Source organism: Pseudomonas sp. TE36184, from assembly GCF_054060055.1.
In genome coordinates this window covers 1,489,059-1,545,677 of sequence record NZ_JBSSCU010000001.1, presented here as the reverse complement: position 1 = coordinate 1,545,677, position 56,619 = coordinate 1,489,059, and the positions used below count along the sequence as shown (strand labels likewise).

Here is a 56,619-nt window from a genome sequence, read left to right as displayed (position 1 = left end):
CAGTGCAGGCCCAGGAAGTAGCCCTCGTTGGCCTGTTGCACGGTGGCCAGAAAGGTGTGGCAGCCCAGGTCGATCGCACGCGACACCGCCTCATTGATCAGGGCCTTGCCGATCATGCCGTGGCGTCGGTAAGCGCGCTCCACGCACAAACGTCCGCCGTACCAGACGCCCGGTTCGGTTTCATAGATGCGTACCGCGCCGACCACCCGTTCGGGCATGCCGCAGTGATGCGCCACGGCAACGATCGGAATCGCCTGAAAGTCTTTTTCGTCGCGGTCCTGAGCCAGTAATTGCTGCTCGTCGGAAAACACCGCGCGGCGTAATGTGTAGTAGTCCTGACGCTCCCATGTGGCCAGTGCGGGCTTGACCAGCAGGTCATCGGCGAGGAAGTCGGCGAACGTATCGTCGATCAGGGCAAAGGTCTGTGTTGGCATGCTGGCGGCTCCCGTTACTCGTGATGTTTCAGGGCCGAGCACGCGCCGCATTTGGCGCAGCCGGCGTTGATGTTCTCCGAGTGCAGGCCGTGCTTGCGCAGGCTGGCACCGATGCGCGGGTAGAGCCGCTGCATGAAGGCGCTGTCGGGCTTGGGGTGATGGGCCAGCGGGGTACCGTCGATGGGCACGAACGGCACAACGAACGGGTAAACGCCGGCGTGGGCGAGACGCTCGCTCATCTGCACAATTGCTTCTTCGCTGTCGCCCAGCCCGGCCAGGATGTAGGTACTCACCTGGCCGCGCCCGAACACGTTGACGGCGGCTTCGAAGGCGCTGAAATAGCGCTCCAGCGGCACTTGGGCCTTGCCCGGCATGATGCGTTGGCGCACGGCATCAGTGACCGCCTCCAGATGCATGCCCAGCGATACCACGCCACTGTCCTTGAGCCGCATGAACCAGGCATCGTCATCCGGCGGTTCGCACTGGGCCTGGATCGGCAGGTCGACAGCGGCGGTGACGGCCGCCGCCGACTCGCACAGAATGGCGGCGCCGCGATCGGATGTCAGCGGCGTGCCCGTGGTCATGACCATATGCTTGACGCCATCGAGCTCCACCGCGGCCTTGGCCACTTGCGCCAATTGCGCCGGGCGTTTGCGGGCGATGGTTTTGCCCGATGCCAGGGAATGGCCGATGGCGCAAAACTGGCAGGCCGTGGCGGCCTCGTTCATGCGAATGCAGTGCTGTAGAACGGTCGTGGCCAGCACATCCTTGCTGTGCAGGGTGGCGATTTTCCAGTAGGGCGTGCCGTCTTCGGTGTTCAGGGCGTAGAAGTTGGGGATGCCCGGCAACTGCACCTGGCCCACCTGCAGCCCTTCGCGAAAGATCAGCGCTTGAGCTCCCGACGCATCAGGTACGGCGGAGTAGGGGGAGTTTTGCGACGCATGGTTGAGCATCGGCACCATCGCGGTGTGTTCGCCCAGGGTCAGCGCCTTGTGGTCCGAAGGGCCTGCGCCGCCTTTGCGCGTGAGGCCGTCGGCACCTTGCCAGCGCACACCGTGGCATTGCAATGCGTTCAACAGCAGGCTGTCGGGCGAGGACGCAGTCAGATTATTCATGGAGCGCGTCCTCGACGCTTTCGCGCCGTTCTTGCACATGTGCGGTGACGCGCCGGTCAATCAATAGGCTGAGCAGCTCGGGGCGGCTGTAATGACCGACCGAGTCCATCATGCGTTTGCGTTTGTTGATCAGCGCGAAGTCGAGGTCGGCGATGATCGCGCCTTCGCCAGTGCACAGCGGTTCGCCAAGCAATTTCCCTTCTGGCGAGACAATGGCGGTGAAGCAGCCACCGGAAATCGGTTCGACGGCACAGCCGGTGTCGGCCATGATCTGCGCCTGTTGCTCGGGGTCCAGCCACGCGGTGGCGTTGACCACGAAACAACCGGACTCCAGCGCATGGTGGCGGATGGTGACTTCGATCTGGTCTGCGAAGATCTGCCCGACCAGTGAGCCTGGGAACATCGCAGCATGGATTTGCTCGCCGTCGGCCATCAGCGCATAACGCGCCAGCGGGTTGTAATGTTCCCAGCAGGCCAGCGCGCCGATGCGACCGACCGCACTGTCGGTGGCGCGCAACCCCGAGCCATCGCCTTGCCCCCAGACCATGCGCTCGTGGTAGGTGGGGGTGATTTTGCGGCGATGCTGGATCAGCGTGCCGTCAGCGTCGAACAGCAACTGGGCGTTATAAAGCGTGCCACCATCACGCTCGTTGACGCCGATGCAGGCCACGATACCGGCTTCGCGGCACGCTGCACCTATTTGCCGAGTGACATCAGAGGGCACGATGACTGCTTGCTCAAGCAGGCGCAGATGCTCCTTGCCCATGGCGAAGGGCGGTTGCACAAAAGAAAAGTAAGGGTAGTAAGGCACCACAGTTTCCGGGAACACCGCGAACTGAACGTCCTTGCGACCCAAGTCCAGGAGCGTGTCACACAGTTTGGCGACCGTGGCTTCACGGGAATACAGCACCGGACTGAACTGAACGGCTGCGGCGCGAATAGTTGGCATGTGATGGGATCCTGTCAGGGATGATCGACGTTTCAATGGCCTTGAGCGTTCGGTGTCGGCGATGGCACGGAAGGTTGCCACCGCACGCTCCTTTCAGAAGGGGGGGCGTTAAGCCGTCCAGGTATCAATGATCATGGCGCCCTCACGACGCATCAGCAGGCGCAGGTCCATCACGTCCAGCGGGTTGATGGGGCGGATACCTTCGATCAGTGCTTTCTCGGTTTGGCCATACAGGGCCTGCAAGGCGAAGCGGCAGGCGTACACCTCACCGCCTTCGGCCATGAATGCCTTGATCTGGTTGTTGACGGCCAGATGCCCAGGGAAGGCTTCGGCGCCCAGGGTCGGAAAACCGCGTTGCACGCCCAGTTGTACGCCAGGCCCGTAGAGCAGGATCTTGGTTTCGAAGCCTTTGCGCAGAAGGCGTTTGGCTTGCAGCATGTTGACCAGGCCAATGGAGCCTTCAAAGGCAATGGTGTGGAATGTCAGCAAGGCTTTTTCGCCCGGTTCGGCTTTGACGTCCTCGAAGACTTTCTCCTCGTAATTGACCAGAAAGTCACCGTCCTGATAGTGGGCAATTTCTACATTTGGCATGTCTTACTCCGCAGTGCTGAATGGCTGGCATCGACGGCCGGAATCGGCGAGTCGTCGAGAGACAGAGAGCGAAGGGCGTGCCAGGTTGTGCGTGACCTACTGAGTTATTGCTTATCTAACTGATAAATATCGATATTTATTTTTTATACGATGGGAAAAGGATCAATTGAGGTTGCGCGGAACACTACTTAATTACGTAGATGTACGAATATTCGTACTGGTTTTAACGAATATTCGTAGTTTTTGGCCGCGCCTGAACGGAGGTCTGAACCGGCTTTTTCAGGGTGAACTGGGACTGTCGGTGGGTTACGAAATTCCGTATAAGTGAGGTTGGCCAAACCTGGTAATTACGGGACTTCGTAGCATGCGTGACACTGACTCCCTCGACGGCTGGACCGACCTGGCCTACCCCTCACGTCATATGGTGTTCGAGCACTGTGCCGAAGCCATTGCGTTACTCGACCCTTATAACGACCGCTTCGTGGACTTGAACATCGCGGCCTGCCAGTTGCTCAGCTACCCGCGCCAGGAGCTGCTGGAGTTTCCCGTGAGCAAGCTGTTCGGCCACCAATTGGCGGACTTGATCGTGTTTACCCAGGCGGTCATGGACAAAGGGCGGGGCTGGACCGATGAACTCAGTTGCAATTGCAAGAGTGGCGAGCGGATCGAGCTGGAAATCTCCGCCACCCGCCTGCTGGTCAAGGGCGTACAGCAACTGATCCTGGTGCTGCGTGAAAAGAGTCAGCAGCGCTACCAGCGCGATCAGGCTGAAACCGAGCGCACCATGCGTGGTGGCCTTATCGAGTGGCGCAATATCCTGAACCTGTTTCAGGAGACCGAGCGTGACAAGCAACTACTGCTCAGTTCGGTGGGCGATGGTATCTACAGCATCGACAGCGATGGGCTGGCGACCTTCGTCAATCCAGCCGGTGCCCGCATGTTGGGCTGGGCGCCCGAAGAAATGATCGGCAAGAATATCCATCGTATCCATCACCATACGCATGCCGATGGCGCCCACTATCCGGTGGAGGACTGTCCGATCTACAAGGCCGTACATGACGGCATGGTGCATGAGGGCCGGCAAGAGGTGTTCTGGCGGCGCGATGGCACATCGTTTGCCGTGGAGTTCACCAGCACGCCGGTAATCAGTGACGGCCGCATCATCGGGGCGGTGGTGGTGTTTCGTGATATCACCGAGCGGCGCACCACCGAGTTGCAGTTGCAGAACGCGCTGGTTGAATTGAAGACCCTGAAGCAGCGACTCGAAGAGCAGAACGCCTACCTGCAGGAGGAAATTCATATTGAGCACAATTACCGCGATATCGTCGGGCAGAGCGAGCCGATTCTGAAGATCGTCCAGCAGATAGATGTGGTCGGCCCGACCGATGCCAACGTATTGATCCACGGTGAATCAGGCACAGGTAAAGAACTGATTGCCCGGGCCATTCACCAGGCCAGCAAGCGTCGGGATCAGCCGCTGATCCGGGTCAACTGTGCGGCGATTCCGGCAGAACTGTTTGAAAGCGAATTCTTTGGCCATTTGCGTGGCGCGTTCACCGGGGCGGTACGTGATCGTGTCGGCCGCTTCGAACTGGCCAACGGCGGCACCTTGTTTCTGGATGAGATTGGCGAGATTCCCCTGGAGTTGCAGAGCAAACTCTTGCGTGTGTTGCAGGAAGGGCAGTTCGAACGGGTCGGTGAGGAACGAACCCGCAGTGTGGATGTACGGATCATTGCCGCCACCAACCGCGATTTACGTGCGGAAGTGCAGGCCAAGCGCTTTCGCGAAGACCTGTTTTTCCGGCTCAATGTATTCCCCGTTCACTCCCCGAGCCTGCGTGAGCGTCGTGCCGATGTGCCATTGTTGGCCTCGCATTTTCTCCAGCTCATTGGTGCCCGCTTGAACATGCCCGGTCATCGCTTGAACAAGGGCGACATGGCGCGCCTGCAGGCTTACGAATGGCCAGGCAATATCCGCGAACTGCAAAACGTCATCGAGCGCGCGTTGATTACCGCGACCGGAGCGGAACTGAACATCGACCTGCCCAATACCGCGACGTCCACACAGGTGGCCGCGGTGCAGGACAATGTACGGATCATGACCGAGCAGGAGTTGCGCACACTTGAGCGGGATAATTTGAGCGCCGCAATGGCGGCCTGCGGCGGCAAGATGTTCGGCAAGGACGGTGCCGCGCAGTTGCTGGGGATCAAGCCGACGACCTTGGCATCACGCTTGAAAAAAATGGCGCTCGATTGATCCAGAAAAATGCTCCGAACCTTTCGATTGGAGTAGGTGTAGTCAGAAGCAACGCAGACGTCCTCTGCTCAGCGATTTTTTTGGTAACGCTGGGGCGCACAGCCATGCCAACGCTTGAATGCCTGAGAAAAGCTTGAGGCGTCGCTGAATCCCAACCGCTCCGCAATATCTCTCATTGATAGCGAGTGACTTTCCAGAAGTTCCTTGGCCATTGCATAGCGGACCTCCATGAGCAACGAGCGAAATGAAGTACCTTCCTCGCTGAGACGACGCTTGAAGGTTCTCTCACTGGTGTTCATCAGTTTGGCCATGGATACTTGATCCGGCGGCATACTTCCGGCAATGCTGAGATACTGACGGACAATGCCCGCTGTACCTGCCTTCACACGGCGTTTTTCCAATAGCTCGCTACATTGTTGAGCACACATCAAAGCAGTCACAGGATTGGCTTGAGGGAGCTGATGTTCGAGAAACCTCAATCCGAACGCGAGGCTATTTATGTCTGTTCCAAATCGTGGATGAGCCCCTCCGAAGCTCTCTGGACTGATTTCCAGTTTTGCATGCCTGGGAAGAGAGTTGCGCAGTGTTAATCGCTCTAGCAAGAAACCGCTTCCGGCGAGCTCTCGCATGAGTACATACGCTGCTGCCATGTCTCGCGCTACCAGAAAGCGCTTAAGCTCATCCTTCAATTCGGGCTCTCCGAAACTCAGTACACCGAGCTCTCCATCTCGGTGAAAGGAGATCAACGTGAAGGCATAAGTCAGTGGTAAAAAGCGCAGGGCCAGAGTCATCGCATCGCCTAAGGTAGCGCTGCTGATAAGACCAAATCCCCACAGACCATAGGTGGAAAAGCTGTAACGCAAACCGGCCTGGAATCCCAGCGTCTCCGGTAACAACGAAGACTGACACAAGTTGGATATCACGCGAAGCTCAGCCGAAGCGGATACCTGCACGTTAGGGTCCCTTAGCTGATTGAATGAGAGGCCTGTTCCTCTTAACAATGTGGCTGCACTCATACCTAGGTTATGTCCGATCTCGACGAGAAGTCGCACACTACCGACGTCGCGGGTGAAGTCCCAGAAGCTCATCAGGCAGGCTCTTTTTTAGATAGAGTAATGGCCTAAATACTAAAGCAATTGCCACTACGTGTCATTCCTTTAAATAGCGTTAATACTTGTCCTGTCATTGCGGTGTCAATGCCATCCTGACAGTCTCAGGTGCGAAATGATACTGGATGCTATTAATAACAAACCAGCCTGTCCTGATGAAACATGAAACAGAAGACTGCATTAGTGAAGTTGTGTTTTGGTATTGGTGGTGATGGCGAAAACTTCTGTGGTGATAAGTTTGTTAACTAATTGGATGGCTACCAGATTATTCGTTACTAGGTAGCTATCCTCATTGCGATATACCGACGAAGTCTGCTCGGCGCCAGGTTCGTCAAGCGAAAAAGCCACGCCGCGATGAAACCAACCGGACGATGAGGCTTGCTAAAATCTCCTTGGTCATTGGCTGCCGCCCAGATCGACTCGGCAACATTCTCGGGGGTTAATTGAACACCAAGACGCTCCATGCTGCGGGCATTCATACCCTTTATCATGTCGGTTTGCACGAAGGGCGGCATGATGTCGATCACGCGAATCCCATGACGTTGCCATTCAATGTTCAACGCTTCGGTTAATCCGCGCACGGCAAATTTTGTGCTTGAGTAAGTAGCCAATGACGCCTGGCCATAGATTGCTGCGGTCGAAGATAGATTGATAACACAAGCGCTTGGGGTGCCAATTAAATACGGCAAGGACAGATAGCAACCATTAAGCAGTCCCTTGATATTGATATCGATCACCGTGTGGTGGCGTTCAAGCGGGCTGGACTCAAATGGGCCTGAAATCAAAATGCCGGCATTGTTAAGCAACACATCCAGTCGCCCCGTGCGTCGATGGAATTCACTAAGGGCTTGACTCCATTCTTCCGGGCTAGCGACGTCAAATTGCATCGAAAGCACATTCTGTGCACCTAACTCAGCTTTCAGTTCCGCAAGCGCCGCGTTATTAATATCACCCAGCCCGACAAACCAACCGCGCTCTACAAACAATCGCGCGGCTGCTCGGCCGATTCCGCTTGCAGCACCCGTAATGAAAATGCTCTGGCGCTTCTCGATAAGAGCCGCTGTCATGAATCAAGGTCCCTGTAACGAGGCATTGGCGTATGTGTTAGCAGCCTCAGCCTCCACGCGTTCACGTGTGAATGCCTCTAGCATGCGTAATGTCCGCCCCTGCATTCAGGCGAAGTTGCAGCCCATGGCTATGGAAAACCATTTTCGGCGCAGCATTGGCCAGTCCCAGTTGGGCAAGCCGCTGCGCCATTGGATGCGTACTGTTTGAGAGCTTCAGACGAAGCGATCCTGGAAGACAGCTTCTGCCGCCACCGCGGGTGTTGATCAGCGTGCGCAGCAGCGATCCGTTGTGGTGGGAGTACAGAACCAAGTCCAGCTGCGGGGCTGGTAGGCCTATACCTAGATCTCCAGATAGCTCCACCATAGTGTCCCCGGATTCGGGATCGCTTACCGTTCCTTTAAAGCGCTTCGCCTCCAACGAAAATCCGATGGGAGTAACGAATTTAGGGTATCCCCAGATCTCTTTTCCCGCTGCGCACGCTGCTTGAGTGGTGACGGGCAAATCGATCACATGGAATCCAATCTGTTGTTTGTCCAAGGACTTATAAAGCGAAAGCAGTGGACAGTGCGGCGTCTGTACGCCGTTGGGAGCACAGGCTATGGCTACACCGACCTCGTTGTAGGCAGAGATCGCTGTTTTCCTGTATTCGTAGAAGCCGACAACCACCAATGCTTTCCCCTTGGCGAATTGAACGGCAGTTACACCCGCATCCTTGAGGAAGGCATTTGCGATTTCGAACTCGACCTCAAACATGGCCATGAAATTGGAGTTGTCGAAATAAAGTATGGGTAGGTCAACATTACCTTCCGAGCTTTCGAACGGCGTCAAGGGGTACTGAAAGAATGGATCCTGGAGCAAGGTAGTCATGACTCAAACTCCAACAATAGGGTTATGTGGATTGAGCGGCAGAATCTGCTCCTGCCAATCCTCTATGAGCGATAAGCGATTTATTTGGTTGGTGCCTTCGAAAATCCGTGTCAGACGTATGTCCCGGAAAATCTTTTCGATCTTTTGTTCATGAAGACCACCATGATCAGCCAAGAGATCCATCGCCATTTCGACGACATGCTGCGCCCGGTCAGTAGCGTGGAACTTGCAAAGGGATGCATGCAACTGACGAGGTTTCCAGGCGCTCTTTGCCTCCTGCCAAACCAAGCTGCGTATGGCACGGGTTTCCGCCACCATCGTTGCAAGGTGCAGTTGCACGTCTTGGTAGTGAATGAGTTCTTTACCGCCAAGCTTGTACGTGCGTGCGAAGTCAACGGCGATCTCTGTGGCTGCACGCGCTAAGCCAACACCCATGGAGGCAACAGGCATTCGGGAGGCGTTGAGGGTTGCTCTGTTGAGTGCCCATCCTTTGCGCAATCCACCGATGACCCGGCTGTGGGGAACGAAGACGTCATTAAATTCAAGCTCGGCGGCGCCGGAAGCTCGCATCCCCATCTTAAGTTCGATACGTGGAACGCTGTAACCCGGGCTATCAGCATCGACGTAGAAGCACGTCCACGAGTCCATTCCTTCGCCGTCGAGCGCCGCAAACACGGTTGTACTCTTTGCAAGATCTCCGCCGCTGATGAAGCACTTTCGGCCATTGAGGAGGAAGCCGCCTTGTGTCGGCGTCGCTATTACGCCGGGGCGATAGGTTTCTGCGCCATGACCTTCCTCTGCATCCGACCCTGCACCGGGTTCGGTGATCGCAAATGCCACTAGATGCGGGTCACCGCTCAGGCAGCTGCGGTATACCGGGGCCAGGTGCCGCGTGATAGTTCCCAGGCTGCCGGAAAGAAGCAATGGCATGCAGCCGAGGTGATGCGCTGACAGCAATAACATCAGGCCGCCGCAAGCGCGGCTGAACTCCTCAACGACTAGCGTGCACTGCCAAATCGGCGGTTGAGTGACGGCCCCCCACGGCATGGTTCCGAGCGGTGCCGGCATAAAGTAGCTCAACCATCCGGCTTTTCCCGCCTCAACCAGAAGTCGTTGGACTACGGGTAGGCATTCACCGACCGGCAGGTGTGCTGCTAAATCCACTTCGCTGGCCAGGGGAGCAATATGCTGATCGGCGAAGAGGCGCGCGGAGCGACGAATCTTGGCCAGCGCCTTTGGCAGCCGAGCTGTATCGGTTTCCCACAAATCCCCACGAACGTAGTGGGTGAACGGTCGAGCGAGGGCTGAAAACTCGCCATACTGCCAGTGTGGCGAGAGTTGATGATTGGATGGCAGATGCCCATCAAGGTGCATATTCAGGGACATGGTTACTTCTCCATCCATGCAGCAAGGAATAAAGGGATCTCTCTCGTGCCACCGCTTTGCAACTTGAGCATGTTCAGATCGCGGACAATCTTTTCTGCCCCACACTCGCGCATGTATCCAATGCCTCCGTGCACCTGTACGACATGGTTGGCTGCCTGGCAGAGGCTTTCATGCAGCCTCGCTCGCATGGACAACACCACGCCTAAATCCAGCTCATCGAGCGGGCGCGTCAACATGCTGAGCACTGCTTCTGCGTGCTGGAGCGTCATCTCCACCTCACCGAGCATGAACTGTACGGCTGGGTGGTGATCGATACGCTTGCTTCCTTGCTTGCGAATGGCGGCATACTCGACGGCGAGGGTTTGCCCTCGCTCCAAAGCCCCCACCGCAATTGCCATCAATCCAATGCATTCAGCCTTAAGTAGGCGCTCATATATGTTTCGGGATCCTGCTGCATCAAGACTGCGGGTTTGCGCATACGCGCCCCCCTGCACGAGGTAACTCGATAACTCGTCGAAACCATGTTGAGCCTCACATCGAGTGACAACCGCCTCAGCGCTGGTACTCAGGCGCCAGACGATTTGTCCGTCACACCACTCGGGCCAAATCAGAGATTGCCAACCCTCTGCCGCGACAATAGGGCTGACATGTCGCTGCCGACACAACCAGTCACTGAGTGTGTTTTGGTCTTCCGGCGGCATTACCGAACCCTTGATCCAACGCGCCAGGCTGTAGCGACCAAGGCCGTAGTGTCCGACGATAGATAGTGTGGAGGCGAGGAGACGCTCTTGGTTGAGCGTGAAGCCGAGCTGTTTTGCTAAGCCATGGGCCAAGCCACTGCGATGCCAGGAGAAGGCAATGCCAGGGTTGGCGCGGCCCAGATGCCTGAGCCCCCCTATGTTGAAGAACATGGTTTCGGCGGTATCGGTGTGATCCCAGATCCCAAATCCATCCTCACTGGTGGACAGGGAAATAATGCCAAGTTCGACAGCTTCTTTTGTCAGCGTCTCAAGGCACTGGGTGGAGACGGGATGTTCGGGTCGCTCCGCTGAGACCCAAACACGTTCTTTTGCGAAACGACCTACTTCATCAAGCAGAGGCAAAATATCTTCGGTGTTCATGGCTATGACATCACCACCCGCGAATTATTGTTATGGGCTGAGCGCCAGTCCGATCCTTAGGCAATCTGGATCGAATACGGCCGCTTTCAAACGTCGAACCGCCTGGTAGATAGGGCGGCCTCGGATGGGATAGAGGATAGGAACAATGGGGGGCTTTAAGGAATTATCAGGGGGGACATTTGCTTTAGAATTTAGGCCAAATTCAAGGCCTGAAGAGCAAGTCTGGATGAACGTGTAGGAGTGGGCTTGCCATACGCAAACGATTCCGATGCGGCAAGCATTGGTGCTGTCCTCGTTGTCTGGCCCGTTGTCAGCGCTTGGCCCGGCTCGCAACGAATCAGCTTCTGCCAGCGTTCGGATATAGAGTAATGGCCAGCATGGAAGCACGCAGCATGATGTGACCGTAACCGGTGTCACTGAATGAATGCAGGCCTCATCGAGGGGCAGGTTTGCCGTAGACCAGCACAGCCCCCCGATGGCCTGTTGTCATTTCATATCTCTGGCCTGCACCCACAGTACGGCGTCTTGCGACAGGGGTTTGCCTTTATGGGTTTTCGTTGTGCCGATGTTGAGCGCCGCAATGCCCCACCAGCCGGCACGGGGCAGGCCGATGGTGACGATACCTTGGGCATCCGAATACGTGCTCATGGATTTGAAGGAGGCTTGGGGGGGCGTGACATAGTCCTTCTGGCCGAAGGCGTTGTATTTGATGTCGACGGAATGGTTGAGGTATTCGATTTCGACCTCAGCGAACGGAACGGGTTTGCCGTTGGCAAGCACTACGGCGCGGAACACGCCGCCTGTCCAGTTGGCATAGGGTTTGTTCAGGGGTTGGATTTCCACCGGCGCGCCTTGCGGTTCCGACCAATTGCCGGGTACGCCACCCACATTGACGATCAGCTTGGTGAACTGCTGAATGTAGATGCCTTCCTCAGTTTCCAGGTAGGGCTCGGGTTCGAGTACGAAGACATGGTCACCTAGCGAGCGCACCAATTCCCGTGGGATCGACGCACGATAAGCGGTCGCCTGGTTATCCCGACTCTGCCACTGCACAGGCCGCAGATATTTGCGCAGGTCGATTTTTTCCCCGCCATGGGAGCTGACGTGGTTGAAGGCGAGGGGTTGCCCCATGACCATCGTCGGCCCGGCGGAGAACGGGTGGGTGAACACCATCGCGAATTCCAGGTTGTCCGCGCGCGGCAGCGCTGTTTCTTCCACATACAGCAGTTGGAAATGGGCCTGTGCGGCGCACGCCATGCAACCGAAGGTCACGGCGGCAAGGGCTTGAAGCAGTCGTCGTTTGATCGCCATGGTCATTTTCACTTTGTAATGTCGGAGGATTGGATCGTGGCGCCATGGTTCTCTCCGCCGAGGAACACGACGGAGTAGGCGCCAGCCGGGGCCCGGAACGTAAAGCTGTTGTCTTTGTCGACAGTGCCTTCGAGCAACACCTTGTTGCTGGTGTCCTGGACATGGATTTTTCGACCCGCGGCGGAACTGCCGTCGGTGTAACCCGCCTCACACTTCACCCAGTCATCGTTCTCGATATAGCAGTCGAAAACGGGGCCGTGGGCCGAGGCGGCCTGGCAGAACAGCAGTGCAGTTGCCAGCAGTATCGGGTGGACTAGATCTAGCGATTTCATCTGGTTTCAGTCTCCATGGTCGAAGTCGATCACTGGGGCGTTGCTGCTTGAACGCCAGCCTCAGGGGAACCGGCCGGCGCGAAGGCCGCCAGCAAGGCGTCCAGGTTGAAACTCAGCAGCGCCTCGTAGCTGTTAGTGTTGTTGGCGAGCAGGCCAGGGTTGCCGATATCCAGGATCAGCAGGCGTGCGCCCCCTTGCTCTATGGCCTGTGCAGTCTTGGCGTCAGGTGCCCACTTATGGACCACCACGCGGATATCACGCTCGCGCAGGTAGCGGGTCAGGGCGGCGCGGTCGGCGTCAGTCCAGTCGATGTCCTGACGCACGAACCAACCGTCCACATACACGCCGAACTCGCCGAACAGGTAGATCGGCTCGCTCGCCAGCGACAGCACGCGCAGGTCCGGCACCTTCAGCAGCCGGTCACCGTAGTGGGCCTTCAGTTGGCGCAGTCGGCCGTCGAGTGCGGCGAGGTTGCGCTCGATCCGGGGCGCGTCGGCCGGGGACAGGCGTGCCAGGTCGGCCGCGATCAGTGCTGACATACGCATGGCATTGACCGGGCCAAGCCAGGCGTAGGGCGACAGGCCGCCTTCGCCGTTGCGGGCGCCAGCCCAGGGAACATCGTTCGAGGGTTCGCGGGTCACGGCTACGCCGGGCTTGAAGCTGTCCCATGAGTGCGACGCATCGATCTCGACGATCCGCAGGTTGTGGCGCCGGGCCGTCGCATACAGCGGGTCTGCGCGCCACAGGCTGCTCACGGTGACCACGGCGGCGGCTTTCTGGAACACGGCCGGCTCCAGGCGTGACAGAGCGTTGGCCTGGCTTTCCATGGGCACTTCGGCGTCCGGCGGCACACGGACTACCTCTATGTGGGTGCCTTCGCCGAGTGCCGAGGTGAGCGCATACAGCGCCGGCAGGGCGACCAGAACTTGTTGCTGTCCTGCATCCGCAAACGCTGACGGCGTGCCGCCCAGCAGCAGTACCAGCAGGGCTAGCCAGGGGGACATGGATGGGGTGAACCGTGTCATACGCTGGCCCCTCTGAACTGCGGCGCGGTGCCGCGGATGAGGGTGGTTAACGCAAACACCAAGGCCGCGACGATCACGATGGCGCCGCCCGTGGGGACTGGAATATGGAACTGCATCGGTGCCAGGATGCCGACCACACAGGAAAAGGCCGCGATCACGACCGCCCACGCGACCAGGCCCGACAGTGAGCGGCTGATGTTGCGGGCCGCGGCTGCCGGTATCAGCAACAAGGCCTCGACCAGTACGGCGCCGATGATTTTCAAGCAGGCGACCGTTACCAGGGTGACCAGCACCACGAACAGGTACTCGACGCTGCGCACCTTCACACCGCGCGCATGGGCCAGGCTCGGGTTGAGGCTGGAGAGCAACATGCCGTTGTACAGGGGTAGCCCGATCAGCGTGCAAATCACCGTCACGCCCAGCAGTACGTTCATGTCGGTGTGGTCGACGGCCAGGATCGAGCCGAACAGCACACCTTCCATCACGTGCGTGTTGATTTTCGCTGACACGAACAGCAGCAATGAAGCCCCGACCGCCAGCGAGATGGAGAGGAACACGCCGATCAGCGTGTCATTGGCCAGAGTGGTGCGGTGCTGGGTGTATTTGAGGGTCAGGGCGAACAGCAGACAGAAGCCGAACATCGAAAAGTACGGCGAGGTATAGGACTCGCCGAGCAGCACGCCAATGGCCACGCCGGTCATTGCAGCATTGCCCACGGATTGGCTGAAGAACGCCATCCGCTTGATCATCACCATTGAGCCCAGCACGCCCAGCAACGGCCCGATCAGCACTGAGCACATCAGCGCATTGATCACGAACTCGTATTCGAACGGTTGCGGTAACACATGGCTCGCGGCGAGCGCCTGGAGGTGGTCGCGAATGAAGTCGTACAAGGCATTCATCGAATGGCCTCCACTCGGCTGTCGAGCTGATCGGCGGGGCCGTGAAACAGCACCCGCTGGTTGATAACGGTCACTGACTGCGCGATACGCTTGACCTGTTCGAGGTCGTGGTTGATCCACAGGATGGTCACCCCACGGCTGTTCAGCTCGGCCACCAGCGCCTCCACCAGGCGCACACCGGCCTCGTCGATCCCTGCGGTCGGTTCATCGAGGATCAGCAGCGAAGGCATCGGGCTGATCGCCTGGGCCAGCAGCACGCGCTGACGCTGGCCGCCGGACAGGCTGCCAAAGGGTTTTTTACCCATCCCCGCCATGCCGGTACGCGCCAGGGCTTCGGCATTGGCCGCCTTGGCGGCGCGGCTTGCACCCAGAAATGCGGGCCGGCGTTGACCCAGCAAGGCCATGAGATCGTTGACGGTCATCGGCACGTTGCGGTCGAAGTCCGGCAATTGCGGGACATACCCTATGGGCGTGGTGAATTCACCTTCGAAGCGGATCGTCCCCGAATGCGGCATCTGGCCCAGCAGCGCGCGCACCAGTGAGGTTTTGCCGCCGCCGTTGGGGCCGACCAGGCAGTGCAAGGCGCCGGCTTCTATGTGCACGTTCACCTGATCGAGTACCTGCGTACCTCCCAGCCGCAGGGAGACGTTGTCGAACACAATGGCGGGGCCGCGCATCGCGTGTTCCTCCTTTAGCGCATTCATTGCTGGGTGTACTCAACGGCTTGCGCCAGGGTTTTGAGGTTCTCGCGCATCGCCACCTCGAACTCGTCCGCGCTGTAGGTATCGCCGGTGATATGGGACAGGGCGAACACCTTCACGCCGGTGGCGGCTTCGATGGGTTTGGCCAGGTCGAGGGAGAAGTTTTTCTCGGCGAACAGCACTTTGACGTTGGCCTTCCTGATCGCCTCGATGGTGTTGGCCAGTTGGCGTGCTGTCGGGGCGACGCCGTGGCGCGGCTCGATCACAGCGCTTACGAACAGGCCGAACTCCTGCATCATGTAGTCGTAGCCCGCATGGGTCGTCGCACAGCGGAACGAAGACAGGTCCAGCGCGGCGAAGCGCGTCATGAAGCCTGCGCGTAGCTCGCGGATACGGCCGGCATACGCCAGGGCGTTTTTTCGATACGCAGCAGCGTTGTCCGGGTCCAGCTCTCCCAGCCGGCGAGCGATCTCGAACACCTGCTGGATCGCCGCCGTGGTGGACACGAAGGTGTGCGGGTTGACCACCTTGACCCCTTCCTGGTCGCCACCGATGGGAATCAGCGCCACTGTGGCATTCGCCTGGATAATCGGCAGTGTTTGCGTGCGGCCGGCGGCCTTGATGATCTGAAAGGCCCACTCATCGTGGCCGATGCCGTTGACCACCAGCACATCGACATTCATCGCGCGGGTGATGTCATCGGGCTGCGGCTGGTAGTTGTGCGGGTTGGCCTCTGCCGGGATCAGCGCAATGACCTCTGCCCGATCACCCACGATATTGGCCACGAAGCTGTAGTAGGGATGCAGGGTGATGCCGATCCTGAGTTTCTTTGCCGAGGCGAAGGCCGGGCCGGCGAGCGTGATGGCGAATATCAGCACCAACAGCGCGATACAACGGTGCCACAAGGCGCGTTGTTTCATAGAAACAGTCATGGCTGGGTTCCTTTTACGCGTTCGATTTCGCTGGTGCCGTCGTAAGGGATGACTTGGCGCCAACCCTCGCCGACCAGGGATTCGGGCTTGACGATGGCGGGGTAGGGCGCGTTCGGGTCTCGGTGGACCCAGATCGTCGCTTGGTTGGCCCACATCACCCCGGCATGGGCGTGACCGATGATCAGCAAATAGGCGCTCTGGCCCGGTGCATGGCCGCCAGAGCCGTAGTACACCGTTGCACCTTGCCCCAGGGTGGCCTGGGACACGGCGTTGACGGTCTGGTCCGCCGCAGTGGCATCGTCGTCGCCACCCTTATGGGCCAGGTGGGAGCCAGGCAGGATCAATTGCCAGTGCACCTCGCCATTGGCTTTCCAGAAGGCATCCCGGTAGAAGGGCGGCAGCAACAGCTCCTGCGCACGCTCTAGGGTGATCCAGCCGCCGGTATCGTTGTTGGTCCAGATGATTTCTTCACCGGCCGGTAACAACGCGCTGTGGATGGCCTGATCGACCGCGCCCAAGCCATCGAAGGAACGCACCTGCCAGCTCAACGGGGTCGGCGGGCCAACTCTTTCGGGGCGCAGCAGCACATAGCCGGCCACGCCGGCGATGACGGTCAGAGTCGCCAGCACCAACGCCAGCGACTCCCAACCGCTGGAGCGTGGGCGCACCCGCGTGACGGCAATGGTCGGGCGCGCCATCAGAGAAACGCGATCCAGCGGCCCAGAAAGACCACGCCCGCCCACAACAGCAACGAGCTGAAGCCGGCGATACGCGCCTGACGGGGAGGCGGCAGCGTCGTGTCCCATTCGGCAATCCGGCGAAAGGCGCCCAGGTGGAAAATCGCCATGTTGATCCCGGCCAGCATCAACAGGCCCATCTTGAAAAGGAACGCGGTGTTCTGCACATAGGTCGTGCCATTGGCGCAGAACATCAGCAGGCCAGTGATGACACAGGTCACGAACGCGACCCAGGTGTACGGCAGCAAATCCTGGGTCAGCTTCAGCGCGCCGCGCCGGTGGGCGGCCACGCCCAGCAGACGCAGGTCGACCACCGCGATGCTGCCGTAGACGATGGCGATGCCGATCACATGTACCGACTCCAGCATCGGGAACGCCGAGCCTGACTCGCGAATGAACGTTGCGACCGGAGTGTCCTGGACGGCTTGCAGCAGAGGTTGAATATTCATGGCGAATACCTGAGAACTTGGGTTGAAAACGCTTAGATCGTGTAGGCGATCCAGCGGCCGCAAATGATCACGACGCACCACAAACCGATCGACAGCCACGCAAACGCCTTGACGGAACTCGACGCGACGTCACTGCCGGCAGAGCGCAGCAGCGGGCGGCGAAGCAACCAGGTCAAGCTGAACGCGGTCACCACCAGGACCATCTTCAGCCAGAACGTCGAGTTGACGAGCACCCGATCAGGCTCGGCGATGATCATCAGTAACCCGGTGCACAACAGCACGATCAGTGCATTGCGCATCCATGGGTAGTAACGGCATACGATGCCGCGCAAGGGCTCATCGCTGGCGAACACGCCCGCCAGTCGCAGATCGGAAATCAGCGCCGAACCAAACAGCACGGTGATGGCGATGATATGAATGCTCTGCACGGTGGGGATGACCCACAGGATGTCGCGGATGGCAGTGCTCAACGGTGACGCGTAGATCCAGGCAATGATGAGTGAAGAGGACATCGGCTTTTTCTCCCGCAGTGGGTTAGAAATCTTGAGGGGTTGCGATCGGATGCAATCGCGCCGCATCCTCCGGCAGCAAGTACCCTTGCTGGATCGAAACGGCTTTGGCGTCTTCGAATTTCTGTGCGTAGCGGCTGAAATCTCCATAGCGCTGGCCCAGCTCTTCTTTGGAGTACGGCACCTTGGTGTCGTAGATCAGCCCGCAGCCGCTCTCTTGATCGGTGAGGTAGCTGGCGCTGGGCACCTGGATCCACGGCGGGCGCACGCCGCCTTGCAGGTTGCCGGTGGCGGGCGTGCGGGCAGCGGCCTTGCCGTCGCGTACCACCCGGGGGGCGTTGGGCATCGGTTTGCCGTCGCGTACCCACTGGTCCATGCCATCGAGCAACGCCGAGACCACCAGTTCAACCGGTTCGTCGTACAGCGTCCGGCAGCGCGGGTCGTCGCCCTTGCCGATGTCGGCAGCGAGCTTTTCGGTGTGCTCCGTGCCGAGGTCGGCCAGGCGCAGATGGGGCATGCCGGTGACTTCGTAGTAGCGCAGCTGCGGGGCGTCGGTGTCCGCGGGCAGCGGGATGCCTTCGATCACGTCGTGCATCAGTTCGGACTGGCTGTAGACGGTCACGAACGGCACGCCTGCGGGCATCTGGCGTGGCACCCGGATCACCTCGCCGCCCACTTCTCCATAGGCCATGCGGCCGGTCATATAGGCGTCGATCAGCGGCGTTTCGTCGGGCATGCGCCATTGCTGGTGACGGCCCTGGTCGAGATAGTCCATCCACACTTGCGCGGTGACGGCCCAGCTATTCACATAGACGCGCTGCACATCCAGGCCCGCCAACGGGCCCTGTGCCCCGTTGGTTTTAAGCAGCAACGCCAGTTGCGCGCCGATCCCTTGTGACTGGGGCGCAAACGGGTCGGGTGCTTCGCCCCGCGTGAAGTGCGCCGGGTCGTAATAGGTGCCCAGCGGTGCGTAGCGGGCGAAGTCGAAGCGGCGCATGAACTCGAAGTTCACGATCTGTCCGTATTGGGCGATCTGTTCGGCCTCAGCCGCCGGGGTGTCGGAGATGAACTTGGGATCTACCGCCGGCTTGTTCACATTCAATGTGTACCCGACGTATGCGTAGCCGCGCCGCAGCAGATAGTCGCGGGTCAGGATCCAGCCTGCGCCACGCTCGCCGAACCAACTGAATGGCTCGATCACCACCGTGCCATTGAAGTGCGCTGGGTCCGCCGGCTTGCGCACTAGAATGCGCGTGGTGTAAGGCGCTTCCAACAGGGTTTTGCCGGCGGCGGTAATGGCCGGGGCGACGCCTTGCAGGTAGTACTCTTGCTCGATGTAGCCGTACCGGTCGAGGTCGCTGTATTCGGTGCCCGGGCGTTTTGCCGACGACAGCGGCGGTTTGTCCGAGGGCGGTACCGCGATGGCCGTGGGCATGCGCGGCACCTCGGCGAAGGTGTTCGACGCGATGCACAGCGACAGCACGACGCTGAGGCTGATGGGGATCAGGCGTTCCATTCGTAAAGCTCCAGCAGGGGGGATGGGCAGATTCACTCAAGGCTCAGAGATGCCTTGCCCTCGCTGTCGATCACGATCTGGTTGTTCTCGCACACGTACTCTTGGATGGCGTAGTTGGAGCGCTTGTACTCAAACGTAAAGCGATAGGGGGTGTTGAGTACCTGCGGGTCTTCGATCAGGACCTGGTTTTCCAGGTGATCCGGCCCGCGCAGCCGGATGCGTTCGGTGATCTTCATCGCCGGCCCGTGGGGCACGTCGTAGAAGCGCACGTCCGTTCGCACGCGTTGGGTCTCGACCACGAGCGTGTCGCCCTCCCAGTGGCCGCGCGAATGGCCTTGGTACTTCGGGTCGAGTTTGTCTGTGGGCGGCATGGCCTGGTTCAAGAGAATCCGCCGCACTTGCTGGAGATACTCGCCGAGGATGATCACTTGCTTGTCATCGCGAATGATCTGGATCGGGAAGAGCGCCGCCATCATTGTCGGCATGCCCTCGGGCAGGCACCTGGAACTGGTGGTGGCGATCGGCGTGCCGGCTGCGTTGGCCACGGCTTCTTTCTTCTTGAGTTCGGCGTACTCGGCGGCGTAGGACGCCTTGAGGTCCATCGGCCCACCGGGGTGAACCGGATCGTCCGGGTTCTCGCCGAACCAGTCGTCCGGGGTTCTTTCCCAGGTGCCACTGATGTCCGGCCGGGTGGCCACGCTGTGCCTGTCGGTTTGGGTTTTCGATGCCGTGGCAGCGCTGCTCATTCCGGCGAAGGTCGCGAGGACCACGCCCAGGAGGAGCATGGCTGTGTGGGTGGTACGTGCTGGTTTCATTGAAATGTCTCCGCGTTGCTGGTTTGCCCAGTTCTGTTGTTGTCGCATTCGGGAGGGGCTGCGTTTAGCCGCCGCCCGAGAGCACCACGTCACCGATCTTGATCTCCACCAGCAGCCCGCCCGGCTCGCCGTTTTTCAACGGTTTGAAGGACACCTCGGCGGTCTCGCCAGCCTTGATCGAGTTGGCCGTCCAACCCGTTCGTTGCAGCGCGTTGACGCTGCCCGTCTCGATCTTGAAGCGTTGGGAGGGCGGACCGGGCACATCGACGTAAATCGTGATGTGAGGGTTGGTCCAGGCAAAGCGCTCGACGACACCTTTGATCGTGGTTGTCTGGGTCTGGTCGAACAGCGCGAATGAATGATGGGCACTGGCAACAGGTGGCAGTGCGCTGCAGGTGATGAGGGTCAGAAGACAAAGCCCCTGACGGAATAAGCGAAAGGGTAATAAAGCGGTCATGACGGGTGCCTCGTTTTTTATGGTTCTTATCGGCCCAGCATAGGGCGGACGCGCTCAGAAGCCGTATCCCAAAACGGCAACTATTGAGCAAAGGGAGGTTGTTGCACCAGTGAGGTGGTGCGTGACGAAGGAGGGGGGAGCAAATGCCTTTACGTGCTGATTTGGGTTACCGCTTCACGGCCCAAACGGGAACACTCGTGCCTCGCCTCACAACTATAAAAACAGGAGAGACGTCATGCGCATCCCCCCCTACGCGCCATTACTGTCGCTGGTTGCACTCTGTGCAGTCGGCTCACAGGCACATGCCTACACGCTTTACAACGAAGATGACGGTACAACCGTTTTGAACGCCGACCTGGGCGCTGCATTTGGCTGGTTTGGCAGTACCCATAACTACCTCGGTGATCCGCAAAAACAACCCGGCGGCATGCACTGGCAGGAGGGTTACGTCAAATACGGTCTCACTGGTTCCACGGATAAGATCGTCGCCGGCTCGGTGTATGGCGGCTTCAGCCTGCTTAGCAGCGGGTCATGGGGGGACGGAGACATGGGGGCGACCACGGCGGGCAATGAGCGACGAACCGCTGTGGAAGACGCGTTCCTGGGCTGGAGATCCGGCGACCTGCTACCCGCCCTGGGCAAGGATGGCGTGGATTTTTCTTTCGGGCGCCAGATTGTCACGGTGGACGGCTTTCTGATTACCGACGATGGATTCGACGCGGGTAACGCATTCAACCCCATTGAGGGCGTGCATGATGGCCGGTTTAACCGTGGTGGCGCCTTTTACCTTGGTCAACGCCTGGCGTTCGGCAACACAGCGGTGCTGAAGTTGGGCGGCAAGGAAGGGCTGCACGCTAGCTTGATATGGCTGAAATCCGACAACGCTGGGCAGTCCAAGACCGAACTGGCAGTGGGCACTATCGATTACACCACCCCCATTGGTTCGATCGGTTCGACCTACGTACACGGCCTGGATGTGGATGAGAAATATGCCTTTGCAGATCGGCTTGAGCGCAAGGGCATGAACGTCTACAGCATTCGTGGGCAGGGCAATGCTGGAATCGAGAACGCCGATTTTGCCTTCGAGGTGGCCCGCCAGGAAAAACGTTCGGGCTCACAGCGAGCGATGTTTTTCGACGCGGGTTACACGTTCGTCGATGCACCATGGCAACCGACCGTCAGCTATCGTTATTCGCGCTACTCCGAAGGCTGGGACTTCCTGTTCCAGGGCGGTTATCGCAAACGCCTCCAGGGGGAAATTGCGCTTAATTATGCGGGCGCCGTGACTTCGAACATGCAGATCAACGATGTACTCCTCTCGGTCAAGCCGACCGAGAAGTTGACCCTTAACGCGATGGCGTTCGACTACCACCAGCTTTCCCGTCGCCATGAGCTGGACTTCGCTGCGCAGGAGGTCGACCTGTTTCTGGATTGGGCGGTCACGGAAAACATCACGCTTTCGCCGCTGGTGGGCTTCTACAAGCCGGAGAAGTGGCTGGGCAACGGTGGCCGCCAGAGCGGCGACGCATCAACCAACACGTACATGCAGTTCATTGTGTGGGCGACGTTCTGAGTCGTCATTGACGTCTATCGCGGGGCCTTGCAGGCGTTGGCGTTTTGCGTCAACGCCTCATCCATTCAGAGCATGCGGCGCAACACGTCGTTGCGCGGGTCGCGGTCGTAGAAGCGATGCTTGAGGGCGCCTGCCACATGCAGCACCGTGCAGCCGATGCTTTAAGCGCCAGAACTTGGAAAGGGGTTTCCCAAGCTTGCTCGACGCCCTGACCTCCAAGTAAAGACCAGGGACATCGGTGGGGGTTTCCTGAAAACTGGCCAGGCATGCAGTGTTTGAATAAGCACCGTGATCGCGACGCAGAAGAACCCGGTTTCGGCTGTTCGCAGCAGTCAGTTGGTGGCCACTAAAAATCCCTCCAATTTTTTTACTTCTCAAGTACGACGAGGCTCGCCCTCGGCAATTTCGCGCATCAGACTCAGGTAACGACGCGCGCCCAGCCCCAGAGGTCGGTTCTTTACCCAGATGATGTCGACCCATAACCGCATCTGACTTGGCATGTTGTCAAACACCACCTCCGTCAATGCGCCCGAAGTGATTAGCGGTTGTACCAGCGGCTGTGGAAGATAAGCCCAGCCCAATCCTTGCTGCACCAGATCCAGCGTTGCCAGATAACTGTCGCTGAGCCAAATCCGCCGCGACAGCACAACACGTGGGTCAGAGTCTGTAGGTCCTCCGGTCGCAACGATGATCTGCCGAACGTCCACCAGTTGCTCTTCACCTAAAGGGCTTTTCTTGCCGGCGGCCGCAGGATGATCTGGAGAGGCAACTGCGACTAACAATTGGCTCCCCGCTTCAAGAAACGTCTCCCGCTCGTCAAGCCCGGGTCGTTCAAATCCAAGTGCCAATTGCACACGTCCTTCATGGAGCATGCGAATCGCCTCCGGATGGGACGCGGAGCGAATCTCGATTTCAAGGGTGGGAAACTCTTTGGCGATAATGGACAGCGGACGATTCCACACGCCTGTTTGTAGCTCTGGCGCCATCGCAAGGACCAAGCGCCCCTCCAACCCCTGATGAAGCTGGAGGGCATGCGCGTCCAGCAGGTTTAACTGGCTAGCGACCTGTCTTGCCTGGGGCTCAAGTGCTTTGGCGGCTGCGGTCGGAATGGCTTTGCGGGTTGATCGGTCAAAAAGCAAGAGATCCAACTCTGCTTCAAGCTGCGACACCGCCATGTTGATAGCGGAGGGAACCCGGCCTAACTTTCGGGCTGCGGCGGAAAAGGAGCCGCTGTCCACGACCGAAAGGAAAATTTTAAGTGACTCGCTGGTAAACGCCATCGTGGTTGTCAGATTTTCTGATAATGATCGTCTTTATTTATCAGATTCATTAGCCTAATTTCCACTCCTATTACAAATTAAGTACGTGGGGAACACCATGTTAAATACCGAGTTGATGGGGCATGTGGCACTTGTCAGTGGTGCTGGAAGTGAAGCTGGCATTGGTATGGCGATCGCTCGCAGGCTAGGTGCATCCGGGGCGAAGTTGATCGTCACTGCCAGCAGCAGCCGCATCGCGGATCGGGTTAAAGAGCTACGCCTTGAAGGGTTTGAAGTTGAAGGCCGGCCAGCTGACCTCACCGATGAAATCCAAGTGCGTGAATTCGGCCTGTGGGCAGAGTCAGTCTGGGGGCGGGTCGATATCCTGGTGAATAATGCCGGTATGGCCATGCAAGGAAGCCCTGAGATTTTTTCGGAATTGGCGAGCATGGAACTGCATGAATGGAATCTTTCACTGGCAAGAAACTTAACCACGGCTTTTCTTTTGACTCGGGCCGTTTTGCCCGGTATGCGGGCACGAAGTTATGGGCGCATTGTCAATATTAGTTCCACCACGGGCACTCGGGGGAGCAATCCGGGCGAGGCCGCTTATAGCGCAGCCAAGGCCGCGATGGTTGGCATGAACATGGGGCTTGCACTTGAAGTCGCCAAGCAGGGGATTACTGTAAACAGCGTGGCGCCCGGATGGATCACCACCGGCTCAACCACGCCCGTTGAAGCAGAGGCGGGGCGCTTTACCCCGATTGGACGGGCAGGCAACCCCCGTGAAGTGGCGGCGGCGGTTGCATTTCTGGCGTCGCCTGACGCCAGTTACATCACGGGTGAAGTCCTTGTGGTGGACGGCGGGAACTGTCTGGTCGAGAACAAGGCTCCTCACGCCTGACTTCAAGTTACGTCGGTTTATTCCCTGAATCTCAGATTATTCAGCGGGATAAATTAATGATCCAAATAAAGTTTCTGCGCTCACCGCAATATACCCAGGCATAGGTTAGCTCGCGCTGCAAATACTGACGGCGAACACTCAAGTTGTAAGAGGTTGGCACGTTGTTTTCAGTCATTCACGAACTGAGAGGGGAGTGAGTGTGGCGATGGATTGTCTTTTTATCTCGACGGTGACGAATTTTAATTAATGTAATAATTAAAAGAGGGTTTTTATCATGTCGAAAAGTGGAATTAGTGAATCAGCGATTGCTGCTTTTACCGCCTCCGAACGTGCCCGTTTTATACAAAACAACCCCACGTCAATGGCGCTCGCCAAGCGTGCCAAGGCTCATCTGTTCAATGGTGTTCCCATGCACTGGATGAGCGATTGGTCGATGCCTTCACCGCTCTTCGTCCAGCGTGCCAAAGGCGCACGCTTCACCGATGTTGACGATCATGAATACATTGACTTCTGCCTGGGCGACACCGGCACGATGTTTGGCCATTCACCGGATCCTATTGCCCGCGCTATCGCCGAGCAGGCAAATAATGGCTTGACCACCATGCTGCCTGGCGAGGACGCGGTGGTCTGCGGCGAGTTGCTGGCTCAGCGATTCGAGCTGCCTTATTGGCAGGTGACCGCCAATGCGACGGACGCCAATCGTTATGTGTTGCGCTGGGCGCGCGCGATCACCAAACGTAATGTGTTGCTGGTGTTCGACGGCTGTTATCACGGCACGGTGGATGACGTGATGGTGCGCTACCGCGACGGCAAAACAGTGCACCGTGCCGGCCTTGTGGGCCAAGCCTACGACTTGACCCAATACAGTCGATCCATCCCCTTCAACGACGTCGACGCGCTTGAGGCGGCGTTAGCCCAGGGCGATGTGTGCGCGCTGATGTGCGAGCCGGCGATGACGAACATAGGCATGGTCCTGCCCGATCCGGGGTTCATGCAAAAGTGCCGAGAGTTGACCCTTAAATATGGCAGCCTGTTGGTCATTGATGAGACCCACACTATTTCCACCGGCATCGGTGGATGCACTCGCCAGTGGGATTTGAAACCCGACTTTTTCGTGGTGGGTAAACCCATCGCAGGTGGCGTGCCATGCGCGGTGTTTGGCATTAGCGAGCAAGTCGCCTTGGCTATGCGCGACGCGCAGAAGGCCGTCAGCGAAGAGAGTGGCGGGCATGGCCACAGTGGGATGGGAACGACGCTGTCCGCCAACGCCCTGGCGATGCATTGCATGCGAGTCAGTCTTGAAGAGGTCATGACAGCGTCTGCGTACCAGCACATGCTGCCCCTGGCCTCAAGACTCGCCCAGGGATTTCGAGCGTTGTTCAAGCGCCACCAACTGAACTGGTCTGTCACAGAGTTAGGGGCTCGTTGTGAGTTTCAATTCTGTGCCACGTCGCCCAGAACAGGCGCGCAAGCCGAGGCGGCTTTTCATGACAGCCTTCAAATGGCTCTGCACCTTTATCTAATCAACCGCGGCATCCTGATCACGCCTTTTCACAACATGACCCTGTGCTGTCCGCAGACAAGTCAGGCGGATATCGACAGGCTGATCGATGAGTTGGATCGCGCGCTGACCACGCTGCTTGCCCTACCTGGCGCTCGCGTCACCCCTTCATGACTGGACGTCTGAAGCCCCACTTTTCTCACATACTGCCAAGTCGCTTGAATGAGCGCTGAGAGGTTTGACATGCAATTTGCTGATAAAAAAGAGGCTCAGGATTATCTGGCCGCCCACCCTGAAGTGCTGAGCATCGAGTTGTTTCTTATCGACGCCAATGGTGTTCCACGGGGCAAACTGTTGCATCGCGACGAACTGCTGGCGATCTACGAAAATGGTCGGCCGCTGCCAAGTTCGATTCTCGCCTTGACCGTGCAGGGTGAAGACGTAGACGAGACTGGCCTGGTCTGGGACGTCGCTGATGCTGATTGCTGGACTTACCCCCTGCCGGGAAGCCTGACCTTGCAACCCTGGCGTACCAACCCAACAGGCCAAGTGCAGGTGAGCATGCACCCGACCCAAGGTATTCCCGCCGCCCCGGCCGACCCGCGCCATGTCCTGGTGAACACCATCGAGCGGTTGAAAGCCGATGGACTCCATCCGGTCATGGCCGTTGAGTTGGAGTTTTACCTGCTGGACCAACAACGCGACGTCAACGGTCGGCCGCAGCCAGCGTTGCAGACCAATGGCGTACGCCCTCATGCGCCACAGGTGTATGGCGTATACGAACTGGAACAGCTTCAACCTTTTCTTGATGACCTCTACGCAGCTTGCGCGCTGCAAGGGCTGCCGGTACGCACGGCGATCTCCGAGTACGCTCCGGGCCAGCTCGAGTTGACGCTGGAGCATCGTTTCGACGCACTCCAAGCCATTGATGAAGGTGTACGTTACAAACGCTTGGTCAAAGGCGTGGCCAACCAACATGGGCTGCAAGCGTGCTTCATGGCCAAGCCATTCAGCGATCAGGCCGGTAGCGGTATGCATTTGCACGTCAGCCTGGCCGACGAGCAGGGTCACAACCTGTATGCGAGCGAAGACCCACAGGGTACGCCGCTGTTGCGGCACTCCATCGGTGGGATGATGGAGACCTTGTTTGACTCGCTGGCGATATTTTGCCCGCATGCCAATTCATATCGACGCTTCCAGACCGGCAGTTACGCGCCGCTGGCCAAAAGTTGGGGCGTCAACAATCGTACTGTGTCGTTCCGCGTACCCGGCGGCCCCGCGATAAGTCGGCACATCGAACACCGTATTTGCGGTGCCGATGCCAACCCCTATCTCGCTGCCGCCGCAGTACTGGCGGGCATTCACCACGGCATCACTCATCAAAGCGATCCTGGCGCGGCGATTGTGGGCAATGGCTATGAACAGGCGACCGATTTTCTACCCACCGACTGGCTTACAGCGTTGCAGGCACTGCAACGTTCAACGTGGGCACGTGAGGTGCTGGGGGCTGAATTCCTGAAGGTGTTCCTGGCGATCAAGTGGCGCGAGTTCCGTACATTCAATGCCGAAGTCGGGGAGCAGGACTGGCGCTGGTACCTCACTCACGCATGAGTGTTGGCGGCCAGCATGCCTTGAAATGTGAACTGGTCGATCTCAACGGCTATCCGGGTCGCCGAAGAACATTTTGACTGGGCTCTAGGACAACATTTTCAGGCAGAAAAATTTCAAATATGCCCCCAATGTTGCCCCCAGGTCGCTCGTAATACACGTGGACAGGCCGCCGGCGCCGAGTACTTGATCGGCGTCTGCCTGGCCATGGCTTCGGCTTTTTTCTACGCCGTGGCGGCGGCGATCACCAAGCGCCTCAAGGACTTGCCTTGGGCGCCGATGGGCATCACGTCGAAAGTTTTGATAGGCGCGGTAGCCACCTGGTGTTCCGGGCGGGGTTGCAGGTGAGCGAAGGGCCTAACGGGGCGTGCCCAGTTCGCGTATCTCGTCGTAGCGAGCCTGCAGTTCCTGACGCTGTTGCCGGCGTAACTGGCCCTGGGCGTAGCGACGGCGCTCGGTCAGCGTGTCAGGCAGCATGGGGCGCACGGGGCTGGGGCGACCATGATGCTCAGTTGGTAGCTGCCGGGTTCCATAGTTTCCTCATCACGGTAGGCATTGTCAGGGGCCCTTGTCGCCATGTAGGTCTGGCGCTTGAGGCTTTGCCTGGGGCGCATGACGTTAACAGCCAGCCGATGGAAGTAGCTATGTAACGAAGTGAAAGAGTGTATTTCGAATAAGTTAATAATTTACCGCAGTGCGTGTGTACTTTAGCGCTAGGTATAATTTAATTTTGTAAAATAAGAGCGGATGATAAAGTGCGCTGAACACAGGGCGCCTGTTATTGGGCTTTATTGTTGCACTATCTGAAATTACTATTTGCGTCGGGTGAAATAATGCGTCGCTATACCACAGTTTTAAGCAGCTTTATGTTGGCATTGATTATTCCGCAATTGACCCAGGCCGCCGTTTTCGGTTGGCAGGAAAAGGCACTGATTCAACCTGAGCAAGGGAGTGTGGAGGTCGAACTTAGTCCCACTTCGCCGAAGTCTTCCATTGAGGTTCATGACCTCGTTCTATTCCAGAAAAATGGCGAGAATTGGGCGCGTTTCAGTGTACCGGTGATGCACGCATTGACGGGCACGACCGATTTGACGCTGGAGAGGAAAGTACTGCGCACCGAAAAAACCAAAAGCGCCTTTGGCAGCACTCAGCATCAGTTGGTGCGGATGTCGCTGTGCCTGGGTGACAAGGTATACACCGAGGACCTTATGCTGAAAACCCACAGCAAAGGTGGTTCGCCGGTCAAGCTGGGGCGTGATGTGCTTGCGCACCTGGGCTTGGTTGATGCGTCGCGATTCGACACCCTCAAGCCTGATTGCAAGCCGTGATACCGCGCCAATCAGGCGTCGGGGGAGCCCCGGAGCCTGATTGGCGATGATTTACTGGTTGAGGATCCCGCGATCCCAGTTCTGCTGATTCCTGCGCGCGTCCTGTATGAACGGCGACCACTGGATCAGCTTGAGCACCACCCGGTTCAGCAAGCGGCCTGGTAATGTCAGGGGCCGCTGCACATCCAGGAACAGCACCACGCGCCGCTCGTCAGTGTCGTTCCAGACCTGATGCTTGTAAGTGTCGTCGAATACCAGGCAACTGTCCTGCTGCCAATGGTGGACCTCATCACCCACCTCTATACGACACTGTTCGGCCTGTTGCGGGATGATCAACCCCAGATGTACCCGCAGCAATCCGTTGTAAGGCCCGCGGTGGGGCGGAATGTGCTTGCCGGGGCTGAGAATCGAGAAAAACGCGGTGTACATGCCCGGGATGGCCTCGATGGCCTGGGTCGTTTGTGGGCACTGGGCGCAATTGCCGTCGATCTTGTAGCCATAGCCGTAGAGGAAGAATGTTTTCCAGCGGTCGTCCTGGGTCAGTCTGGCCTGGTCTTTGGATATCTGCTGAAAACTGGGAATGGCATCGCTGTTGCGCAGCACGGCATCGAGCTCGGCGCGAATCACCGCCGACCGGGATTCCAGCTCCCGGGTCCAGGCGAAGATAGCCGGGTCAAAGAACGGCGTGTTACCCACCGTAGAGCAGCGCCGTATCAGATTTTCAAGGCGTTTGATGATCCACAGGCCGATGGCGACGCTGGGACGATGTTTGCGTTTTTTCTTGGGGGTCAAAGCCGTCTTCCTGGTGCTCATGGGAAATATCCTGTCGGTTTCATGTATGAGGTCGTTGTTTCAACAGCTTCCACAGCAGCGGCCAGCAGAACACCAGCGGATAGCGGCGCAACCGTTCCGGCTGTTTGATCGGCTCGCCCCAATGGCGCTCCAGTTTCCAGATGGCGTAATCCACCCCGCCCTTGACGGTAAACAGCGATTTGATCAGACGCACCAGGTTCAATGCCCGGCCCTGAATGCGCCGGGTCCGCCAGTGCCGCGCCTGCCGTCGCTGCTGTTCAGCGGTGCTGTGGTTGATATACAGCTCGTCGGTCATCGACCCGGCAAAGCCAACGCCATCGACCTGGGCGGCCGCGACCAGGAGGGCGGCGAGGTAGCCTTGATTCTGCTGGGTAATCAGTGCCGGGCGGTTGCTGCTTTCGGGCCGCAGTTCGCTGCCGTAGGTAAAGCTCAAAGCGCGGGTCCAGAACGTGTCGCTGTTGAACAAGGGAGCTTGCAGGGAGACCGTTTCGCTGATCATGCGCAAGGCCGCGCGGCACACCGCTCGCTCCACGCGCCGTTGGATGGCGGGCGTGCGGCTGAACACCAGGCGGCTAGGCTGGGCAAAACGCGCCCACAGGTAGCTTTGAAACCAGCTATGGGTGCCTTGTTCAAAGTCGCTCACCGAAAGAATGGCGCACTTGGCGCGCAGGGTTTTGCCGGCGGTATCAGTGGCCGTGAACAGAAACACCGTGGGCGGCAGCAGGGCGTTGGCCCATTGACTGAGCCGGGAGTTGTGGATGTCCTGGTAGTGATCCACCAGGACGTACAGGTCGATCAACCCCTCATCGGTGGTGCGTGTGCGCAGGCAAGAACCGTAGAACAGGATCGCTGAGATGCCTGCGCCGAACCGCGCCATCAGCGCTTCAGTCAGTGCGTGCAGGTCTTGGTCCACCGGGCGCGCCAGTTCACGGCTCACCAACTCGAACAGGGGGAGTGTCGCCGGGTCCCGTTCAATCTCAATCATGGAATGTCCTTACAAGGTGATGAAGCGCACGGGCGGGCTGGCCTTGATTTCCAGTGTTCCGGTCACCGGGAATATCTCGCCGTCCAGTAGGTATTCGTGCAGGTGGTCAATGCTGGCGTGCTGGGCGTTGTGGCTCAGGTAGCCCGGATCCTGGCGCATGGCCGCGCTGGGTCGCCCGCGCAGTACGGCGGGCAAGGCCCGGCACAGGCGGGCAGGGGCCTGGGCAATGGCGGTCAGGCGCATGGGCTGGTGCTCGACGCCCCAAAATGGCGTGCTGCCCAGCAGCAATTTGTCGAGGGTGGTGGCCAATACCAGCAGCCATGGCGCCTCGCGTGTCGTGCCGTTCACCGTGATAGGGGCGTTGACGGTCGGCAGCAGATGGCTGGCCGTGCGGGAAAACAACGCCAGCAGCATACGCACGAAGGCGGTCAATGGCCCTGCCAGCCCCTTGAGGCCGGTGGGGCGAACCCGTTCATGAAAATAGCGAACGCCGGTGACGATTGAACCTGCGCCAAAGAACAGGCCGCATTGTGCTCGCCGGGTGTGCGAGTCAGACACTTGCAGTACAGCCGTGGGTTTCTCCCGCGCGGTGTGGTCGTCATGGGTCAGCCAGCGCGTCAGCGCCTTGATTGCCCTGAGTGGGCTGCCACGCAACCCGATGGCATTGGCACTCATGTTGGTGGTGCCTGCGGGGACGATGAACACCTTGGGGACTTTCGCCCCCGGGGTTTGCAGCAGGCTGGTGAGCGCCGCCTGCAGCGTGCCATCCCCGCCCACTACGACCAACAAGTCGTTTTCCATCAGCGCCCAGCTGGCGATGGCAGTCTCGACCTCGGCCGGGGTGCACACCTGCGCGACGCGGGCGCGGGGCAATCTATGGATCAGGCGGCACATGCGTGCCAACTGGCGACGGACGCGGCCGCTGAGGGGGTTGATCAAAACGCCGATGCATCGTGGCTTAGCAATTGAAGGTGGGTTGATGTTCATGACGTTGCCTAGGCGTTTCGGTCGAAGCGATAGACCAGCATCAATGCCGCGCCCAGAATAAACAGCGGTGGCAACAAGGTGGTCAACAGCGGATTCAGGGCAAACAGCAGCCCCAGGTTGACGATGATCTGATTACCCACATAGGTCAGCAGACCGACGACAGCGCCCACCGCCAGGCGGCTGCCCATCCCGGGGTCGCGCTGTTGCACGAAGGTGAAGGGTACCGCCAGCAGGATCATCGCCAGCGTCAGGATCGGCCGGCCGAACTTCTGCCACAGGGCGATGCTGTACTGATCGACCGGTTGATCGGTGGCCTTGAGAAAGTGGATGTAGCGGCTCAACTGCTTGATGGAAAAACTGTCGCTGGGCAGGGTCAGCTCCTTGAGATGAATACTGGAAAAGATCGACGTCCATTGCAGGCTATCCAACTCGCGGACCGTTTCTTCGCCGTTGCTCCATTGCTTGAAGTTGACTTGGTTGAGCGTCCAGCTGCCGTCCTGGGATACGCTGGCATTGTCGGCGTGAATGTAACTGGCCAGGGTGTTGTCCGGGTTGTAGTGGAATATCTCGATGCCCATGGGCCGGTTGTGCGCGGCCACGCTGTCGATCCTGGCGATTTCATTGCCGCGCCTGGCCCACAGCGTCCCCTTGGCATTGACTGCCTCATCGGAACTGGTGATGGCGGCGTTGCGCATCTGCAGGCCGCGCTGCTGCAACGGTGAGGCCACCCATTCATCCAGTGCTGCCAGGCTGGCGGTCAGCAGCACGCCTGCGGTGACGGCCGCCAGGGCAATACGCACGATGGACACACCAGCGGCGCGCAGGGCCGTGAGCTCCTGGCTGACCGCCAGTTGGCCCAGGCCGACGATGCCGCCCAACAGGGCGATGAAGGGCCCCAGGTCGATCAGGCGACGGGGCAGCGTCATCAGCACCACCGCCACCGCCTGGGTCCAGCGGTAGCCGCCAGCGCTGACATTGTCGAGTTCGCTGATCAGATCAAAAGTCGTGAACAACGGAATCAGCAGCGCAGCGGCAGCACCGAAACCCACGAACACGTTCCTGACCAGGTAGCGACCCCAAAGGCTCATCGCGAAAACCTCGGCAGCAGCCGCAGGTCACGAGCCATCAAGGCCCCCAGACCAACCAGCATCAGCAGGGGGACCAGCCACAGGCCCGGGATCAGGGGCAGGGCGGTATTGGCTACCAGGGTGCGGCACAGGTTGCCGGCATAGAAGATCACCGTAAACAGGATCGCGATCGGCAGCAGGGTTGAGAACCGGCCTTTGCGTGGTGCGGTCCGGCTCAGCGGCACGGCCAGCAGGGCCATGAGAATGGCATTCAGGCCGCGGCTTTCACGCCATTGCAGTTCGGCTTTGTCCTGGGGCATGGCCGACATGGCCAGCGTCGCGCTGGGGGTGGATTTGCGCTTTGACTCATCGGTCGGTTCCACCGGCTTGAGGTGTAGCAGCAACGCTTTGTAATTCAGTGTGCTGTCCTTGCTGCCGCGATGCTCCAGCGTATAACTGGTGCCCTGTTGCAGGGTCAGCGCCGGCGTCGTGGGGTCGGGATCGGTGATGGTCGCCACGTTGGCGCGCAGCACGCGGCTTTTGCCTTCGGTCGGGTCGTAGATCAGCGCGTCGGTGAGCTGGTTGGTGTCCGGGTCGATGTGCTGGGCCAGGATCATCCGGCCGTTGTCATCGTTGAGGTTGAAGCGTTGGGCCTGCAGGTGACTGACGTCGAGGTCGGAGCGCGATTGCTGTTCCAGTTGATAGGTTTGTGTATAGGCCCAGGGCCGGCCGTAGAACGACAGCGCAGCCACCGCCAGGGCCAGCGGTGTGGCGATGATCAGAATGGCCCGGTAGATACGCAACGGGCTGGCACCGGACGCCAGGATGGCGGTGATTTCCGAGTCGTTGTATAGCCGACCCAGCGCGATGGCCACCGAGGCATACAGCCCGACGGGCAGCAGCATCTCCAGCGCGATCAGCACTTTGTAGAAAACGATGTCGAGGACCACCCCCAGCGCCAGGGTGCCGTTGGCGGCCTCCGTCAGGTAGCGTTCGGCCGAGTAACTGGCGAAAACAAAGGTCAGGAAGCCAACCATCATCGTCACAGGACGGCGTACTTCGGAAATGATGTAGCGCTCAATCGTAAGCATGTACCGCAAGCCTTCAACGCGGCATCAGCCGTGCACAGTAAAAAGGGGAATGAAGCGGGTGAGTCGGTCAGGCCGCAGGGCGCCCGTGGTCCTTGGCCATCTCGCGCAGGGTGCGTTCCACCAGCGCGAAGTCGTTGGCTGAATCCACATCCACCGCCGCTTCCGGGAAGGGCATGACCACAGCGCCCACGCGTGCGCCGAGCACCCGGGAAAGCTGGTTCAGCGCATGCTTGAGGGACAGTTCGCCCAGCAGGTAGCGCACGGTAGCCAGCGGGCCCAGCGCACGGGCCACAACTTGTCGGGGACGCTTGCGCGCTTCTTCCATGCCACGCCAGTACTGCGCCACCTTGGCACCCTGCGGGGTGAGGAAGGCGAACAGGTTGCTGCCGCAATACGGGCCACCCTTGAGCCGGATGGCCGTTCTGGCCGTGCCGGGGAATCGTTGCAGCACTGTCTCCAGGGGCGTCACGGCAACCGCCACGTCACAATCCAGGGCGGCTGCCTGGGTGAGGAAGTAGTCGACCATGTCGCCGCGCAGCAAGGCATGGTCGGCGGTCGTCACCAACAATGGCCAGTGTTGTCGCCTGGCCAGGCCATGGGCGACGCTTGCAGCCGGGGTTGCCTGGGGTTGCAGAAAGCTCAACTGCTCGCTGAGGATCATCGACCGTACATGGAGGTCCTTCTCCAGCAGCGCCAGCGAAGGCCCGATCAACGTTACCCGGCCAACCTGGGCGCTGTCGTGCAAAGCGCCCAGCACACGGTGCAGCATCGGCACCCCTGCGATTGGCGTCAGCGCCTTGCAACCGGCCGAGCCCAGCGCAGCCACCGGGTCATGGCCATGGCGATCCGCACCCAGCACCAGCGCGTCGAAACGCGGTGGTTCAAATTGCTTTTTCATACAGGCGATACCGTTTGTAGGGGGCGGCACCGATGCGATCCAGAATCGTCCGCATACCGGTGTTGGTTTCCAGGATCCAGGACATTTCCAGTGCTTCGATGTCACGTTTTTCGAACGGCGCCTTCAAGGCTTCGATCAGCAACAGTGCGATGATCGGCCCCATTCGGCTGAACTGGTACTGCTGTCGCACGCCCATCAGCGGTACCCGCGCGGTGCGTACGCCACTGACTTTCAGACGCCACAATAATTTGGCCCAGCCCAATGGCAGCAGGCGCCCATCCAGGTCGGCGATGGCTTCGTTGATGTTGGGCAGGGCAACGATGAAGGCACAGGGCTCACCGTCGACCTCGGCGATATAGATCATGTCTTCGGGCACCAGGAATTTCAGTTGCGCGCCCATCTCGTCGAACTCACGTTCGGTGAACGGTACAAACCCCCAGTTTTTCTGCCAGGCATCGTTGAACACGGCGCGTAGTACCTGCATTTCCCGTGCGAAATGCTTGCGGTCAAGCTGCCGGACGGTGACTCTACCGCGCATGCAGTCCATCAGTGATGTCAGCGCCGGGGTGAAGGACAGGTCGGTGCGTCGCATCCAGTAAGCCAGCAGGTCCATGCCCTTGGCGTAGCCTTGCTGCTCCAGGCGTGCGGCGTAGTAGGGCTTGCCATGCTCCATCAGCGCCGACGGCGGTGTATCGAACCCGTCGACCAGCAGGCCGCTTTCCTGATTGATGTTCAAGCCAAACGGGCCGGTGATTCGGTGGGCGCCCTGTTTGCGCAGCCAGGTCTCCGCCGTATGAGTCAGCAGGCTGAACACTGCCTCGTCATCGATGGCGTCGAGCATGCCGAAATGGCCGGTGTCCATGCCGTGCAGATCACGATGCAGTGAATCCACCTGAGCGGTAATGCGGCCCACCACTTCACCGCCGCGTCGCGCAATCCAGGCCTGCCAGTGAATGTGGTCCGATGCCGGGTTCTTCGCCGACAGATGCTCGATACGTTCCACATGCAGGGGTTGGACCCAGTGGGGATCGTCTGCGTACAAGTGGGAGGGCAGGGAGATGAAGGCTTTTAAACCAGCCTTGTCGCTGACCTGTTCTATGGAAATCATGGCTGACCTAAATCCAACTAACTTCGAGGAGATGTTAACTTAACTAACGTAACGCACGGTTGATCACCGCAAATGCGGCGTAAATGAAACCGCTATTAACTAAGTTTGTATATAAAATCTTCATCGCTGTTTCAGATGGCGGGTATCTGATAAATGAATAGTCGTTCAGAAAACAACTCCTGTTAATCTTCGCGCCGAATTTGATTCAATCAGAATTTGAACACTGCGCAGGCAACAATCGCTTGCTGGCTGCGGCGCAGATGCGCTGTTTCCTATCTTATTGTCACCTGATAAATGCATCGGCCAAATGAAATGTTGCGGGTGGATTTGCCGTCATGCGATCAGGCCGAAGGTTCTCATCTAATGGCTGTGCTGTATATGTCAGAAACAAGCTCAAATCATTCCATACCCATGCGTCACGCAAACTTTGAAAGTCTGGTAGAAGCATTGGATTATGCCGCCACCGGTCATGCCGGCATGAACTTCTATGACCGACGCAGTCAGTTGGTCAGTTCGTTCGAGTACCGCATGCTGAAACGGCGCGCCCTGATGGGCGCACGTCGCCTGCTCGGTCTGGGGCTGGTGCGGGGCGACCGGGTGGCACTGATCGCCGACACCAATGCCACGTTCGTCGAGGTGTTCTTCGCCTGCCAATACGCGGGGCTGATCCCCGTGCCGTTGCCCATTCCCATGGGGGTTGGCCAGCATTCATCCTACGTGGACAAGCTGCGTGGGTTGCTGAACAGTTGCAGCCCGGCTGCGGTGTGCGGTGGCGAGGAATGGCTGCCGCTGGTGCGAGAGGCCGCTGCCGATATGCCGCCGATGCCCTTGCTCAGTGGTGTCGACATCGACGCGCTGCCAGAGGCCGAGGTCGAATTGCAGGCACCTGGCGCGGACGATGTGGCGTACCTTCAGTACACCTCGGGCAGCACCCGCTTTCCTCGAGGCGTGGTGATTACCCAGCGCGCGGTCATGGCCAACTTGCAGGTTATCAGTCGTGACGGCATCAAGCTGCGCGAAGGCGACCGCTGCGTTTCATGGCTGCCTTTCTATCACGACATGGGCCTGGTGGGGTTCGTCCTCACACCCGTCGCCACTCAACTGTCGGTCGACTACCTGCGCACGCAGGACTTCGCCATGCGCCCCTTGCAATGGTTGAAGCTGATCAGCCGCAATCGTGGCACGGTGTCCGTGGCGCCACCGTTCGGTTACAACCTGTGCCTGCGGCGTTGCAGTGACAAGGACCTGGCTGAGCTTGACCTGAGAAGTTGGCGGGTTGCAGGTGTGGGCGCAGAGCCGGTACCGTTCGAGGCGCTGACGCAATTTGCCGAACGTTTTGCGGCAACAGGTTTCGCGACAGAGGCGTTCATGCCGTGCTTCGGTCTGGCGGAAAGCACCCTGGCGGTCAGCTTTGCCGACACCCCCAAAGGCCTGCGGGCCGATGTGATCGATCGCGATGTACTGGAGCACAGCGGCAAGGCCGTACCGCCCACGTCACGCACACGTGCCGTCAGCACGTTCGTGAACTGCGGGGCGGTCCTGCCCGGGCACCGGCTGGAAATTCGCAACGCCCAGGGTGAGGTGCTCGGCGAGCGCGAGGTGGGGCAGATCTTCATTGCCGGCCCCAGCCTGATGAGTGGCTATTTCCGCGACCCTGACTCGCAACTGCAGGCCTCCCAATGGCTGGGCACCGGCGACCTGGGTTATTTGTTCGAGGGCAATCTACATGTCACCGGCCGCAAGAAAGACCTCATTATCATTCGCGGGCGCAACATCTGGCCTCAGGATATCGAGCACGTGGCCGAGGGCGAGCCTGGCGTGCGGCCGGGCGATGCGATCGCCTTCGTGACGTCGCGCGGTGATGAGTCAGTGGTGGTGATGCAGATCCAGTGCCGGGTGACCTCGCCCGCATCGCGCGAGCACATGGTCCGCTCGCTGTCGGGGCGCATCCAGAGTGAGTTCGGCGTCAGCGTCGACATTCAGTTGGTACCGCCGCAAAGCATTCCGCGTACCTCATCCGGTAAACCGGCACGTGCTGAGGCCAAACGTCGCTACCTGAGCATGCTCGACGCTCTTGCGTTGCCTGCCGCGGCCATCGCCTGATGAGCCTGACCGTGGCAATCACGGGGGCCACCGGCTTTATCGGCCGGCGCATTCTGCAGGCCCTGTTGGCGCGCGGTATCGCCGTGCGTGCGTTGACCCGCCGATCGGTGGCGAGCCTGGACGCCGTGACGTGGGTGTGCGGGTCGCTGGAAGATGAGGCATCGCTGGCCAGGCTGGTCAGCGGCGCCAGTGCAGTCATCCATTGTGCTGGCCAGGTGCGTGGTCGCAGCCGCGTAGTGTTTCAGCGCTGTAACGTCGAGGGTACCCAGCGCCTGGTGCAGGCAGCCAAGGCTGCCGGTTGCGAGCGTTTCCTGTTGTTTTCTTCGCTGGCTGCCAGGTACCCGCACCTGTCGTGGTACGCCGAGTCCAAGTTCGATGCCGAAGTCGCTGCCCTCCAGGCGGCCGCCGACATGCCCATCAGCATTTTCCGGCCTACGGCCGTCTATGGGCCAGGCGACAGCGAATTGCAGCCGGTACTGTCGGCACTGCTGCGTGGCTGGCTGCCCCGGCTTGGCCATGCCGATGCACGGCTGTCTTTTCTGCATGTGGAAGACCTGGTCCAGGCCACCCTGCGCTGGCTGGACGTGGAGGCCATTCATGCCGTGCGCTACGAAATCAATGACGGTGCCAAGGATGGCTACGGTTGGAAGCAACTGGCCGCCATGGGGGCGCTGATACGCGGCGGGCCGGTGCGTCTGATCGGTGTTCCCACAGCCTTACTCTTGCAGCTGTCACGCCTGAACCTGGCCTGGCATCGCCTGGCAGGTGGCGAGCCCATGCTGACGCCGAGCAAGGTCAACGAGCTTATCCATCCCGACTGGTCATCCAGCAACCGCCTTATCTCGAAGGACCTGGGCTGGTACCCGGCCATCGAGCTTGAACACGCGTTGCGTGAACGGTTGTTTTGATCCCACTTTCATACAGATATCAGACTCTTTTTATGTTGAAGCGCGAAGTCGTCACCGACTACATCCTGGAATGCCTGAGCGGCTTGACCGCCGACAAGCAACGGCCAGTAGGCCTGCACAGCAACCTGATCGAAGACCTGGGCCTTGAGTCCATCAAGATCATGGACTTGCTGATGATGCTGGAAGACCAGTTCGACCTGTCTATCCCAATCAATATCCTGATCGATGTCAGCACACCTGCCGAGCTCACCGACGCACTGATGATCTACCTGGAGGAGCATCATGGGGTTGTATGACAGTTTTTCCCGCCTGGCACAGGAGCGCGAAGCGTTCCAGGACGACGGCCTCAACCCTTTTGGCACCTGCATCGATGAGGTCCATTGCGCCACCCAGGGACGCATCGGCAATCGTCGCGTCATTTTGGCCGGTACCAACAACTACCTGGGCCTGACGTTTGACCCTCAGGCCATTGCCGCCGCCCAGGCTGCCCTGGTCGAGCAGGGCACTGGCACCACCGGTTCGCGCATGGCCAACGGCAGTTACGGCGGGCACGTGGCACTGGAGCAGGAGTTGGCGGCGTTCTTCGAGCGGCCATCCGCCATTGTCTTCTCCACCGGTTATGTCGCCAACCTGGGCATCATCAGCGCCCTGGCGACACCCAAGGCCGTGGTGCTGCTCGATGCCGATTGCCACGCCAGTATCTACGATGCATGCGCCCTGGGAGGGGCGCAGATCATCCGCTTTCGTCACAACGACGCCACGGACCTTGAGCGACGCATGGTGCGCCTCGGCGAACAGGCCAAGCATGCGCTGATCATCGTCGAAGGCATCTACAGCATGCTCGGTGACGTGGCTCCGCTGCAGGAAATCGTCGAGATCAAGCGCCGCCTGGGTGGTTACCTGCTGCTGGACGAGGCGCACTCCTTCGGCGTGATGGGCGCGACTGGCCGTGGCCTGGCCCAGGCGCTGGATGTGGAGCAGGACGTCGATATCATCCTCGGGACGTTCAGCAAGAGCCTCGCGGCCATTGGCGGCTTCGCGGTGGGTAATGACCGCGGCATGGAAGTGCTGCGCTATGCCAGTCGTCCTTATATTTTCACCGCCTCGCCGTCGCCATCGGCCATTGCCTCCGTGCGTTCGGCGCTGCAGACCATTGCACAAGCCCCTGAGTTGCGCGAAAAGCTGTGGCAAAACGCCCATCGCCTGTATGACGGCCTGGCAGCATTGGGTTACCAGGTGGGCCCGCATGCCAGTCCGGTGGTGCCGGTGATGATCGGCACCAAGGAGCAGGGCGTGCGCTTCTGGCGAGCGTTGATCGAGCACGGGGTGTACGTGAACCTGGTGCTGCCGCCGGCCGCGCCTGCGGGCATCACGCTGGTGCGGTGCAGTGTCAGCGCGGCCCATTCGGAACAGGAAATCGACGTCATGGTGGAGGCCTTCGCCGCCCTGCGTGACAGCGATATCCTGGAGTCGGTGGCATGAGAATCATCCTGGCATTCGGCAAATCCTACCCCCTTCGCACTATCTTGATGCTGCTCAGCCTGGTGGTCGCCGGTGTGGTGGAGGGCGCGAGCCTGACCACCATGCTGCCCCTGGTGTCGGTCATGCTGGGTGACAGCGGCCACTCAAGCATGGTGGCCGGCCATGTTGCCAGCGTGCTGCACAGTGTAGGGCTGGAGCCCTCCATCACCGTACTGTTGATTATCATCGTGGTCGGCATGTCCTTGACCAGCCTGCTGATTCTGCTGGCCAACCGTCAGGTGGGCTACACCGTGGCACACGTAGCCACGGACCTGCGTGTCGACCTGATCAATGCCACGCTGGGCAGCCGATGGGAGCATTACCTGCGTCAGCCGGGTGGGGCCCTGGCCAACGCCGTGGCCACCGAGGCGTTCCGTGCCTCGACGGCCTACGAGCACGCCGCCAACATGGTGGCCCTGACGATTCAGGCCATTGCCTACGCCATCATTGCCTTCGTGGTGTCCTGGCAGGCCGCCCTGGTGTGTATTGCCCTGGGCCTGACCATTTTACTGGCCTTGCGAGGCCTGGTGAAAACCTCGCGCAAAGCCGGCAAAAGCCAGACCGGGCTGATGCGCGAACTGCTGATCAACCTGAGCGACACCCTGGGTTCGGTCAAACCGCTGAAGGCGATGGCCCGCGAGGACATCGCCGATTCGCTGCTGCGCAGCCAGGCGACCGAGCTCAACATTGCCATGGAAAAGGAAGTCACCAGCCGCGAGACCCTGCGCGCCCTGCAGGAGCCGCTGCTGGCGCTGCTGGCCGCAGGCGGTCTGTACGCCGGCCTGGTGATCTGGAAGCTGCCGATGTCCTCGGTGATGGTGCTGATATTCATGGTCGTGCGCGTGCTTGGGCTGATGCACAAGGCGCAGCAGCGCTATCACCGCATGGTCGGGCAGGAGAGCGCGTTCTGGGCCCTGCGCGAGGCGGTGGAAGAAGCCGAGGCCCAGCGCGAACCCGCCGGCGGCAGCCTCCAGCCAACGTTGGCCCGGAACATTGTGTTCGATCAGGTTTCGTTTACCTACGGCGGTCGACGCGTCCTCGACGAGGCCAGCGTGAGTTTCGAGGTGGGAACCATGACAACGCTGGTTGGCCCGTCGGGCACCGGCAAAACCACGGTTCTTGACCTGCTGTGCGCTTTGCTGGTGGCTCAAGACGGCAGCATCCGCGTGGACGGCCGGGCGTTGGGCGATCTGCAACGGCGCAGTTGGCGCCGGATGATCGGCTACGTGACCCAGGAAACCCTGCTGCTACACGACAGTGTGCTGGCCAACGTCACCCTCGGTGAACCGTCATTGACCGAAGCCGATGCCGAGCATGCGTTGCGTCAGGCCGGCGCCTGGGAGTTCGTGCAGGGCCTGGATTACGGCCTGCACACGCGGGTTGGGGAGCGGGGCGGCCAACTGTCCGGTGGTCAGCGCCAGCGGATCATTATCGCCCGCGCGCTCGCGCACCGGCCCCGCCTGCTGATCCTGGACGAGGCCACCAGTGCGCTGGACGCCGAATCCGAAGCCGACATCTGCGCCACGCTCAAGGCGTTGACGCCGAACATCACCATTATCGCCGTGTCGCACCGTCCGCGCCTGATCGAGGTGGCGGACAAGGTTGTCGAGTTGGTCGAGGGTAAATTCAAGGTCGTGACAGGTGGGCATGCGCCGCTGCCGCGTCCTGCTCTGAGCCATGGCACGGGAGGCCGCTGAGATGTCGATGAACCATGAGAACGAACTAGCACCGGTGATCGCCTTTGTAGGCTGCGATGGTGCGGGCAAGACCACTGTTTCCGACGCTATCCTGGCGTGGATGCGCGAGTCCGGACAGGTTGAAAGCTGCCATCTGGGCATCCAATCCAAGGCCTTGGGCGAGAAACTGGTGGGCTTGCCGATGGTGGGGGGCGTACTCAAGCGTCTGATTGCCAAAAACTCGCCGAAAACAGTGTCGCCAGGCGAAGCGTCGCGAACCTCGATCGAGGCGCCGAGTACCCTGGCGGCGGCCGCGATTTTTCTGCTGTCCGTACGGCGTTGGCGGCGCTATCAGAAGATGATGTCGCTGCGACGCCAGGGTGTTGCGGTGATCGCCGATCGCTTTCCGCAAATTGCCGTGGCCAAAATGAAGATCGATGGCCCGGGCCTCAGTGGCGTACCGCATCGCAATGCGCTGGTGCGCTGCCTGGCACGTTGCGAGCGCTTGCTGTACTGCTACATGGTGAGCTATCGCCCTGACGTGGTGATTCGGCTCAATGTCGATCTGGAAACGGCCTACAAGCGCAAACCGGATCACCGCTACGCGTCGTTGGCCACCAAAATCGCGTTGGTGCCGCAGCTGGAATACCAGGGCAGTCCGATCATTGATCTGGACAGTACCCAGCCCCTGGATACCGTCATCGACCAGGCCAAGCATGCCATCAACGCATGCCTGGCCCGCCAGCGCGCCGTGTAATGGCCAGCCGTAGCGCCTTCCGGCGCCTGGCGCCGTTGGTCGCCATCATCGGCCCGGACGGTGCCGGGAAGACCACCACGGCGCACTACCTGTGCTCGGTCATTGCCAATAGCCAATATGCCTACCTGGGGCTGGGCTCCGGGGCGCTGGGGTTGAAGATTCGGCAGTTGCCGTGGATAGGCGCGATGCTGGAGCGGCATCTGTCCGCCAAGGCCAGTCGGGCTCGAACGCCCGGCGAGCGTATTCCCGGGCCTGTCACGGCTGCGGTCATCTACCTGTTCGGCAGGCTGCGCTGGCGTCGTTTCCTGCACATGCTGCATGTGCGCGAGAGCGGGCGGCTGGTGATCTGTGACCGCTACCCGCAGGCGCAGATCGCCGGGCTCAACGATGGCCCTGGCTTGTCGGCCGCCCATGCCACTGGTTGGTTAACCGCGTTGCTGGCCCGGCGTGAGCGCGACCTCTACATCGAGATGGCCCAGATACCGCCCACGCTGGTCATCCGGCTCAATGTGGACGCCCACACGGCCTGGGCGCGCAAGCCCGACCATGACCTAGCCCTGATCGAGCGCAAGGTGGCCGCCACCGCGGCCTTGACGTTCCCCGGGGCGCGGGTGGTCGAGGTCGATGCGGGCTTGCCGCAGGCCCAGGTACATGCCATTTGCCGTCAGCTCATCGAAACACTGGTCAGTGAGACCCCGGGCTTTTCCTCATCTCTTGAACCGCAGGTTACACGCGTTGAATAAACCTATGCCCCATCTCGGCGCCCAGCCCTTTGCGAATGCCTCTGGCACGCCGCTCCTGCGCCGTTCCAGTGCCTGCTCGCTGGCCGTCATGTACCTGTTTTTCTGGTATTTTTCCGGCCCCCTGCAGTGGTTGATCTACCATGCCGATGTCGCCGGCCTTGACGGCTTCTGGCAAGCCAGCGCGGCAAGCCTGCTGTGGCTGATCCCGCCATTGCTGTTTCCGCGCTGGACGCGGCCCATCGTCGGGTTGATAGGGCTGGTGTTGTGGATGTGCTCGCTGACTGCGCTGGCTTACTTCCTGATCTATGGCCAGGAGTTTTCGCAAAGCGCGATCTTTATCATGTTCGAGTCCAACATGAGTGAGTCCAGTGAGTATATTTCCCAGTATTTCTCCTGGTCTAAATTGGCCGTGCTGGTGGCCTATACCGTCATCGCGCTGGGGTTATGGTCCAGGGTTCGCCCCGTCGCGTTCTCGGGGCGTGCCAAGGTGGTGTTGTGCCTGCTGATTGCCTTTGCATCGGTGGGCTACTCAGCCCTCCATGAGTACCGCAAGCGTGGCGACCTGGACATGCGCATCGGTAAGTTTCAGCAGAATCTGCAGTCGGCATCGCCTTGGCAGATGGTCATTGGCTACACGCAGTACCGTCAGCAATTGGCCGATATGGCGAATATGTTCGAGGGCTGGAAAGCCATTGCACCCTTGCAGCATCAAGTGGATGCCCATGCCGGGCAGCCAGCGACAATGGTGTTGGTTATCGGCGAGTCGACTGATCGCCAGCGCATGAGTCTGTACGGCTACACTCGCCAGACCACGCCACAGCTGGATGCCTTGCGGCCCGAACTCGACGTGTTTGATCAGGTAGTGGCGCCGCGGCCGTATACCATCGAAGTGCTGCAGCAGGTGTTGACTTTTGCCGACCAGGAGCACCCGGACCTGTACCTGACGACACCTTCGTTGATCAGCATGATGAAGCAGGTTGGTTACAAAACGTTCTGGATCACCAATCAGCAGACCATGACCCAGCGCAATACCATGCTCACCACCTTTTCCAAGCAGGCGGACGAGCAGGTCTACCTGAACAACAACCGGAATCAGAATTCCACCAGCCAATACGACGAAGACGTGCTGGAGCCGTTTAGCCAGGTTCTCAAGGACAAGGCGCCGCGAAAGCTGATCGTCGTGCATCTGCTGGGCACCCACATGAACTACCGCTACCGGTTTCCCAGCGGCTACGCGCGGTTCCAGGACAGCGCCGAGGTACCGCGCTATATCACGGACAAGACGCTGCGCAAATACAACGACTATGACAATGCCGTGTTCTACAACGATTACGTGGTCAGCTCGTTGATTGATCGCTTCAAGCGCTCCAACCCGCATGGCTTCCTGGTGTATCTGTCAGATCATGGTGAGTCGGTGTACGACCCGGTGGCCCCGCACATGCTGGGGCGCAATGAAGAGGCGCCGACACGGCCAATGTACACCGTGCCTTTCCTGGTATGGCGCTCGCCGAGCTGGAAAGAGGACAACCCACTCGATCTGCGCGATGCATTACATCGCGAGTGGACCACGTCGCACTTCATCCACACGTGGGCGGATCTGGCAGGGTTGCGCTTCGACACGTTCGAGCCGTGGAAAAGCATCGTCAACCCGGCCTATCAGCGAGGTCAGCTACTGATTGGTGATCCGCGCCAGCCGGCCAAATTGCGTGACTTCAACACGCTGGGCAGCGCACCTTGAGTTGCCGGCTAAGCAGCAGTGGCGGCCAGGTTGCCCATGTGCTGCTCTAGCCGGGTGCGCAACCAGCGCTCGGCCGGGTCGTTGTCAGTCAGGCTCAGCCAGACCATGGACAACTCCTGTGCCGGCACCTCGAACGGGCAGGGTTCGTCGCGCAAATTGCCCCACCCCAGCAACGCCTTCGCCGCGTAGTCGGGGCAGCTCGCCAGCAGATTGGTCGCGTTGAGGGCCGCCGGCAGCGAGCTGAACTGCGGAATCGACAGTACCACCTTGCGGTCGCGGCCGATTTTAGCCAGGCATTCATCGACGATACCGTGGATATTGGCCGTGTAAGAGACTTGAACATGGGGGCGGGTACAGAACTCGTCCAGGGTCAAAGGTGCGTCAGCGTTATCGGCGCGCAGGATGCGTGGTTCGACGCGTCTGAGCAGTTTGCGCTTGGCATTCGCGGGCAGTTCACGGGTCTCGGTGATGCCGACGGTGATGTCGCCGGACGCCAATAGGTCGGGAATGCGCCAATAGTCGGCATGCTGGATGATCACGACCACGTTGGGGGCTTCATCGCGCAGCGCCGCCAGAAAGGGCGGCAGCAGGGCGAATTCGACGTCGTCGGAAAGGCCGATCTTGAAGGTCAGGCAGCTTTCCAGCGGATCGAACTGGTGTGCGAGGCTGAGCGCCGTGGCCATGGCATCCAGCGCTGGCGACAGATGCCGGATGATTTCTTCGGCGCGGCGAGTGGGCTCCATGCGGTGGCCTACTCGAACAAACAGGGGGTCATTGAACAGCGTTCGCAGCCGTCCCAGTGCTGTGCTGACGGTTGGCTGGCCCAAATACATTTTTTCGGCGACGCGGGTGACGTTTTGTTCCTGCATGAGCGCTTCGAAAATGACCATCAGGTTGATGTCGGATTTTCGCAGTTCATTTCGATTCATGGGCGCCTTTCAACTGCCGTGCAAGTTGGCGCATGGCAGTGCCGGGAAAGTTGAGCTAAGAGTGTCTGATGGTCGAGCTAGACGCACTCAGGCCATAGAAAATATTTCAAATTGTTACGCGGCGCGAAACTTAGCATGTGCTTTTCAGTGGCACCATCGCGCTTTCTGGAATGCCTAGTTACCGTTTTCGCAACAATGGTGAGCGATCGCTGTTACGGAAGCTCTGAAAAAGACTTACTACGTCAACTTTTTGCGGGCAACGCGGATGTGTACTAACGGCGTGCGAGATCGTTAGTTCGTTATAAAATTTGATTTGCCGAACCAACCTCCGCGAATGGCGGCTTAGGTTACGGCAATGTCGGCGGCAAGGAAGCAGTGAGTGATGAAGTCGCAATCCCGTGGGACGCTCGAAATGATCTCGGCCATGGTCATCTCCGGCACGGTGGGCTGGTTCGTCATCATGTCGGGGCAGAGCCCGGAGGCCGTGGTGTTCTGGCGTTGTTTGTTCGGTGCCCTGGCGATGCTGGTCACGTGCTAGGTGCTTGGGGTGCTGCGCCGCTCCCGGATCAGCGCCCGGCAGTTCATTCTGGTATGCCTGGGCGGGGTGGCGCTGATTTTGAACTGGGTGCTGCTATTCAGCGCCTACAAACATTCCTCTATCGCCATTGCCACGGTGGTCTACCACGTTCAGCCGTTCATGCTGGTCGGTCTGGGGGTGCTGTTTTTCGCTGAACGCCTCAGCGCCGCCAAGGTTGGCTGGCTGCTGTTGGCCTTCGCCGGGCTGATGCTGATCGTGTCCGCCAAGGGCAGTGGGCAGGCCACCGGTGCCGACTACTTGCTCGGCGTCTGCCTGGCCCTGGCTTCGGCCTTCTTCTATGCCGTGGCGGCGGCGATCACCAAGCGTCTCAAGGACTTGCCTGCGCACCTGATCGTGCTGATCCAGATGGTGGTAGGCGTGGTGGTCCTGGCCCCGTTCGTGGATTTCAGCAGGGTCGATACGGTCGAGGGCGCCTGGACATATCTGATCATTATCGGCGTGGTCCATACCGGGCTCATGTCGACCCTGCTGTACAGCGCCATCCAGAAAATCCCCACGGCGCTGGTTGGCGCACTGTCGTTCATCTACCCGATCGTCGCCATCCTGGTCGACTGGGTTGCCTTCGCCCGTCCGCTCAGCACCCTGCAAGTGCTTGGCGCGAGCGCGATCCTGCTGGCGGCGGCGGGCATGAATTTTGGTTGGTCGCTGGGCCGTGCCCCGCGTCAGGAAGCGAACTAGGGCCGCGCGTGACACCACGCGCCTCAGATAATTGACAATCAGCAAATTTCCAGCGGCCTGGATACCACGCCCGAATGGATAGAATCGCGCACGGGCATTCGTGAGCGTCGAATGGTCAATGATGGGTTGAGCATGCTCGACCTGGCAATCAAGGCTGGCGCGCGCGCTTGCAAGGTGTCTAGAGAATCCGGGGCGATTCAAATCTCAAGCCTGGCGACTTGCTGCAGTCGCTGGGAGACGGCGCCAGCGAAAACGTCTCGACTCGGGTCCAGTCCCTGGAGCTGTTCCAGCCGGTGGGTAAAACGTTCAACCTGACAGTTGATATCGGGCATACGTTCTATGTTGGCAAGCTGAAGACCTGGGTCCACAACACTGGGCCATGCAAATTGCCCCAGATTACCCTCAATCGCCAAAATGGCATTGAGTTTGAACGGCAAGTCATCAGTGCCTTTGATGATATGGGCGGGGTGAAAAATACCAGCCTGGTAACTGTCGAGCTGGCTAACGGCGCAAAAGTAACAACGATTCCTGATATGTGGGGGAAGAACGTAGGGGGGATGTTGGAGATCAAGAATGTACTCAATCTTTCAATGTCCAACCAGTTGCGTGCGCAGGTCAAGGTCGCACTCGATACCAGCCAACCCTTGAATATTGTGGTCAGCTCCAGAACAAATGGTATTTCGAGGGAGGTGATGCGCCAGGTGGAGAGCACGGGGGGGGAGGTTTATAGATACAATCCTGTCACGCGTGAATTGACGAGATTTTGAAGACATATGAAGCCTTACGTGCAGATCGCAATCAGGACGAAGTCTGAAACTATTGGATGGGGCGTTGGAGAGGCGTTCATTGCGTCGTTAAGCCGGGATGGGGGCGTACTGGTTCCAGAGCAGGTGTCGCACAACGCGGATAAGTTCGTGGAGTCTTTCATGGGCATGGCCGCGAGTGAGGCGTGCTGGGCGTCCAAGGCGGCCATACGGATTAATGGCGCATTGTCGGACTTCTACCAAGACTTTGCCTGGCGGAGAAAAAAAAAGGTTAAAGGCTCTGGGAGCGTTGTTCATACTGCGCGCAACGCCCGGGGGCAGGTGGTTCCAGGCGCAATCAGCTATCGCTCGGCCAGTAGCGAGAGAGTCGATTGGTATTCACTCTTCAAAACATGGTGTGAAATTTTTCCTCCTCAACTTGGAATGCTGCACCTTTTCAGTGAACCCGAACTCGGCCCTCATGAGAAAAATAATAGTTTTCAGATCGGCTCATTCAAGTCAGCTTTGAACCCGGACGTGCCGAATATGGGTTGGGCCATGTTCTACGGCGATGAGTTCGCTGAAGAGGTCGATTTTGAGCGGATTGCTGCAGCAGGCTTTCCTATTGAAAAGCTTAATAAGGGCTATCTTGTAACGGTCACAGAGAATATCCAGGATGTGGCAAGTAACTTCTCACTGTTCTCAAAACGCCGGGGTGAGCTTAAGCGTCTGTTTCGAGAAGATTTTTTCTTGATAAAAACTGAGCCATCCATTGATTGATCGCTGCGTGCGGCACAACCAGCTGCTCAGGCTGCAGGTGAATGGGGCTCCATGGTTTGTAGAAAGGCTGATCAGACCAACAGCCTGCCCGACAACGCCTAAAGACTCTCAGGATCGCCAAAAAACATCTGAATCCGCGACCGCAACCAACGCTCACCCGGATCATTGTCCTGCGAGCCCCGCCACGCCATGTGCAACTCGAACGAGCGCACCGGCAGTGGTGGATCCTCGGTGCGCAAGCCGCCCGCCGCGGTCAGGGCCTCGGCGGCGTAGTCTGGCACGATGGCGACGATGTCGGTCCCGGCAAGCAGGGTGCCCAGGCCGTTGAATTGCGGCACGGCCAACACCACATGGCGTTTGCGGTCGAGCTTTTCGAGTTCTTCGTCAATAAACCCACTCAAGTCCCCGGCAAACGACACCAGCGCATGAGGGCGGGCGCAGAAGTCGTCCAGGCTGAGGGCACCGGGCACGCTGTCGGCGCGTAGCAGTTTCGGCAGGCTGCGGCGCAGTACCTTGCGCTTGGCGTTGGCCGGTAGCTCGGCGGTGTAGCTGACGCCGATGGAGATTTCGCCGGAGGCGAGCAGGCCGGGCATCAGGATGTAATTGACACGGCGCACGACGAGCACGATGCCGGGGGCTTCGGCGCGCAGGCGTTTGAGCAGTTGGGGGAGCAGGGCGAACTCGACATCGTCCGACAGGCCGATGCGGAACACGGCGGTGCTGGTGGCCGGGTCGAATTCGGCGGCGCGGCTGACGGCGGTGGAAATCGAGTCCAGGGCCGGGGACAGCAGGGCGAAAATTTCCACGGCGCGGGCCGACGGCTCCATGCTGCGCCCGGTACGCACAAACAGCGGGTCATCGAAAAGACCGCGCAGGCGCGACAGTGCCGCGCTGATGGCCGGCTGGCCGAGGAACAATTTCTCGGCGGCACGGGTCACACTGCGCTCATGCATCAAGGTTTCGAATACGATCAAGAGGTTAAGGTCGACACGACGCAGGTCGTTACGGTTCATCTTGTGTCCTGGATGAGTCTGTAAACTTGACGAGAGCGGCCATACATGATCCCTATGATCTCCATGCTCGGAGCATGACCGGCATGAATCTTACGGGGAAAGGCTGGTACTCTGCACCGGCTAATTGAGTTTTCCTACGATAGTTGAGGTCTATTCCTCAGTCGCGGAATCAATGACAGACATGTCGACTATTAACGGCGACCGGTGGTCTTACCCGGAAAGCCCAGATAGAGTTCAGGGCAATAGAGGTTACTTTGACGAGGTTTGCGATGTCCCGCACGATCCGTTTTCACAAGTTTGGTCCGGCTGAGGTGCTCAAGTGCGAAGAGCATGCAGCCGCGCAGCCTGCACCGGGCGAAGTGCAGGTACGAGTCGAGGCAATTGGCATCAGTTGGTATGACATTTTGTGGCGCCAGAACCTGGCGTCTTCCCATGCACGTTTGCCGTCCGGCCTTGGCCACGAGATGGCCGGGGTGGTCGTAGCCCTGGGCGACGGCGTGGATGACTTGGCCGTGGGCGATAAAGTCGCCAGTTTTCCCGCCGAGAGCCCCAATGATTACCCGGTGTATGGCGAACAAATCGTCCTGCCCCGTTCGGCGTTGACCCGTTATCCGGATGTATTGAGCCCGATCGAAGCCAGCGTGCATTACACGCCGCTGTTGATTGCATATTTTGCATATGTGGACTTGGCGCGGGTCAAACCCGGCCAGTTTGCCTTGGTGACCGACGCCAGCCACTGCGCCGGCCCGTCCTTTGTGCAACTGGGCAAGGCCTTGGGTGTGCGTGTGATTGCCGCGACCAAGGACAGCGCGGAGCGCGAGTACCTGCTGTCCCTCGGGGCGGAAAAGGTCATCGTCACCGAAGAGCAGGACCTGCTCATGCAAATCAACAAGTTCACCGATAATCGCGGCGTTGACGTGGTGTTCGATGGCTTGGGCGGCCCGCAGATGTCGTTACTCGGTGATGTGTTGGCGCCGCGTGGCAGCCTGGTGCTGTATGGCCTGCAAGGTGGCAACCAGACGCCATTCCCGGCCTGTGCGGCGTTCCAGAAGAATATTCAGTTCTTTGTGCATTGCATCGGCAACTTCACCGGCAAACCGGAGCTGGGCATCGCCCAGGACCAAGTGGCATTGCAGCGCGCGTTGCGCGACATCAACCAGATGACCGCCGACCGTGTGCTGGTCCCGCTGAAAACCACTGTGTTTCCATTCAGCCAGTTCGTCGAAGCGCACCGCTACATGGACGAATGCCCGTGCCGTGAGCGCGTCGCATTGCAGGTTGAAGCTGTTTGAGCTGTAGGAGTATTCGCAAATGAATACTCCGGCGTCTGAACGGATGGGGCAAATGCGCCATTTGTCAGGGCTTAACCCTCGCGGCGTTTAAGCCGCCATCAGGGCGCCAGGCCCCGCAAAACACGAGCTTTCCCCCCGATGCCGCGCTGTATTCCAGCGCGGCATCTGTGTGCGCGCGTAATCAACGGCTTGCCCAATTGCCATCTGAACTGGTTTCTTGCGGCGTTCTGTATCTGTTAATCATTATGCCAGTGCCGATAATCGTGACTTCACTCTCATCTCAAGGATTGAGCAATGATTGAATGTCTGACGTTCCGGCCTGATACATATGAAATTAAATTATCGCGATGCTTGCCTGCGAGACAGGGTGCGGCTGTTGGGATAGGTAACTCCAATTTATTGAAGTTTGATTGGTTGAGCTGGATCTTTTCTTTATGTCGGATGCATCCTTAGTTTCCTGCTTAAGCCGGTGTAGGGCATTGTCGGAACGGTCCTAGGGTAGCCAGGACGCCCTGGCGCAAGGGTCTCAAGGAGAGGCGGCGCGAAGGGCACACAATTGGCGTTCCCTGTCGAATTGTTACGGCGTGCTAAGGTTTATTTATCGTTACGCCACGCGGTGTGACGACATTCCTACGCATCTAATGGGTCGAGCAAATAACCTCGGCAGTTACTTGGAACTGATATTTCAACTCAGGTAGTAGAACTATGAGCGCAATTCACGAACAAGCCATGAACTATGTTTATCAGCAAGTTCTGCAACGTTTGGTCGGGCACTTCACGCGCGCCGAACGTACTGCACTTCAATTATTGATTCAGCGAATTGTCGTGGCTGCCGGCGGCATGGAACAAGTGGGCGATTACAAAGTGTTGGTTGCCCATGGGGGCGGCGAAGTCAGCAGCTATACCCTGGCACTGCTGCGTGCGGCGCAACTGACTATCGCGGGCCGCGCGCCCAGGACTTTCAACTTGCGTGTGGCGACGCTCCGACATGCCGGCATGACCCAGGCCACGCTTGATAGCCTGCAGCATGGCTACAGCACACTGTTTTTCCACGACGACCCGCGGGTCGAGCTGCTGATGGTGGAAAACCAGGTAGTGCAGCCGTTCAACCACCAGCGCCCGGCCTCAGGTGCGGGCCGGGAGGTCAGCCAGCGCAATATGCTGATGGTGGGGCACCTGACCTCCGGGGATATTCGCGCGACGTTGTGTAACGATACTTACCTGTCCCTGGGGGATTTCTACCAGCGTGTCACCACCTGGAACGGAGGGGTGCATGCGCTGGTCAGCGGTGATTCGCCGCGCAAGCAGAGCCAGTACCTGGCGTGGTTGAAAAAGGCGGCCCAAGCGGCCGGCGTCAGCACTGCGCCGGGCAAGCCGGCCTCGCTCACCGGGTTGTTCGCGCGCATGGAGGAGTGGAGCAACGGCTGTTATCAAGACCTCTATGGCGAGCAATACGTTGCCCATGAGAGCCCCGGCCGGGGTGGGCACCGCCATTTGGCCTACATTGGTATCGCCGACCTGCTTAATAACGTCGACGTTGCTTCAACCCCTCTGCTCAGCGACTTCCTGGGCTACGTCCCCGATCCGTTTGGTTTTCACTTCAGTCATCCGGCCTACCCCAACCCGCTGCTGATGGCTCACCTGCGCGGGGTGCAGGCCCAGTGCCTGCGCGAGCTGTCCTACGAGGACGGCGTGGCGGGTTTTCTGCGCCAGGCGATGGACTACCTGTGTCACCGGCAAATTCCTGAACATTTGATCGCAGAGGCCTGCGGTGGGGAAGGGCGTGTGCAGTCGACGGCCTACGCCCAAGAGTTCTTTGGCCTGGAGGAGGCCCAATTGACCTGTTTGCTGTTCTCGCCCTTCATCCATCATGGTGAGCGGTTGGAGGGTTACCTGCGTCAATGCCATCCCGGCATGCTGGTGGCACTCCCCGAGTTGCACAAGGTGCTCCAGGGCAAGCCGGCAGCCGACATGCTGCAGCAATGGGCGATCGACACCAGCGGCTTGCCGCTGCCTCTGCTCCAGCACCTTTACCGCAAGCGCCCGCTGGCGGTTGAACAGGGCGCCGATGCGCGCAAGCGCCGGGCCGCACGCCTGCAGACCAACGCCGAGGCGCGGGCGTTTCAGTTGTTCGGGCGCTAGGCGGGTGCGTCGGTGTGTGCGTCCAGGTAGACAGTCATGAACCTGCGAGGTGAGCGGCAGGCGGATTTCGCCTACCAGGCGGTGTACCGCTACATGATCAACCTGATCAACGAAGTCAGCCTGGACATGCCCGTCAAACTGCCTTCTTTGCGGCAGTTGGCGACGCGCCTGAATGTGTCGATCTCGACGATTCAATACGCGTACTCCCTGCTGGAAAAGGAAGGGCGGGTGTATTCGGTGGCCAAATCGGGTTATTTCGCCTGGCCCGTGGCAGCCAATCCGCTGATGGCGGCGGGTGCCGATCTGTTGGAGCGCCTGTATGCGGCGGCGCGGCGGCCCGGAATGGTGGTACTCAGCGGCGATGAACCGGCGCTGCTGGGAGCGCTGGACGGCGCATTGCTGATGCTCGAACGCCAACTGGTGCGCCGCCACCCACGCCAGCTGCAACCCTGGTCGCAGCCTTGCGGCGTCTGGGAGCTGCGCGCCGCGTTGGCGGCGCGTTACACCTCATCGCCGACCCGCTGCTGGCAGGCCGATGACGTCTACATCGGTGCCGATCTGCGCGGTGTATTGGAAATACTCATTGATGTACTGGGTCTCAAGGGCGCCGCGGTATTGGTCGAGTCCCCCTGCGACTGGTTAATACTGCGCCTGCTGCAGGCTGCCGGCGTGCGCGTCATTGAGTTGCCCTGGCAGGTCGACGGTCGCCTGGACCTGGCGCGGCTCGAACACCTGTTGCGCCATGAGCCCGTCCACTTGGTGCTGCTGTCGTCGGTGGTGGGCATGCCGTCGGGCAACGTCATGCTCAACTATGAGCGCTTGCGGGTGGCTCAGTTGCTCGAAGAATATGGCTGCTGGCTGCTGGAGAATGACACCTTTGGCGAGTTGGGTTTTGCGCAGAACCACACGGCGCTGCGCAATCAGGTCAACCCCGAACGGCTGATTGTATTTTCGTCGTTCGAAAAAGTACTCGGCCCCGAAGCCCCGTTCGGCTATGTACTGTCACGCCACCTGAGCAGTGAGCTGCAGCGCCAGTTCCTGCTGCGTTCGTTTCGCCTGTCGTCGATCCGCCAACGCGCGATTGCCCACCTGTATCAAAGCGGGCGGCTGGACCAGCACCTGCAGACATTGCGCCAGCGCCTGCGTGAACAGGCCGACGCCATGAGCCAGCGCCTGGATCAGCGCCTGACAGGGCGGGTGACTTACCGCATGCCGCTGGCCGGGGCGAGTTTCTGGCTGCACGCGTCGGCGCCGGTGGACATGCGCCAGGTGTTCCAGCGCCTGCTGGCGCAACAGGTGGTGATTGCCCCGGGGGAATTGTTCAGCCTCAGTGGCTTGCATCATCAGCAACTACGGCTGAGCCATGCGTTCAACGGGCACCCGAACCTGGACGCGGCATTGGATGCGCTGGCGCAGGCCTTGTTGCAGGCGCAGAGCGCCTAGCGTGTGAAAAATCTCTTGCTGGCGTGGGATCTATAACATCGCGCGGCAGTCCAACTCTCAGTAAACTGTCATTTTTTCCGAATCCTTCTTTCCGAGGTTTATGCATGACAATCAGTCCTTTTGCGGGCAAACCGGCGCCAGCCCAGTTGCTGGTAGATATCCCGCGACTGGTTACGGCCTATTACACCGGTCAGCCTGATGCAGCGATCTCCACCCAGCGCGTCGCGTTCGGGACTTCCGGGCACCGGGGCAGCTCGTTCGAACTGAGCTTCAACGAATGGCATGTGCTCGCCATCAGCCAGGCCATCTGCCTGTACCGCGAAGCCCAAGGTATCGACGGGCCGTTGTTCGTCGGCCTCGACACCCATGCATTGTCGACGCCTGCGGGGGCCAGCGCGCTGGAAGTACTGGCGGCCAACGGTGTGCATGTGATGCTCGCCGAGGGCGATGAATACACGCCGACCCCGGCCATTTCCCACGCCATCATCTGCTATAACCGCGGTCGCACCAGCGGCCTGGCCGACGGCATTGTCATCACGCCGTCCCACAACCCGCCGCAAAGCGGCGGCTACAAGTACAACCCGCCCAACGGCGGTCCGGCCGATACCCACGTCACCAAATGGATCGAGGCCAAGGCCAACGAGCTGCTGGCCAATCGGCTGGCCGGGGTCAAACGCATCACCCACGCCCAGGCGCTCAAAGCCGACACCACCCATCGCCATGACTACCTCAACAGCTACGTGGCCGACCTGATCAATGTGATCGACATGGTCGCCATTCGCAGCGCCGACCTGCGTTTGGGCGTCGATCCGCTGGGCGGCGCCGGGGTGCGCTACTGGTCGGCGATTGCCGAGCACTACCGCTTGAACCTGGACGTGGTCAACACCGAAGTCGATCCGACCTTCCGCTTCATGAGCGTCGACTGGGATGGACAGATCCGCATGGACCCGTCGTCCAGCTACGCCATGCAGGGTTTGATCGGACTCAAGGAACGTTTCGACGTGGCCTTCGCCTGCGACCCGGACCACGATCGCCACGGCATCGTCACCCCGTCCGGCGGCCTGTTGGCGCCGAACAATTACCTGGCCGTGTCCATCGATTACCTGTTCCAGAACCGTCCCGGCTGGCGCGCCGATGCGGCCGTGGGCAAGACCGTGGTCAGCAGCGGCTTGATCGATCGTGTCGCGGCGCGCATCGGACGGCGCCTGTACGAAGTGCCGGTCGGCTTCAAGTGGTTTGCCGACGGTTTGTTCGACGGTTCGCTGGGTTTTGGCGGTGAGGAAAGCGCCGGCGCTTCGTTCCTGCGCAAGGACGGCACCGTGTGGAGCACCGACAAGGACGGTTTGATCCCGGCGCTGCTCGCGGCAGAAATGACCTCGCGCAAAGGCCAGGACCCCAGCCAGATCTACCGTGGCCTGACCGACGCTCTGGGCGAACCGTTCGCGATTCGCGTCGACGCCAAGGCCACCCCGGCGCAGAAGGCGTTGCTGGGCAAACTGTCGCCGGAGCAGGTGACGTCCACCGAATTGGCCGGGGAGCGCATCCAGCAGATCCTCAGCCATGCGCCGGGCAACAACCAGGCGATCGGCGGTTTGAAAGTCATGACCGAAAACGGCTGGTTCGCCGCACGGCCATCGGGCACCGAGGACATCTACAAGATCTACGCCGAGAGCTTCATCGGTGAAGATCACCTCAAGCAACTGGTGCAAGAGGCGCAGGTACTGGTTGACGGTGCAATCAGCGCTGGCTGACACGCCTCAGTCAATATAGGCGCGGGTCAGCCCGCGCCTATATTTCGCCTCGAGATCAGGCCAGGTCGACCAGCACGATCTCGCTGTCTTCTATCGCGG

General features: G+C 59.6%; 52 protein-coding genes and 2 pseudogenes (2 of these 54 running past the window's edge). 21 read left to right on the top strand and 33 right to left on the bottom strand.

Annotated elements, in window-relative coordinates:
* The 4 genes from ACVWZP_RS06815 to ACVWZP_RS06800 form a co-directional block, all read right to left on the bottom strand.
* A protein-coding gene (locus tag ACVWZP_RS06815; protein ID WP_046383294.1) for an MSMEG_0567/Sll0786 family nitrogen starvation N-acetyltransferase crosses the window boundary here: on the bottom strand, positions 1 to 434 show its 5' portion. It extends 127 nt beyond the left edge of the window; 434 of the gene's 561 nt are visible here — the first part of the coding sequence; the start codon lies at positions 432 to 434; the stop codon falls past the left edge of the window.
* Between the two features lie 14 nt (positions 435 to 448).
* Positions 449 to 1,549, bottom strand: a complete 1,101-nt coding sequence (locus ACVWZP_RS06810; protein ID WP_046383295.1) for an MSMEG_0568 family radical SAM protein — start codon at positions 1,547 to 1,549, stop codon at positions 449 to 451.
* A complete protein-coding gene (locus ACVWZP_RS06805; RefSeq protein WP_046383296.1) occupies positions 1,542 to 2,498 on the bottom strand; it encodes a Nit6803 family nitrilase in 957 nt (318 codons plus the stop codon). The genes ACVWZP_RS06810 and ACVWZP_RS06805 overlap by 8 nt, the downstream gene beginning before the upstream one ends.
* A gap of 108 nt (positions 2,499 to 2,606) precedes the next feature.
* Complete coding sequence (locus tag ACVWZP_RS06800) at positions 2,607 to 3,089, bottom strand: MSMEG_0572/Sll0783 family nitrogen starvation response protein (protein WP_039012830.1); 483 nt, start codon at positions 3,087 to 3,089, stop codon at positions 2,607 to 2,609.
* Between the two features lie 364 nt (positions 3,090 to 3,453).
* On the opposite strand from ACVWZP_RS06800, the gene ACVWZP_RS06795 reads away from it, so the two are divergent.
* Positions 3,454 to 5,346 (top strand): sigma 54-interacting transcriptional regulator, encoded by a 1,893-nt coding sequence (locus tag ACVWZP_RS06795; RefSeq protein WP_046383297.1) that lies wholly within the window; start codon positions 3,454 to 3,456, stop codon positions 5,344 to 5,346.
* A gap of 68 nt (positions 5,347 to 5,414) precedes the next feature.
* Here ACVWZP_RS06795 and ACVWZP_RS06790 read toward each other — a convergent pair whose 3' ends face one another.
* The 17 genes from ACVWZP_RS06790 to ACVWZP_RS06710 all read right to left on the bottom strand — a co-directional run bounded on the left by ACVWZP_RS06790 (position 5,415) and on the right by ACVWZP_RS06710 (position 20,583).
* Positions 5,415 to 6,434, bottom strand: a complete 1,020-nt coding sequence (locus ACVWZP_RS06790; protein ID WP_457369590.1) for an AraC family transcriptional regulator — start codon at positions 6,432 to 6,434, stop codon at positions 5,415 to 5,417.
* 296 nt (positions 6,435 to 6,730) lie between these two features.
* Positions 6,731 to 7,522 (bottom strand): SDR family oxidoreductase, encoded by a 792-nt coding sequence (locus ACVWZP_RS06785; RefSeq protein ID WP_457369589.1) that lies wholly within the window; start codon positions 7,520 to 7,522, stop codon positions 6,731 to 6,733.
* A gap of 61 nt (positions 7,523 to 7,583) precedes the next feature.
* Complete coding sequence (locus ACVWZP_RS06780; protein ID WP_301556257.1) at positions 7,584 to 8,390, bottom strand: acetoacetate decarboxylase family protein; 807 nt, start codon at positions 8,388 to 8,390, stop codon at positions 7,584 to 7,586.
* Positions 8,391 to 8,393: 3 nt separating this feature from the next.
* Positions 8,394 to 9,776 (bottom strand): acyl-CoA dehydrogenase family protein, encoded by a 1,383-nt coding sequence (locus ACVWZP_RS06775; RefSeq protein ID WP_457369588.1) that lies wholly within the window; start codon positions 9,774 to 9,776, stop codon positions 8,394 to 8,396.
* A 2-nt stretch (positions 9,777 to 9,778) separates the two neighbouring features.
* On the bottom strand, positions 9,779 to 10,897 hold the full coding sequence (locus ACVWZP_RS06770) for an acyl-CoA dehydrogenase family protein (RefSeq protein WP_052735785.1): 1,119 nt from the start codon (positions 10,895 to 10,897) through the stop codon (positions 9,779 to 9,781).
* Between the two features lie 486 nt (positions 10,898 to 11,383).
* Positions 11,384 to 12,208, bottom strand: coding sequence for a DUF4198 domain-containing protein (locus ACVWZP_RS06765; protein ID WP_457369587.1), 825 nt, complete (start codon positions 12,206 to 12,208; stop codon positions 11,384 to 11,386).
* Between the two features lie 8 nt (positions 12,209 to 12,216).
* Positions 12,217 to 12,540, bottom strand: coding sequence for a hypothetical protein (locus ACVWZP_RS06760; RefSeq protein ID WP_046383303.1), 324 nt, complete (start codon positions 12,538 to 12,540; stop codon positions 12,217 to 12,219).
* Positions 12,541 to 12,569: 29 nt separating this feature from the next.
* A complete protein-coding gene (locus ACVWZP_RS06755; protein WP_457369586.1) occupies positions 12,570 to 13,544 on the bottom strand; it encodes a metal ABC transporter substrate-binding protein in 975 nt (324 codons plus the stop codon).
* Positions 13,545 to 13,561: 17 nt separating this feature from the next.
* Entirely contained in the window at positions 13,562 to 14,467 is a 906-nt protein-coding gene (locus ACVWZP_RS06750; protein WP_046383304.1) for a metal ABC transporter permease, read from the bottom strand.
* On the bottom strand, positions 14,464 to 15,144 hold the full coding sequence (locus ACVWZP_RS06745) for a metal ABC transporter ATP-binding protein (protein ID WP_052735786.1): 681 nt from the start codon (positions 15,142 to 15,144) through the stop codon (positions 14,464 to 14,466). The genes ACVWZP_RS06750 and ACVWZP_RS06745 overlap by 4 nt, the downstream gene beginning before the upstream one ends.
* A gap of 23 nt (positions 15,145 to 15,167) precedes the next feature.
* Positions 15,168 to 16,100, bottom strand: a complete 933-nt coding sequence (locus ACVWZP_RS06740) for a metal ABC transporter solute-binding protein, Zn/Mn family (protein WP_457369585.1) — start codon at positions 16,098 to 16,100, stop codon at positions 15,168 to 15,170.
* Positions 16,097 to 16,798 carry a DUF6162 family protein gene (locus ACVWZP_RS06735; RefSeq protein ID WP_288077895.1) on the bottom strand — a complete coding sequence of 234 codons (702 nt, stop codon included), beginning with the start codon at positions 16,796 to 16,798 and terminating at the stop codon, positions 16,097 to 16,099. Before ACVWZP_RS06735 ends, ACVWZP_RS06740 begins: the two co-directional genes overlap by 4 nt.
* Positions 16,798 to 17,286 carry a DUF6644 family protein gene (locus tag ACVWZP_RS06730; RefSeq protein WP_108524037.1) on the bottom strand — a complete coding sequence of 163 codons (489 nt, stop codon included), beginning with the start codon at positions 17,284 to 17,286 and terminating at the stop codon, positions 16,798 to 16,800. Before ACVWZP_RS06730 ends, ACVWZP_RS06735 begins: the two co-directional genes overlap by 1 nt.
* Before the next feature lie 32 nt (positions 17,287 to 17,318).
* Positions 17,319 to 17,798 carry a DUF6644 family protein gene (locus ACVWZP_RS06725; RefSeq protein WP_457369584.1) on the bottom strand — a complete coding sequence of 160 codons (480 nt, stop codon included), beginning with the start codon at positions 17,796 to 17,798 and terminating at the stop codon, positions 17,319 to 17,321.
* Between the two features lie 22 nt (positions 17,799 to 17,820).
* Entirely contained in the window at positions 17,821 to 19,311 is a 1,491-nt protein-coding gene (locus ACVWZP_RS06720; protein ID WP_448124006.1) for an alpha/beta hydrolase domain-containing protein, read from the bottom strand.
* Positions 19,312 to 19,343: 32 nt separating this feature from the next.
* Positions 19,344 to 20,126: a hypothetical protein gene (locus ACVWZP_RS06715; protein ID WP_201022212.1), complete on the bottom strand. Its 783-nt coding sequence runs from the start codon at positions 20,124 to 20,126 to the stop codon at positions 19,344 to 19,346.
* Positions 20,127 to 20,190: 64 nt separating this feature from the next.
* The gene (locus ACVWZP_RS06710) at positions 20,191 to 20,583 is read right to left on the bottom strand and encodes a DUF6152 family protein (RefSeq protein ID WP_046383311.1); all 393 of its coding nucleotides are present in this window, start codon (positions 20,581 to 20,583) and stop codon (positions 20,191 to 20,193) included.
* A gap of 235 nt (positions 20,584 to 20,818) precedes the next feature.
* Between ACVWZP_RS06710 and ACVWZP_RS06705 the strand changes: the two genes are divergently transcribed.
* Positions 20,819 to 22,156 (top strand): alginate export family protein, encoded by a 1,338-nt coding sequence (locus tag ACVWZP_RS06705; protein WP_177029631.1) that lies wholly within the window; start codon positions 20,819 to 20,821, stop codon positions 22,154 to 22,156.
* A gap of 65 nt (positions 22,157 to 22,221) precedes the next feature.
* Here ACVWZP_RS06705 and ACVWZP_RS06700 read toward each other — a convergent pair.
* Together ACVWZP_RS06700 and ACVWZP_RS06695 are read right to left on the bottom strand one after the other, a co-directional pair.
* Positions 22,222 to 22,314, bottom strand: a pseudogene (locus tag ACVWZP_RS06700) (cytochrome b); the annotation flags it as partial.
* 216 nt (positions 22,315 to 22,530) lie between these two features.
* On the bottom strand, positions 22,531 to 23,436 hold the full coding sequence (locus tag ACVWZP_RS06695; protein WP_046383313.1) for a LysR family transcriptional regulator: 906 nt from the start codon (positions 23,434 to 23,436) through the stop codon (positions 22,531 to 22,533).
* Between the two features lie 97 nt (positions 23,437 to 23,533).
* Between ACVWZP_RS06695 and ACVWZP_RS06690 the strand changes: the two genes are divergently transcribed.
* The 4 genes from ACVWZP_RS06690 (at position 23,534) to ACVWZP_RS06675 (ending at position 28,756) form a co-directional block, all read left to right on the top strand.
* Complete coding sequence (locus ACVWZP_RS06690) at positions 23,534 to 24,319, top strand: SDR family NAD(P)-dependent oxidoreductase (protein ID WP_169881122.1); 786 nt, start codon at positions 23,534 to 23,536, stop codon at positions 24,317 to 24,319.
* Between the two features lie 274 nt (positions 24,320 to 24,593).
* The gene (locus ACVWZP_RS06685) at positions 24,594 to 25,994 is read left to right on the top strand and encodes an aspartate aminotransferase family protein (RefSeq protein ID WP_046383315.1); all 1,401 of its coding nucleotides are present in this window, start codon (positions 24,594 to 24,596) and stop codon (positions 25,992 to 25,994) included.
* Positions 25,995 to 26,063: 69 nt separating this feature from the next.
* Positions 26,064 to 27,431: a glutamine synthetase family protein gene (locus ACVWZP_RS06680; protein WP_169881121.1), complete on the top strand. Its 1,368-nt coding sequence runs from the start codon at positions 26,064 to 26,066 to the stop codon at positions 27,429 to 27,431.
* A gap of 830 nt (positions 27,432 to 28,261) precedes the next feature.
* Positions 28,262 to 28,756 (top strand): putative ATP-dependent zinc protease, encoded by a 495-nt coding sequence (locus ACVWZP_RS06675; protein WP_082107755.1) that lies wholly within the window; start codon positions 28,262 to 28,264, stop codon positions 28,754 to 28,756.
* A gap of 51 nt (positions 28,757 to 28,807) precedes the next feature.
* On the opposite strand, the gene ACVWZP_RS06670 is transcribed toward ACVWZP_RS06675, so the two are convergent.
* The 7 genes from ACVWZP_RS06670 to ACVWZP_RS06640 form a co-directional block, all read right to left on the bottom strand.
* Entirely contained in the window at positions 28,808 to 29,569 is a 762-nt protein-coding gene (locus tag ACVWZP_RS06670; protein ID WP_079443725.1) for an aspartyl/asparaginyl beta-hydroxylase domain-containing protein, read from the bottom strand.
* Between the two features lie 19 nt (positions 29,570 to 29,588).
* Positions 29,589 to 30,554, bottom strand: a complete 966-nt coding sequence (locus ACVWZP_RS06665; protein WP_046383318.1) for a hypothetical protein — start codon at positions 30,552 to 30,554, stop codon at positions 29,589 to 29,591.
* Positions 30,555 to 30,563: 9 nt separating this feature from the next.
* Entirely contained in the window at positions 30,564 to 31,493 is a 930-nt protein-coding gene (locus ACVWZP_RS06660) for a diacylglycerol/lipid kinase family protein (protein WP_457369583.1), read from the bottom strand.
* A gap of 56 nt (positions 31,494 to 31,549) precedes the next feature.
* A complete protein-coding gene (lptG, locus tag ACVWZP_RS06655) occupies positions 31,550 to 32,629 on the bottom strand; it encodes an LPS export ABC transporter permease LptG (protein ID WP_017845639.1) in 1,080 nt (359 codons plus the stop codon).
* Positions 32,626 to 33,699 carry an LPS export ABC transporter permease LptF gene (gene lptF, locus ACVWZP_RS06650; RefSeq protein ID WP_017845640.1) on the bottom strand — a complete coding sequence of 358 codons (1,074 nt, stop codon included), beginning with the start codon at positions 33,697 to 33,699 and terminating at the stop codon, positions 32,626 to 32,628. Before lptF ends, lptG begins: the two co-directional genes overlap by 4 nt.
* A 67-nt stretch (positions 33,700 to 33,766) precedes the next feature.
* Positions 33,767 to 34,597: a nucleotidyltransferase family protein gene (locus tag ACVWZP_RS06645; protein WP_046383321.1), complete on the bottom strand. Its 831-nt coding sequence runs from the start codon at positions 34,595 to 34,597 to the stop codon at positions 33,767 to 33,769.
* Entirely contained in the window at positions 34,581 to 35,705 is a 1,125-nt protein-coding gene (locus ACVWZP_RS06640; RefSeq protein WP_079443729.1) for an N-acetyltransferase, read from the bottom strand. Before ACVWZP_RS06640 ends, ACVWZP_RS06645 begins: the two co-directional genes overlap by 17 nt.
* Positions 35,706 to 36,017: 312 nt before the next feature.
* Here ACVWZP_RS06640 and ACVWZP_RS06635 point away from each other — a divergent pair, with 312 nt between their 5' ends.
* The 8 genes from ACVWZP_RS06635 to cptA are packed head-to-tail and all read left to right on the top strand — an operon-like array spanning position 36,018 to position 45,151.
* A complete protein-coding gene (locus ACVWZP_RS06635; RefSeq protein WP_353847370.1) occupies positions 36,018 to 37,808 on the top strand; it encodes a fatty acyl-AMP ligase in 1,791 nt (596 codons plus the stop codon).
* Positions 37,808 to 38,716: an NAD-dependent epimerase/dehydratase family protein gene (locus tag ACVWZP_RS06630; RefSeq protein WP_457369582.1), complete on the top strand. Its 909-nt coding sequence runs from the start codon at positions 37,808 to 37,810 to the stop codon at positions 38,714 to 38,716. The genes ACVWZP_RS06635 and ACVWZP_RS06630 overlap by 1 nt, the downstream gene beginning before the upstream one ends.
* Before the next feature lie 32 nt (positions 38,717 to 38,748).
* On the top strand, positions 38,749 to 39,012 hold the full coding sequence (locus ACVWZP_RS06625) for an acyl carrier protein (protein WP_301556247.1): 264 nt from the start codon (positions 38,749 to 38,751) through the stop codon (positions 39,010 to 39,012).
* Entirely contained in the window at positions 38,999 to 40,198 is a 1,200-nt protein-coding gene (gene spt / locus ACVWZP_RS06620) for a serine palmitoyltransferase (RefSeq protein WP_457369581.1), read from the top strand. The genes ACVWZP_RS06625 and spt overlap by 14 nt, the downstream gene beginning before the upstream one ends.
* Positions 40,195 to 41,934: an ABC transporter ATP-binding protein gene (locus ACVWZP_RS06615; protein WP_017845647.1), complete on the top strand. Its 1,740-nt coding sequence runs from the start codon at positions 40,195 to 40,197 to the stop codon at positions 41,932 to 41,934. The genes spt and ACVWZP_RS06615 overlap by 4 nt, the downstream gene beginning before the upstream one ends.
* 1 nt (position 41,935) lies before the next feature.
* Positions 41,936 to 42,670: a nucleoside/nucleotide kinase family protein gene (locus ACVWZP_RS06610; RefSeq protein WP_026139859.1), complete on the top strand. Its 735-nt coding sequence runs from the start codon at positions 41,936 to 41,938 to the stop codon at positions 42,668 to 42,670.
* Positions 42,670 to 43,413 (top strand): nucleoside/nucleotide kinase family protein, encoded by a 744-nt coding sequence (locus ACVWZP_RS06605; RefSeq protein WP_017845649.1) that lies wholly within the window; start codon positions 42,670 to 42,672, stop codon positions 43,411 to 43,413. Before ACVWZP_RS06610 ends, ACVWZP_RS06605 begins: the two co-directional genes overlap by 1 nt.
* A 4-nt stretch (positions 43,414 to 43,417) precedes the next feature.
* The gene (cptA, locus tag ACVWZP_RS06600) at positions 43,418 to 45,151 is read left to right on the top strand and encodes a phosphoethanolamine transferase CptA (protein ID WP_052735788.1); all 1,734 of its coding nucleotides are present in this window, start codon (positions 43,418 to 43,420) and stop codon (positions 45,149 to 45,151) included.
* 8 nt (positions 45,152 to 45,159) lie between these two features.
* On the opposite strand, the gene ACVWZP_RS06595 is transcribed toward cptA, so the two are convergent.
* Positions 45,160 to 46,080, bottom strand: a complete 921-nt coding sequence (locus ACVWZP_RS06595; RefSeq protein ID WP_017845651.1) for a LysR substrate-binding domain-containing protein — start codon at positions 46,078 to 46,080, stop codon at positions 45,160 to 45,162.
* A 382-nt stretch (positions 46,081 to 46,462) separates the two neighbouring features.
* Here ACVWZP_RS06595 and ACVWZP_RS06590 point away from each other — a divergent pair.
* The 3 genes and pseudogenes from ACVWZP_RS06590 to ACVWZP_RS06580 all read left to right on the top strand — a co-directional run bounded on the left by ACVWZP_RS06590 (position 46,463) and on the right by ACVWZP_RS06580 (position 48,879).
* A pseudogene (locus tag ACVWZP_RS06590) lies at positions 46,463 to 47,356 on the top strand (DMT family transporter).
* 218 nt (positions 47,357 to 47,574) lie between these two features.
* A complete protein-coding gene (locus tag ACVWZP_RS06585; RefSeq protein ID WP_457369580.1) occupies positions 47,575 to 48,123 on the top strand; it encodes a putative toxin in 549 nt (182 codons plus the stop codon).
* A 6-nt stretch (positions 48,124 to 48,129) separates the two neighbouring features.
* On the top strand, positions 48,130 to 48,879 hold the full coding sequence (locus tag ACVWZP_RS06580; protein WP_046383334.1) for a hypothetical protein: 750 nt from the start codon (positions 48,130 to 48,132) through the stop codon (positions 48,877 to 48,879).
* A gap of 98 nt (positions 48,880 to 48,977) precedes the next feature.
* Here ACVWZP_RS06580 and ACVWZP_RS06575 read toward each other — a convergent pair whose 3' ends face one another.
* Complete coding sequence (locus ACVWZP_RS06575) at positions 48,978 to 49,892, bottom strand: LysR substrate-binding domain-containing protein (protein WP_046383335.1); 915 nt, start codon at positions 49,890 to 49,892, stop codon at positions 48,978 to 48,980.
* A gap of 269 nt (positions 49,893 to 50,161) precedes the next feature.
* Between ACVWZP_RS06575 and ACVWZP_RS06570 the strand changes: the two genes are divergently transcribed.
* The 4 genes from ACVWZP_RS06570 to pgm all read left to right on the top strand — a co-directional run bounded on the left by ACVWZP_RS06570 (position 50,162) and on the right by pgm (position 56,520).
* Complete coding sequence (locus ACVWZP_RS06570; protein WP_017845697.1) at positions 50,162 to 51,184, top strand: zinc-dependent alcohol dehydrogenase family protein; 1,023 nt, start codon at positions 50,162 to 50,164, stop codon at positions 51,182 to 51,184.
* Positions 51,185 to 51,889: 705 nt separating this feature from the next.
* Positions 51,890 to 53,326, top strand: coding sequence for a hypothetical protein (locus ACVWZP_RS06565; protein WP_301556243.1), 1,437 nt, complete (start codon positions 51,890 to 51,892; stop codon positions 53,324 to 53,326).
* 36 nt (positions 53,327 to 53,362) lie between these two features.
* A complete protein-coding gene (locus ACVWZP_RS06560) occupies positions 53,363 to 54,769 on the top strand; it encodes an aminotransferase-like domain-containing protein (protein WP_457369579.1) in 1,407 nt (468 codons plus the stop codon).
* Between the two features lie 104 nt (positions 54,770 to 54,873).
* Positions 54,874 to 56,520, top strand: coding sequence for a phosphoglucomutase (alpha-D-glucose-1,6-bisphosphate-dependent) (gene pgm, locus ACVWZP_RS06555; protein ID WP_457369578.1), 1,647 nt, complete (start codon positions 54,874 to 54,876; stop codon positions 56,518 to 56,520).
* 55 nt (positions 56,521 to 56,575) lie between these two features.
* Here the strand turns inward: pgm and ACVWZP_RS06550 are convergent, their stop codons facing one another.
* Positions 56,576 to 56,619: the end of a pirin family protein gene (locus tag ACVWZP_RS06550; RefSeq protein WP_198864401.1), read on the bottom strand. It continues 652 nt past the right edge of the window; only the last 44 of its 696 coding nucleotides appear in the window; its start codon lies off the right edge, out of view — the gene reads right to left on this strand; its stop codon occupies positions 56,576 to 56,578.

Bases quoted from the DNA above. Each gene is read 5' to 3' on its own strand.
- ACVWZP_RS06795 (WP_046383297.1), top strand. From the start codon at position 3,454: ATGCGTGACACTGACTCCCTCGACGGCTGGACCGACCTGGCCTACCCC.
- ACVWZP_RS06635 (WP_353847370.1), top strand. From the start codon at position 36,018: ATGTTGCGGGTGGATTTGCCGTCATGCGATCAGGCCGAAGGTTCTCAT.
- ACVWZP_RS06780 (WP_301556257.1), bottom strand. From the start codon at position 8,390: ATGACTACCTTGCTCCAGGATCCATTCTTTCAGTACCCCTTGACGCCG.
- ACVWZP_RS06640 (WP_079443729.1), bottom strand. From the start codon at position 35,705: ATGATTTCCATAGAACAGGTCAGCGACAAGGCTGGTTTAAAAGCCTTC.
- ACVWZP_RS06790 (WP_457369590.1), bottom strand. From the start codon at position 6,434: ATGAGCTTCTGGGACTTCACCCGCGACGTCGGTAGTGTGCGACTTCTC.
- lptF (WP_017845640.1), bottom strand. From the start codon at position 33,699: ATGCTTACGATTGAGCGCTACATCATTTCCGAAGTACGCCGTCCTGTG.
- ACVWZP_RS06765 (WP_457369587.1), bottom strand. From the start codon at position 12,208: ATGGCGATCAAACGACGACTGCTTCAAGCCCTTGCCGCCGTGACCTTC.
- ACVWZP_RS06770 (WP_052735785.1), bottom strand. From the start codon at position 10,897: ATGAACACCGAAGATATTTTGCCTCTGCTTGATGAAGTAGGTCGTTTC.
- ACVWZP_RS06610 (WP_026139859.1), top strand. From the start codon at position 41,936: ATGTCGATGAACCATGAGAACGAACTAGCACCGGTGATCGCCTTTGTA.
- ACVWZP_RS06810 (WP_046383295.1), bottom strand. From the start codon at position 1,549: ATGAATAATCTGACTGCGTCCTCGCCCGACAGCCTGCTGTTGAACGCA.
- ACVWZP_RS06695 (WP_046383313.1), bottom strand. From the start codon at position 23,436: ATGGCGTTTACCAGCGAGTCACTTAAAATTTTCCTTTCGGTCGTGGAC.
- ACVWZP_RS06720 (WP_448124006.1), bottom strand. From the start codon at position 19,311: ATGGAACGCCTGATCCCCATCAGCCTCAGCGTCGTGCTGTCGCTGTGC.
- cptA (WP_052735788.1), top strand. From the start codon at position 43,418: ATGCCCCATCTCGGCGCCCAGCCCTTTGCGAATGCCTCTGGCACGCCG.
- ACVWZP_RS06745 (WP_052735786.1), bottom strand. From the start codon at position 15,144: ATGCGCGGCCCCGCCATTGTGTTCGACAACGTCTCCCTGCGGCTGGGA.
- ACVWZP_RS06605 (WP_017845649.1), top strand. From the start codon at position 42,670: ATGGCCAGCCGTAGCGCCTTCCGGCGCCTGGCGCCGTTGGTCGCCATC.
- lptG (WP_017845639.1), bottom strand. From the start codon at position 32,629: ATGAGCCTTTGGGGTCGCTACCTGGTCAGGAACGTGTTCGTGGGTTTC.
- spt (WP_457369581.1), top strand. From the start codon at position 38,999: ATGGGGTTGTATGACAGTTTTTCCCGCCTGGCACAGGAGCGCGAAGCG.
- pgm (WP_457369578.1), top strand. From the start codon at position 54,874: ATGACAATCAGTCCTTTTGCGGGCAAACCGGCGCCAGCCCAGTTGCTG.
- ACVWZP_RS06615 (WP_017845647.1), top strand. From the start codon at position 40,195: ATGAGAATCATCCTGGCATTCGGCAAATCCTACCCCCTTCGCACTATC.
- ACVWZP_RS06565 (WP_301556243.1), top strand. From the start codon at position 51,890: ATGAGCGCAATTCACGAACAAGCCATGAACTATGTTTATCAGCAAGTT.
- ACVWZP_RS06775 (WP_457369588.1), bottom strand. From the start codon at position 9,776: ATGTCCCTGAATATGCACCTTGATGGGCATCTGCCATCCAATCATCAA.
- ACVWZP_RS06710 (WP_046383311.1), bottom strand. From the start codon at position 20,583: ATGACCGCTTTATTACCCTTTCGCTTATTCCGTCAGGGGCTTTGTCTT.
- ACVWZP_RS06595 (WP_017845651.1), bottom strand. From the start codon at position 46,080: ATGAATCGAAATGAACTGCGAAAATCCGACATCAACCTGATGGTCATT.
- ACVWZP_RS06755 (WP_457369586.1), bottom strand. From the start codon at position 13,544: ATGTCCCCCTGGCTAGCCCTGCTGGTACTGCTGCTGGGCGGCACGCCG.
- ACVWZP_RS06760 (WP_046383303.1), bottom strand. From the start codon at position 12,540: ATGAAATCGCTAGATCTAGTCCACCCGATACTGCTGGCAACTGCACTG.
- ACVWZP_RS06725 (WP_457369584.1), bottom strand. From the start codon at position 17,798: ATGTCCTCTTCACTCATCATTGCCTGGATCTACGCGTCACCGTTGAGC.
- ACVWZP_RS06665 (WP_046383318.1), bottom strand. From the start codon at position 30,554: ATGATTGAGATTGAACGGGACCCGGCGACACTCCCCCTGTTCGAGTTG.
- ACVWZP_RS06560 (WP_457369579.1), top strand. From the start codon at position 53,363: ATGAACCTGCGAGGTGAGCGGCAGGCGGATTTCGCCTACCAGGCGGTG.
- ACVWZP_RS06645 (WP_046383321.1), bottom strand. From the start codon at position 34,597: ATGAAAAAGCAATTTGAACCACCGCGTTTCGACGCGCTGGTGCTGGGT.
- ACVWZP_RS06730 (WP_108524037.1), bottom strand. From the start codon at position 17,286: ATGAATATTCAACCTCTGCTGCAAGCCGTCCAGGACACTCCGGTCGCA.
- ACVWZP_RS06630 (WP_457369582.1), top strand. From the start codon at position 37,808: ATGAGCCTGACCGTGGCAATCACGGGGGCCACCGGCTTTATCGGCCGG.
- ACVWZP_RS06690 (WP_169881122.1), top strand. From the start codon at position 23,534: ATGTTAAATACCGAGTTGATGGGGCATGTGGCACTTGTCAGTGGTGCT.
- ACVWZP_RS06625 (WP_301556247.1), top strand. From the start codon at position 38,749: ATGTTGAAGCGCGAAGTCGTCACCGACTACATCCTGGAATGCCTGAGC.
- ACVWZP_RS06670 (WP_079443725.1), bottom strand. From the start codon at position 29,569: ATGAGCACCAGGAAGACGGCTTTGACCCCCAAGAAAAAACGCAAACAT.
- ACVWZP_RS06685 (WP_046383315.1), top strand. From the start codon at position 24,594: ATGTCGAAAAGTGGAATTAGTGAATCAGCGATTGCTGCTTTTACCGCC.
- ACVWZP_RS06740 (WP_457369585.1), bottom strand. From the start codon at position 16,100: ATGACTGTTTCTATGAAACAACGCGCCTTGTGGCACCGTTGTATCGCG.
- ACVWZP_RS06570 (WP_017845697.1), top strand. From the start codon at position 50,162: ATGTCCCGCACGATCCGTTTTCACAAGTTTGGTCCGGCTGAGGTGCTC.
- ACVWZP_RS06705 (WP_177029631.1), top strand. From the start codon at position 20,819: ATGCGCATCCCCCCCTACGCGCCATTACTGTCGCTGGTTGCACTCTGT.
- ACVWZP_RS06750 (WP_046383304.1), bottom strand. From the start codon at position 14,467: ATGAATGCCTTGTACGACTTCATTCGCGACCACCTCCAGGCGCTCGCC.
- ACVWZP_RS06580 (WP_046383334.1), top strand. From the start codon at position 48,130: ATGAAGCCTTACGTGCAGATCGCAATCAGGACGAAGTCTGAAACTATT.
- ACVWZP_RS06575 (WP_046383335.1), bottom strand. From the start codon at position 49,892: ATGAACCGTAACGACCTGCGTCGTGTCGACCTTAACCTCTTGATCGTA.
- ACVWZP_RS06715 (WP_201022212.1), bottom strand. From the start codon at position 20,126: ATGAAACCAGCACGTACCACCCACACAGCCATGCTCCTCCTGGGCGTG.
- ACVWZP_RS06805 (WP_046383296.1), bottom strand. From the start codon at position 2,498: ATGCCAACTATTCGCGCCGCAGCCGTTCAGTTCAGTCCGGTGCTGTAT.
- ACVWZP_RS06785 (WP_457369589.1), bottom strand. From the start codon at position 7,522: ATGACAGCGGCTCTTATCGAGAAGCGCCAGAGCATTTTCATTACGGGT.
- ACVWZP_RS06800 (WP_039012830.1), bottom strand. From the start codon at position 3,089: ATGCCAAATGTAGAAATTGCCCACTATCAGGACGGTGACTTTCTGGTC.
- ACVWZP_RS06675 (WP_082107755.1), top strand. From the start codon at position 28,262: ATGCGTCGCTATACCACAGTTTTAAGCAGCTTTATGTTGGCATTGATT.
- ACVWZP_RS06735 (WP_288077895.1), bottom strand. From the start codon at position 16,798: ATGGCGCGCCCGACCATTGCCGTCACGCGGGTGCGCCCACGCTCCAGC.
- ACVWZP_RS06680 (WP_169881121.1), top strand. From the start codon at position 26,064: ATGCAATTTGCTGATAAAAAAGAGGCTCAGGATTATCTGGCCGCCCAC.